The sequence below is a fragment of the Pseudomonas sp. NPDC087358 genome (genome assembly GCF_044900785.1).
In the GTDB taxonomy this organism is placed as follows: Bacteria; Pseudomonadota; Gammaproteobacteria; order Pseudomonadales; family Pseudomonadaceae; genus Aquipseudomonas.
This window is the reverse complement of record NZ_JBJDOA010000008.1, coordinates 65,665-123,335: the sequence shown is the minus strand read 5'-3', so window position 1 is coordinate 123,335 and position 57,671 is coordinate 65,665. Positions and strand designations below refer to the sequence as shown.

Here is a 57,671-nt window from a genome sequence, read left to right as displayed (position 1 = left end):
TGCTGGAGGTCATCCTCGATCTGGCGCGCAGCGGCATGACCCTGTTGATCGTCACCCACGAAATGGCCTTCGCCCGTGCGGTGGCGGACCGGATCCTGTTCATGGACGGCGGCCGGATCGTCGAACAGGGCGACCCCCAAACCTTCTTCAGCGCCCCGCAGACCGCACGCGCGCAGCAGTTCCTGGAGAAATTCTCCTACGTGGAAAACATGCCTAAAAGGAAAGCTTCATGACATTCAAAACTGCCCTCGTACTGCCACTGCTGGCGATCGGATTATTGGCCGGTGTCGCCGCCAGCGCTCAGGCTGAAAGCTCGTTGAGCGCCATCAAGGCCCGAGACAAACTGGTGGTCGGCGTGTTCAGCGACAAGCCGCCCTTTGGTTTCGTCAACGAAAAAGGCGACTATGTCGGCTTCGACACGGACCTGGGCCGACGTTTTGCCAAGGACCTGCTGGGTGACGAGAAGAAGATCGAATTTGTGGTGGTCGAGCCCGCCAGCCGTATCCCGTTTCTGCAAAGCGACAAGGTCGACCTGATCCTCGCCAACATGACGGTCACCCCGGAACGCGCGCAAGTGGTGGACTTCACTCACCCCAACCTGCGTGTCGCGGTACAGGCGCTGGTGCCTGAGAACAGCGCGGTGAAAAGCCTCGATGACCTGGCCAGCAAGACCACCATCGTCACCACCGGCACCACGGCCGACATCTGGCTGACGAAAAATCACCCTGACTGGAAGCTGCTCAAGTTCGAGAAAAACTCCGAGTCGCTGCAAGCCTTGGCCAACGGTCGCGGCGATGCCTATGCCCAAGACAACCTGGTGCTGTTCAGCTGGGCCAAACAGAACCCGGGCTACCGCGTGCTGGCACAAAAACTGGGTGACGAAGCGCCGATTGCCCCGGCGGTGAAAAAAGGCAACCTCGAATTGCGCGACTGGGTGAACAGCGAACTGGCCAGCCTGGGTCAGGACAAATACCTGCTCAAACTCTACGACCAGTACGTGCGCAGCCAACTGGCTGAAGGCACCGACCCTGCGGCAGTGATTGTCGAAGGGGGTGCGTGGAAGCCGTGAGACCCGGTCGCCGGCTGCCTTGATGCGTGAGGCAGCCAGCGTGGCCAACGTCCTGGCTGCGCGGGGTTGCGGAATCGACCGATTGCTGTCGCAACGGTGCTGGCCCGACTCATGCTAGGATTTGCGGCGATCAACGACGAGTGAGCGCCATGGACAGCAGCCCCACCTTTCATACCCCACGTCTTCTCCTTACACCCCTGCAAGCTGCGGATATTCCCGCCATCCAGCAACTCTTCCCGCACTGGGATGTGGTGCGCTACCTCGACAGTCGCGTGCCCTGGCCTTATCCGCCTGACGGCGCTGAACGCTATGTGCAGGACCACGTTTTGCCAGCCATGGGTCAAGGCAAGGAATGGCACTGGATGATCAGACTGGCCACCGACCCCGAGCAGTGCATCGGCAGCATCAGCCTGTACGACCAGCCGGGCAATCATCGCGGTTTCTGGTTGTCGCCGCCCTGGCAAGGTCAGGGTTATATGCAGGAGGCCTGCAAGGCCATCAATCAGCACTGGTTCGAAACCCTGGCCCGGCCCGTCATGCAGGTGCCCAAAGCGGTGGGCAACGACGCTTCGCGAAGAGTGTCCGAACGCGAGGGGATGCGCCTGATCAATGTCGGCGAGGGGGATTTCGTCAGTGGCCGGTTGGGCAAGCAGACCTGGGAATTGCGCAGGGAAGACTGGCTCGAACAAAACGCCCGGTGACCGGCGTGGCCGGCTCCTGCAGTTTCACGTCAAGCCCATTCGGCTTCGGCCCGCAGGGCGTGGGAGCCTGGCTTGCCGGCGATCTGCCGGGCACCGGCAGCCAATCAGAATCCTCGCCACGGATAGGGCGGGGCACCGCTGCGGCCTCAGCGACTGGCGGCGACGATCAGCATCATCGGCCGGTGTACTTCGTCGGCAAGGGCGGGGCGGCGCTTGAGGTCTTCATCGTCAGGCCCCCACTCGTTGACATGCTTGAGGGTAAAGCCACTGGCGATCAGCAGGTTGATCAGCGTCCCCAGGGTTCGATGCTGCTTGATCACGCCATCGCTCAGCCAGTTCGTGCTGCGCGGGCCCTCGATCTGGTAATGGTCCACCGGCCAGGATCTTCCGCCCTGTGCATCGACAACCCAGTCGGGATGCAGCGAAGCCATGTAGATCGGGTGCTCGATCGAGAACAGCCATTGGCCCCCCGGCAGCAGCGCGTCATGAATGCTACGAAACAGCGCGCCCAGGTCACGGATGTAATGCAGAACCAGCGAGCTGTAGGCCAGGGTGAAGCTTGCCTGGGGAAGTTGCAGGCCCTCCAGGTCACTGCATTGATAGGTGATGCGGGGGTCGTTGTTGATCGCGACTGCGCGTTCCAGCATCTTTTGCGACACGTCGATGGCCAGCACGCTTCGCGCGCCGTGCTCGACAGCCCAGCGGCTGAACCAGCCATAGCCGCAGCCAAGGTCGACGATGTCCTGGCCCGCCAGCGGTGGCAGCAGCGCGCTCAGTGCCGGCCATTCAGGTGCGCCATCGAGCCCCTCAAGCGAGCGTGGCAACTGGCTGTAGCCTTCGAAAAACGCGGGGCTGTCGTAGATATTCTGGGTCATGTGTGGTCCTTCAATGGGTCAGCCTGCGGTGAGGCCAGACAGGGCCGCAGGGGCCCTGTCATGTTTCACCTTGCCAGGCTTCAGTAACGAAACTCTACCCCGACGTAGGCGCCAATGCCGTCACCGGGATACAGCGAGGCCGTGTCCTGGCCCGCTGCGTTGTAAATCGGCTGGACAGCGGTGACGTACTTCTTGTCGGTCAGGTTTTTCACGTCCAGCGAGACTTTCCAGTCTTTGTTCGGCGTCTCGTAACCCACGTTCGCGCCGAAGATGGTGTAGGACGGCGCATAAAAGGTGTTGGCGTAATCCACCGCTGTGCGTGAGGCAGATTGTACGTTCACGCCGGTGTAGAAGCCTGCTGGATGCTGGTACTGCACCTCGCCCTGATAGATGTGTTTGGGAATGCCCGGCAACTGGTTATTGCCGAAGGTCGGGTCATGCCGGTAGTAAAAATCATTGTAAGTGTAGACCTGCCGCCAGCTGACTTTTTCGCCGGAGTCGCTTTCCCACAACCGGGTGTTCAGACCTGCTTCGATGCCTTGGTGGATGGTCGGTGTGGCGTTGAACGCGCCGGTCACCGCAGCGGCGTTTGCCGTGGGTGCGACGATCTGCACATTCAGCAGCTCATCACGAATCCACGAGCGGTAGAGCGCCAGGCTGCCATCGAAAATGCCCGAGGCACCCTTGACCCCGATTTCCAGGGTATTGGCTTTCTGCTCAACCAGCGGGCGTACGTACGGTGAGGTAGGACCTGAGCCCGAGTATTCCCAGGACGCCGGTGGGTCGATGGAGCGGCTGAAGTTGGCAAACGCCTGGAACTGCGGGGTGAACTCGTAACGCACACCCATGCGCGGCGCCAGGCTCCAGTTGTCGTAGGTGACGTCGGTGGGATAGCGGGTGGTGTTGGCCTGCAGTGACTCTTTCACATCGGCGTGACGGCGCACGTCGATGGCCGACACACCGCTGGTCAGCCACAGCCCGTCGAGCAGTTCCAGATCATTGCCGAACGAGAACACATGGTCGAACGAGGAGCCATAGTCGACGAACTTGCGCGTCTGCTTGTTGGCGAAGGTGGAATTGACCTCACCCTTGAGGTGTTCGGTCGAGGTGAACGCCACGCTGCTGCGGCTTTCATGGCCAAACAGCTTGTCTGTGCGCTCATAGCCCAGTACGAAGCTCAGGTCGTGCCAGTCCCAGTAGCTGGGGTTGCTCGGGCTGTTCGGGCTGTTGTTGTGAGCGTACTCGTAGTAGGAAAAGCCGACCGAGAGCCTTGAGTCGTCGTCGAAGCTGTAGGTGGTCTTGCTGCCGGCCCAGACACTGCCGGGACGGCGGCTGCCCGCACCGCTGCTGGCGGCCGTGTCACTGGCATCGCGGGTGTGATGCTTGACCGCATCCAGCGTGGTGGGACTGGGGTCGTTATGGTACTCGTCGCGATAGCGCAGCATCAGTTGGGTTTCAAGCTTGGGGCTGAACTTGTAGCCGAAGTTGGCCACCACACCCTGGCTCTTGGACAGGCTGTAGTCGCGGTAACCGTCGCTGCGGTAGTTATCGGCATTGAGGTAGTAATCGAAATCCCCTTCGACGCCACCGGTGCTGATGCTTTGCTTGTTGTAGCCGTAGCTGCCGGTTTCGGCCCGTACCCGCAGTCCGGGGGCGGTGTAGCCGGTCTGGTTGACGAAATTGATCGCGCCACCCAGGCTCAAGGCGCCGTACTGGAACGCATTGGCGCCGCGCAGGATTTCCGTGTAATTGACCCCCGAACCGTTGAGAAACTCGTAAGGCGTGCCGCCGGGACCGGTGATGGGCAGGCCATTGAACAGGAACTTGATGCCCTCACGAAAGTAACCCGGCGAGGTGTTGGCGCCCGAGCCGCGAATGGAAATCTTTGCCGCGTCGTTGCCGCCGGTCGACTGCACGAACACCCCCGGCTGATACGCCAGAGTGTCTTGCAGGGTAGCGGTGCGGCCCTTGGCGACCTGCTCGCTGTCGACCACGCTGGTGCCGCCGGGCACTTCATCAAGCTGACTCTTTGCCGCCTCGGCCGGCGTGATCTTCTGCGCTTTGACCGTGACGGTACTGAGCCGCGCGGTGGCCTGCGTGTCGCTCGCTGGCGTCTGAGTCAGCTCATCGGCCCGAACCGCGCCTGCCATCAACAACACTGAACCCACCCCCAGCGTCAACCAGCTTGCCCGGCGTACAGCCAATGGCAACGCTTGTAACTCTCCCCGAAAAACTGAATGCATCAAAGGTATTTCCTTATGAATAGATAAATGAATGCCAGCTTTCTATTCGTATAGTCATGCCTGATCCGCTCTCAGCAGTTTCCATGCCAAGCAAGTTTCACCGATTTTAACGGGCATGAGTGCGTTGTAAGTTAATGGAGTTGCTGATCGGCGTACTTTGTTTTGAATGCATGTCTGCTTTGCAACACTTTGGTCCAGTTGTGATTATTTGCACGGAGTTTGCGTTCCTGTTGTAAACGCAACAGTTAACGAACACTCTGTCGGCAGATCGACCAGAAGAACCCGCATCCTGGCTATAAGCATATAAGCGCGGAGCATTATTGGCCGTGGTCATGACTGCTGATCAATGCCGGGCGGGGGAAGGGCGATCAGCTACAACGCCAGCAGGTAGGGGGTTTCACGAATAAACATCAAGCGCCATCTGATCATGGTCAAGCGCTGGAAAGAGACTTTCGATGGAGTGGCATGTTCACTGCATAGGCACTCTTATCATCATTGCGATCACCTGAGTCCATCAAGGAAGTTTCTTTGGCCGCTCTCTGCAAGTTCACAACGCTTGTTTCCCTTTATATCGCTATCAGTGCCTGTTCACCTGCAACGGCACCTGACTCGGGTGTAGCGCATGCCGACGGCTCGGTCACTGATGGCGTCATTACCTATCCGGCGTCTGACTTTCATGAACAGGCGCGCGGAGTTGATGGTGGAACACTAAGGGTGTCCGCCGCTTCGGACGCTGGCAGCTTTGATATTCACGCCTTGTCCAACGGCAACATACAGTGGATGGGGCGCATTCTTTTCGACTGCCTGGTGTATCAGGACGAGCAGGGCAACATCAGTCCGTGGCTGGCAAAGTCCTGGGAGATTTCCCAGGACGGCAAAACCTACACCTTTCATCTGCGCGATGACGTGACCTTCAGCGATGGCGAGAAATTCAACGCCGCGGCGCTGCAGAGCAATCTTGAACACATGCGTGATCCGGCAACCAAATCACCGCTGGCGGCCGCTTACATCGCGCCCTATCAGGACGGCAAGGTGCTTGATGAATACACCTTCCAGGCGCAGCTGCGTGAGCCTTATACGCCGTTCCTCGATGTGCTGGCGCAGTCCTGGCTGGGCATGGTCTCGCCGCGGCAGATCCGTGAAGCGCCCAAGAGCATTGCCGAGCACCCGGTGGGCAGCGGGCCGTTCGTATTGCAGCGCTATACGCGTGATCAAGGCGCGGTCTTCGTCAAGCGGCGCGGCTACCACTGGGCGCCGCCAGTGACCCGTCACCAGGGCGAGGCGTACCTGGACCGTATAGAGCTCAGCTATGTGCCCGAGGCGATGATCCGCTTTACCGCGCTGGAGTCGGGACAGTCGGACTTCGCTCTGGATGCGCCGGCGCAGAACGCTGCTGCCATTCGCGCCAATCCCGCCCTGGTCATGCGCAGCCGGATTCGCAAGGGCAATCCCAGCCGCAGCATGACCTTCAATGTCGAGCAACCACCCTTCGATGACGTGCGGGTGCGCCGCGCAGTGGCCAAGGCCATCGACCGTGAGGGTCTGGCGTGGATTTCCGGGTTTGGCGAGTTCATCAGCAAGGCGGATTTCCTCGCCGCCAACACGCGCTTCTATCAACCGAACAACGACGCACTGGCCTATGACGTGAGCGCCGCCAACACGCTGCTCGATCAGGCCGGCTGGACCGGGCGTGACGCCCAGGGGTATCGGACACGGGACGGGCAACGACTCAAGGCGACCCTGCTGACCTACGACAACCCGGCGTTTCCGGCCAGCGTTTCGGTGGCCATTCAGGCTGACCTGAAGAAGGTCGGTTTCGACATGCCCATCGAGATGCTGCCGCTGACCCGCGTCACCGAGCGCCGCTATGCCGGCAAGTTCCAGGCATTGGCCGCCGGTTACTGGCACACCAATACGCCGGACGGCTTATTCGTGCTGTACCACAGCCAGTCCATCAGCACCGCGAAGCTGATCGGCCAGAACGCCGGGCGCTTTCGTGACGCCGAACTGGATCGGCTGCTCAGCGCCGCACGCCTGTCACGCGACCCGGTGCAATTGCAGGCGTTGTACGCACAGGCACAGAAACGCCTGAGTGAAACCGTGCCGGCGGTGCCTTCGGTGGAGAGCCAGGTGCTCACCGCGTATGGCCGACAGGTCAAGGGGGTGATCTTCGACACCTCACACAACGTGCCGTTTTTCACCAGCATCTGGCTGGACCGGGGGCAACCATGAGCACACTCAGGCCGATCCTGTTGCGGCTGCTGGCAGGCGTTGGCGTGCTCTGGGGCGCCGCGACGCTGACCTTCCTGGCGGTCAATTTCAGCGGTGGCGACACCGCCCTGGCCATTCTCGGCGGCCCTGAGGCGCTGCCCACCCCGGAGTTGCTGGCCCGGGTGCGCGCCGAGTATGGGCTGGACCAGCCGCTGATGACGCAGTACGGCAACTACCTGGCGCGGCTGGCCCATGGCGACCTGGGTGAATCGTATCGCTTGCGCATCCCGGTGGTGCAGGCCATTTCCGAGCAGATCGGCGCCACCTTCCAGTTGTCGATCAGCGCGGCATTACTGGCCGTCCTCCTGGCGCTGGTCTGCGCGATCCTCACGGCCAACCGCTCGCGCTGGGTGCGCTCCTTGGCTTCGGGCAGCGAGCTGGTGCTGTCGTCGGCACCGTCCTTTGTCATCGGCATTTTGCTGCTGCTGGTGTTTTCCTTTCACTGGCACTGGTTGCCGCCGTCCGGCTCGACGGGCTGGCGCTCCTTGATCCTGCCGTCGGTGGCACTGGCATTACCGGTGGCTGCGGTGCTGACCCAGCTGCTGCGCCAGTCACTGGAAGAGACCCTGGAACAACCCTTTATCGCCATGGCGCGTGCCCGGGGGCTATCGGAAACCGCCGTACGCCTACGCCATGCCTTGCGTCATGCCCTGGTGCCGCTGGTGACGCTGGCCGGTTTTGTCTTTGCCAGCCTGCTCGGGGGCGCGGTCGTGGTTGAGCTGTTGTTCGCCCGTCAGGGCATCGGCCGCCTGATGCTCGACGCCACCAGCAACAAGGATGTGCCGCTGGTGTTGGGCGTGACCTTGCTGGCAGCCACCGTTTACGTGGTGGTCAACCTGGCTGTCGACCTGATCAACCGCTGGATCGATCCGCGAGCGGCCCGGGCGTGAGGGCCGATCAAGTGCAACCGAACATGAACAAGGAATCCATCATGAACTCCCCGATACCCCCCGATGTGAACACCCAGGACCTGCACCTGCGTTTTGCCGATGTGTTTGCGCGTATCGCCCAGACCGCTGTGGCGCGCGAGCACAAGCGCGAGCTTGCGTTCGAGGCCGTGCAATGGCTGCGTGACGCAGGTTTCGGCGCCTTGCGCGTGCCCGTGGCCCAGGGTGGCCTGGGCGCCAGCCTGCCGCAGTTGTTCGAGCTGTTGATCAAGCTTGGACAGGCCGACTCCAACCTGCCGCAAATCGTGCGTGCGCATTTCGGTTTTGTCGAAGGGCGGCTGTCCAGTCGTGATGCCCAGTCCCAGGATTACTGGCTGGCAAAAGTCGCCGAGGGGCAGCTGTGGGGCGCGGCGATGGCCGAGCGCACGGACACCACGCGCAACTCGGTGACGCTCAGCGCGGTCGAGCCCGGCAATCCCGGCGCCGGCTGGCAGCTGGACGGCGAGAAATATTACTGCACCGGCACCCTGTACGCCGACTGGATTGCCGCCGTGGCCCTGGATGGCGAAGACTTTGTCAGCGTTGCGGTGCCCACCGACGCCGACGGCGTGACGGTCGAGGATGACTGGGACGGCTTCGGTCAGCGGCTGACGGGCAGCGGGACCACCCGATTCAACGCTGTGAAGGTGCCAGAGCAACACATCGTTCGCCGCTTCAAGAAAGACGAACTGCGCGCCGAGTCCTATCTGACGGCGTTCTACCAGCTGTTTCACCTGGCCACCCTGACCGGGATCGCCGACGCGGTGCTGCACGATGCCAGCGATTTCGTGAAGGGCCGGACCCGTGCATTCGGTGTCCCGGGGCAGTCGAGTCCCAAGGACGATCCGCTGGTGCAGCGTGTGGTCGGGCGCCTCTCGAGCCTGGCCTACGCTGCTCGGACCCAGGTCCTGGCGGTCGCCCAGGTGCTACAGGATGTGCACCAGGCAGAGCAGGGCGGCTACGCCATCGAGCAGCATTACACCGAGGCCGAAATCCGCGCCTATCAGGCGCAGCAGATCATCATCGAGCAAGTGCTGGAGGCCACCACGCTGTTGTTCGAAGTCGGCGGCGCCTCGGCCACCAGCCAGAGCCGGCGTTTCGACCGTCACTGGCGCAACGCGCGCACCCTGGCCTCGCACAATCCGGCGATCTACCGCGAGCGAGCGCTGGGCAACTTTTACCTCAACGACATCACCCCCAATGCCGCGTGGCGCACCCTGCAGACGGCCGACGCCGAACAGCAGGCCGGCAGTGCCCGCGATGAAGCGAGCGCCGTATGAGCACCACGACCCGCAATATCCGTGAAGGGCAGATGAGCCTTGGCATGAACATTCTCGGCTTTGGCGCGCACTCCGGTGCCTGGCGCAGTGCCGAGGTCGCCGCCGACGCCTATCTGGACGTTGAGTACTACCGCAACATCGCGCGTATCTCCGAACGCGGCTGTCTGGACGCGATTTTCCTGGCTGACGGGCCGGCGCTGGCCGGTGACGTGTCGACCCAGCCCGGCGGGCGTCTGGAGCCCACGGTGCTGTTGACCGCCGTCGCCCTGGCCACCCAGCGCATCGGGGTGATTGCCACCGCATCGAGCACCTATAACGATCCGTTCAACATCGCTCGGCGTTTTGCCTCGCTGGACCACATCAGCGGCGGTCGCGCGGCCTGGAACGTGGTCACCAACGCAGGCGATGCCGCTGCGCAAAACTTCGGCCTGGCGGGCGCGCCGTTGCACGTCGACCGCTATGCCCGGGCCGATGAGTTCATCGACGTGACGGTCAAGCTGTGGGACAGCTGGGAAGACGACGCGATCATCGGTGATGCGCGCGGCGGGCGCTTTGCCGATCCGACAAAGGTCCATGCCATCGACTTTGTCGGCAAGCATTTTTCGGTCAAGGGACCGTTGAACGTGCCGCGCTCGCCACAGGGGCGTCCGGTGCTGGTGCAGGCCGGGTCATCCGAGGGCGGCAAGGCGCTCGGTTCGCGTTATGCCGACGCCATTTTCACCACCCAGACCACCCTCGAAGACGGCCAGGCGTTCTACGGCGAGATGAAGGAGCGCGCTGCGGGCTGGGGCCGCAACCCTCAACACCTGAAGATCATGCCGGGGCTGTCGACCGTGATCGGCAGTACCGAGGCCGAAGCCCATGCGCGTTTTGACGCACTCAACGCCTGGCATGGCGAGCACGGCCTGCTGGAGCAAGTCGCGGGCAGGATCGGTATTCCGGCGGGTGAGCTGGACCCGGATGCTCCGCTGCCCTGGGCGCGGATTGGCTCGGTGGCGGATTTCGAACGCGGCTCCCAGGGGTTTCTGGAAGCGCAGTTGAATCTGGCGCGCCGGGAAAACCTCAGCATTCGCCAGCTGTCGCGACGCATCCTGGTCGGCCATCGGCTGTTGGTCGGCACCCCCGAGCAGGTGGCCGAGACCTTGACCCACTGGTTTCTGGCCCACGCCGCCGACGGCTTCAACATCATGCCGGACATGTTTCCTTCCGGTGTCGAGATCTTCGTCGACGAGGTCGTGCCACTGTTGCAAAAGCGCGGTGTGTTCCGTCACGAGTACACCGGCAGCACCTTGCGCGAGCATCTGGGGCTGCCGTTTCCCACCAGTCAATACGCGCAGCGGGCCTGACCCGTTGCGTCTACATGCTTCATTCAAAAGGATCGATCATGCGTTACCGCACACTGGGCAACAGCGACATCCAGGTCAGCGTTCTGGGGCTTGGCACCATGACCTGGGGGCATCAGAACACTGAGCACGACGCTCATCAGCAGCTTGATCTGGCGCTGGCCGAAGGCATCAACCTGATCGACACCGCCGAGATGTACCCAACCCCTACCAAGGCCGAAACCTGGCGCACCACCGAGCGTTATATCGGCTCCTGGCTGGCCAATCGCGGCCGTCGTGCCGAGGTGGTGCTGGCCAGCAAGATCGCCGGCCCGGCGCGCGATCCCGCCGGTCAGGCACATATTCGCGACGGACTCAGTCGCCATGACCGGCGCAATATCGTCCAGGCGCTGGACGACAGCCTCAAGCGTCTGCAGACCGATTACCTGGACCTCTATCAACTGCACTGGCCGGATCGCAAGACCAACATGTTCGGCCAACGCGAATACCCCTACATCGACGACACCGACAGTGTCGCCATCGAAGAGACGCTGTCGGTACTGGCCGATCAGGTCAAGGCCGGCAAGGTCCGCCACATCGGGGTTTCCAATGAAACCCCGTGGGGAGTGGCCGAGTTTCTCAAGCAGAGCGAGCGCCTGGGTCTGCCGCGTATCGTCAGCGTGCAAAACCCCTACAGCCTGCTCAACCGGCTGTACGAAGGCGGTTTGTCGGAGTTCAGCCATCGCGAAGGGCTGGGGCTGTTGGCCTACTCGCCACTGGCGTTCGGCGCGCTGACCGGCAAATACCTCAATGGCGCACGGCCCGAGGGTTCGCGGCTGTCGGCGGTGTACCGGACCTTCAACCGCTACGACAGCCCGTCGGCGCAAGAGGCCATCGCCGCTTATGTGCAGATCGCCCGGCAGCACGCTCTGGCCCCGGCGCAACTGGCGCTGGCGTATGTCATCGACAAACCCTTCGTCAGCAGCGCGCTCAGCGGCCAGACCAGCCTTGCGCAACTGCGCGAAAACCTCGGGGCGCTGGATCTGACCCTGAGCGATGAGATCAAGGCGCAAGTGCAGGCGGTGCATCAACGCATCCCCAACCCTGCGCCCTGAGCGGACCGCTGCGCAAGGTGGAAACCGGCTGATCGGCCCATGATCGAACAGAGGAGGTGGTGAATGTCCCAGGCAATTGAAACGCTCATCGTCGGGCCCGTGACAGGCGTGGGTGGCAGTCGCCCGTTGCGTCCGGCAAGGCTCACCCGGCTACGTCCGGGATTATGGTTGGCGGGGCTGTGCGTGACGCTGTTGCTGCTCGCGGCGTTGTTTCCAGCCCTGCTGGCGCCGTTCGATCCACTGGATGCCACGGCGCGCCTGGCTTTCCAGGCACCTGGAACCCCTCACTGGCTAGGTACGGATGAAAACGGTCGCGATGTGCTCAGTCGGCTGATCTACGGGGTGGGACCCTCGCTGTTCATGGGCCTGGCCGCCACCGCGCTGGGTCTGGCCTGGGGCACGCTGCTGGGCCTGCTGTCCGGGCTCGGACCGCGCTGGCTGGATGCCGGGCTGATGCGCGCTGTCGATGTGTTGCTGGCCTTTCCGGACCTGCTGCTGGCATTGGTGATCATCACCTTTTTCGGTCAGGGCACGGCCAATCTGATTCTTGCCGTTGGCATTGCCGCAGTACCGCGCTATGCGCGACTGGTCAGGGCGCAGACCCTGAATGTGCGCAACGCAGGCTACGTGGAGGCGGCGCTGACCCTGGGGCAATCGCATCTGGCGGTGATCGCGCGGCACATCCTGCCCAACGCCTTCAAACCCGTGCTGATCCTGGCCATCATCGGCATCGGCGGCACCATCACCGCCGGTGCCGCCTTGAGCTTTCTCGGCTTTGGCGCGCCACCGCCGGCGCCGGAGTGGGGCGCGATGATGGCCATCGGTCGCAGTTTCCTCGCCAATGCTCCCTGGCTGGTGGCCTGGCCTGCGTTGAGCATCACCCTCACCGTTGTTTCGATCAGTGCCATCGGCCGTGAACTTTTACGCCGCAGCGAAGGAAAACCGCTATGAATGCAGACATCCAGACCCTCGGTCCATTGGTTGATATCCGGGACCTCAACGTAGGTTTCGGCACGGCTGCGCCGGTTGTTCACGGCGTCAGCCTGCGCATCGAGCGTGGCGAATGCCTTGCCCTGGTCGGGGAGTCGGGCTCGGGCAAGAGCGTCACCGCCCGGACGCTGGCCGGGCTCACCGGTAACGGCGCCCGGGTCGAGGCGGCCAAGCTGGCATTTGAGGGCATTGATCTGCGCCGCCTGGACGAGCGCACCTGGCAGCGCCTGCGGGGTGCGCGCATTGGCTTCGTGATGCAGGATGCCCTCGGCGCACTGGACCCGTTGCGCCGGGTCGGTGCTGAAATCGAAGAGCCGCTGCACCTGCATACTCCACTGCGCGCTGAGGCCCGGCGGCTGCGCGTGCTTGAGCTGTTGCGCAATGTCGGCGTACCGGAGCCGGAGTTGCGCGCCAGCCAGTACCCCTGGCAATTGTCTGGCGGGCTGCGCCAGCGCGCATTGATTGCCTCGGCCATTGCCTGCAATCCGCGCCTGATCATTGCCGATGAACCCACCACGGCCCTGGACGCCACGGTGCAAGCGCAGATCATCGCACTGCTGGAAAGCCTGCGCGGTGAAGACAACGCGCTGTTGATGGTCAGCCATGACCTGTCGGTGGTATCGCGCCTGGCAGACCGCGTCGCCGTCATGCGCCATGGTGTGATCGTCGAGCAGGGCAGCACCGAGCAGGTCTTGCAGGATCCGCAACATCCCTACACCCAGTCACTGTTGCGCGCCGCCAGGGCCGTGCACTTCCAGCCCGAGCGCCAACGGCTCGCCGCCGTGACCCCGGACCCGCCAATCGAAGGGGAGGTGCTGCTGGAGGCACGGCAGCTGAGCAAATCATTTATCGGCCCTGATGGGCGCAGCCGTTGCGTACTCAAACAGGCGTCCTTGCAACTGCGGCGTGGCGAGACCCTGGGCGTGGTGGGCGAGTCGGGGTCCGGCAAGACCACCTTGACGCGGTTGATTCTGGGGCTGGAAAGCGCCGACGCCGGGGAGGTCTGGATCGCCGGTCAGCAATGGTCGACGCTGGACACTCGGCAAAGGCGTACGGCGCGTCGTGCAGTGCAGGTGGTGTTTCAGGACCCGCTGAGCTCCTTCGACCCGCGTTACACCGTGCAACGGGTGTTGTTCGAGGCGCTCTCGGTCGCAGGCTTGCCCCGCCGCGAGTGGCGTAGCCGGGCCTTGCAGCTGCTGGAGTGGGTGCGCCTCGATGGGGCAGCGTTGACTCGCCGTCCCATCGAACTGTCGGGCGGCCAGCGGCAGCGCATCGCCATCGCCCGGGCACTGGCTTCGCAGCCACAGATATTGATCTGCGATGAGCCGGTTTCGGCGCTGGACGTCTCGGTGCAGGCGCAGATTCTGCAACTGCTTGATGACCTCAAGCAGCGTCTGGGTCTGGCTTGCCTGTTCATCTCCCACGACCTGGGGGTGATCAATCACGTCTGCGAACGCGTGCTGGTGATGAAGGATGGCGAGGTCGTGGAGTCAGGGCCGGTGCGGACGGTGTTCGACCGCCCGCTGCATGCCTACACCCGCGCGTTGATCGACGCGATCCCGACCCTCGAACCCCAACGCATCCGCGCAGAGTTTTATCTGCAAGTGGCGATTTGACGGCGATTGCTCTTCAGCGCAGGAGCGAGCATGCCCCGCGAGCTGCCGGGCACCGGCAGTAGAACCAGGCGCCTTGGCTGTGTCAGGTAAATCCCCTGCGCAGGGTTTATTGGCGCTTCGCGCCAGATCGCCAGCAAGCCGGCTCCTACGCCCTGCGGGCAGAATCAAAGGACTTCCTTGGGCCGGAATCACAAACGGGCGGCGCCCCCCATTCTGCTTCGGCCCGGAGGGCGCCTTTGATCGTTCCCACGCTCTGCGTGGGAATGCCGTGTGTGACGCTCCGCGTCAATTACCCATCACCCACCCGCCACCCCACAATCCATACCTTGGATCCAATGCACTGAATTTATCGGTAGCAGACAAACGGTAGCCTGAGTCTATTGCAAGCCATGATGGCTCAATGACATATTGGCCTCACCATCCACCGCCCATTCGGGTGCAAAAATGCGTCCCATAAAGTCACTTGTTGCGGCCTCAGTGCTGCTCAGCGGGTGCAATGGAGTGCCAACCGCTTTTACCCAGGACCCCGTATTTGATCAGGCCTTCGTCGTCCATTCGGGCGCGCCGCTGCCGTATGTGCTCATGGGCACAGCGATACAGTGGAATGAAGATTACGCCGTCACGGTCAAGCACATCCCCTATCTGTCCGGCGCTGTCTATCAAGGTCAGGGCGATGTTCAGTTCTTCCGCCACAAGGCCAGCGGCGTGCCGGCGTGGCGGGCCTACCACCCTGGCGAGGCGCTGACGGCAGTGGGGTACAACTCGCTGTACATGTCGGTCAAGGGCAGTGGCCATGCGTTGTCGGCGATGGTCCGACTGGACCCCAAAGAGGGCAGCGTGATGTACGCCACCCACGACGGTCCGACCGCCAAGGGCATGTCAGGAGGACCGGTATTCTCGGCAGACGGCAAGGTGGTCGGCATCACTGTGGCGTTTCTCACGCAAAGCGATCTGAACGCCATCAAGCGTCCGGATCTTGCCGGCGAGCCCCGGGTCAGCATCTTTCTCCCCTATGTGGAGATCAATCGCGAATGGAACCGCTACCTGGCCCAGGCTCACCCGCTGACGCCGCCACCGACCCGGCTCGCCAGCCGCTGATCAGCGTTCGCGCAGGGCCTCACGGGCCCTGTTGAGCGGTTTGATCAGGTAGTCGAGTACCGTCTTTTCACCGGTGCGGATGTCCACCGTGGCGATCATGCCCGGGACGATGGCGAAGGTCTTGCCGGCCTTGTTGCGCAAGACATCGGAATCAGTGCGGATGAACACGCGGTAGTAAAAGACCTCGGGTTTGACCTCGTCCTGAAGGGTGTCCGGGGAGATCGCCACCACCTTGCCGTCAAGGCTGCCGTAGATCGAATAGTCGTAGGCGGTGATTTTCACCTTGGCCTGCTGGTCGGGGTGAATGAAGGCGATGTCGCGTGGCGAAATTCGCGTTTCGATCAGCAGCTGATCGTCCAGCGGCACGATCTGCATCAGCTGGCCGTTGGGTGGAATCACCCCGCCAATGGTGGTGACTTCGATGTCCTTGACGATACCCCGCACCGGCGAGCGCAGGGTCAGACGCGACAACGAATCGTTGCGACCACGGATCACCGCCACCAGCATTTGCGCCTCGGCATTGGCCTTGGCCAGGTCTTCCCGGGCGCGGACCATGTAATCGGAACGTGCCTCGGTGGCCTTGAGCTCCAGCTCCGAGCGCTGACGGTTCAGGCGCAGCACTTCGACCCGACTGGAGGCGCCGATTTTGGCGAGGTTTTCGGTGATCTCGAGTTCGCTGCGCACCAGCTTCAATGAACTCTGGATCCCCGTGAGGGTGTCTTCCAGACCTCTGCGACGGGTTTTGTACAGCTCGCTCTCGGCGCGGATCAGGTCGGGGGAATCATCCAGCGCGTGATCGAACTTGAGCGGTTGTTCGCTGACCTCGGCCTGCAAGCGGTTCACACTGGCCAGGGCTGCACGGTACTTGGCCTCGCTTTCGCCGACGTTGGATTCGTTCTTCACCGCGTCCAGTTGCGCCAGCACCTGACCGCGCTCCACCAGCGCGCCTTCGGTGACGAACATCTGCTTGACGATGCCGCCCTCCATCGACTGGATCAGTTGCTCGCGTGAGCTGGGCACCACTTTGCCGGTACCGGTGGACACCTCGACCACCTCGAACCAGGCGGCCCAGGCGAGAAAACAGGCGAGCATCAGCGCACAGCCCCAGATCACCCGCACGCCGCCGGCAATGCTGCGTTCATCGGTGCCGTCCAGGTAGGAAATCTGCTCGGGCAGGCGTGGGGTCGGGGTCGACGTCAGGGCGTTCATGCCTGGGCTCCTTGCGGTTGGCGCAGCCGCGCCAGGGCGGCGTCGCGCGAGTCGTCGATGACGATCCGTCCGTTGTCCAGAACGATGATGCGCTCGACCATCTGCAACACACTGACCCTGTGCGTGGCGACAATCAGCGTCCGGCCCTGGCACCAGCTGCCGAGTTTTTCCAGCAGCAGGCGCTCGGTGATGTCGTCCAGCGAGGCGGTGGGTTCGTCCAGCAGCAACACCTGCGGCTGACGGATCAACAGGCGCGACAGCAGCAGACTCTGGCGTTGTCCGCCCGACAGCCCCAGCCCCCCTTCGAGGATCAGGTGATCCATGCCCTTGGGCATTAGCCGGACGAACTCCAGGGCGCCGGTGACCGACAGCGCGGCGATGATTTCCTGATCGCTGGCTTGTCCGGCGCCGAGCGTGATGTTGTCGCGCAGCGTGCCGTGGAACAGGCGCGCCTGCTGGGACATCAAGCCGACATCGCGGCGCAGGTCGGCCGGGTCAAGGTGGCCCAGGGCAATGCCGTCCAGGGTGGTCTGGCCCGTGGCCAGATCCATGGCGCCGGCAAGCGCCTGCAAGAGAGTCGATTTGCCCGCACCGTTGCGCCCGAGAATGGCAATCCGCTCGCCGGGGCGGATGTTCAGGTCGATGGCACTGAGTGCCGGCGCGGCGTCTTCGCTGTAGCGAAACCCGGCCTGGCGCAGCTGGTAGTCACCCCGAATGGCGGGCAGGTGCACACGCTGGCTGCCTTCGGGATGATCCACCGGCATCTGCATGATCCGGTTCAGACCCTGCAGCGCGACCTTGGCCTGTTGCCAGCGGGTCAGTACATGGGTCACCTGCGCCATGGGCGCCATCATCCGCGACGACAGGATCGATGCGGCCACCAGGCTGCCGGTGGTGAGGTCTCCAGCGATCACCATCGGCGCGCCGCAGACGATCACCACCGCGAACACACCGCCCTGGACGCTCTGGGTCCAGGCCACCAGGCTGTTGGTCAGGGTGCGCAGGCGCAGGCTGCTGTCGGCGGAGGCGGCGTTGTAGTGATTCCACTGTTGCTGAAAACGCTGCTCGGCTTGCAACGCCTTGATGTCGTCCATGCCTTGCACGCTTTCCACCAGCATGGCGTTGCGCAGGGCAGCCTCGCGCATCGACGCGTTGGCCAGCCTGGCCAGGCGCCGCTGCGCCAGAACGCCTGGCAGGATCATCGCCACCAGCGCCAGCAGGGGGATCAGCACCAGTTGCCCGCCGATCAGGTAAAACACCAACACAAACAGCACAAAGAACGGCAGGTCGGCCAGTGCCGTGGCGGTGCTTGAGGTGATCAGGTCGCGAATCTGCTCCAGCTCACGTAACTGCGAAATGAACGAGCCGGTGGATTTGGGTCGTGCCGAATTACGCAAGCGCAGGGCGTGGCCGAAGACCAGGTCCGAGACTCTCAGGTCGGCACGTTTGCCCAGCACGTCGGTGATGCGCAGACGCATGATGCGCATCACGAAATCGAACAGCAGCGCCAGCATCACCCCGCCGAACAGAACGTACAGCGTCGGCAGCGACTCGGCCGGAATCACCCGGTCGTAGACCTGCATCGAAAACAGCACCCCGGCCATGCCCAGCAGGTTGGCCACCAGCGACGCCAACATGACCTGCGAATAGGGGCGCAGGTCGCTGAGCACGATGCGCCGGAACCAGTGCTCGTCGTAGGGTTTGATGTAGTCGTTGGTGCGCACGTCGCTCAGCGGCTGGGTCGGGCGCAGGATCACCGTGCGCAGTGCCTGCTCGGCAAGCGTGGCCGGCTCCATGCGGCTTTGCAGACCCTGGTCGCCACTGAAGGCAATGCCCAGTTCGCCTTGCTCGCCGACGCTTTCGATCACCCCCACCTGGCCGTCGCGCAGCTGCACCACCAACGGCGTGCGCCAGCGGCTCAGGCTTTTGCGATCGTAGTCGGCGAACTTGACGCTCAGTCCAGCCTGCCGGGCCATGTGCCTGACCACTTCCTCGACCCTACCTTCGCCTTGCACCGAGGCCAGGCGAATGCTTTGCGGCGAGACGTCGAGGCGGTAATGCCGTGCGACCTTGAGCACCGCGTCGAGCCAGGGGCCGAAGTCGTGTCGAGCGTTGTCGGCCAGCGCGGCCTCTTGGGGGATGACGATGGTATCGGTCATGGCAGGATCTCCACGTGCTGAATCGTGCTGTGGTCGATGCCGAAGGCTCGGCGCATGCCGCCGCTGTTGTAGAGGCAATCGATTTGCAGACGGCGCAGGTCGGCCTGGGTGTTGGCCAGATCGAAGCGCGACTGGTGGATTTCCTGTTCGGCGTTGAGCAAATCCAGCAACGGCCGGGTGCCCAGCTCCAGGTACTGCCTGCCGTACAGTTCTCGGGCCTCGGTGATGCTGTTCTGACGCAGCTGCAACGAGTTGAGCCGGCGGGTCAGGCCGGAGGTCTGCGCCTGGGATTCGGTCAGGCCCTGACGCGCCTGCAACTTGGCGGCGTCTTCGGCGGAGTCGGCCGCGCTGAGGGCGTAACCTGCCGCGCGACTGCGGGCGCTGATGGCGCCGCCTTGATAGATCGGCACTTCCAGGTTGAGAAAGATCGCCACCTGGGTGCGGTCGATGGCCGGATTCTGCTCATCGTAGTTGTTGTCCAGGTACTGGTTGAACGACGGCTGCAAGGACAGGGTGGGGTAGGCTTCAGCCTTGGCCTGGGCCAGTTCGGCCTGCGCCTGGGTGCGCTGCGCCACCGCCTGCAACACCGCTGGCAGCGCGTCGGTGATGACCGGCGCATTGCAGGACTGGCCGAGCGATGGCGCAAAGTCGTTGCTGACCTGGGGCGTGGTCTGGCGCCCGAGCAGGTTGGACAAGGTTGCCTGCCAACGGGCGTACTGGGCCTTGTACTCCTGCAGCGTGGCGATCGCGCCGTCGACCCGCGACTGCGCCTGGACCACATCGGAGCGGGTGCTGGCGCCCATGTCGCTGCGCTGTCTGGCCAGCTCGACGATGTCCCCGACGCCATGAATCTGCTGGCGCGCGATGTCGAGCAATTGCTGGTAGCGCTGCACCTCGACAAAGGCGAACGCCGTGTCGCGCCCCACCTGATCGATGGCCAGCAGAATGCTTGCCTGACTGCGCGCGGCCTTGGCCCGCGCCGCTTCCACGGCGTTGGAGACCTTGCCGAAGTCGTAGAGCATCTGCTTGAGTGAGATGCTTACCGACTGACTGCTGGCATCGCCGCCGTAGCCGCTGTTGTAGCCACCCTTGATGCCCCCGGCGACCTGCGGGTAGTAGCCCGATTCGGCGACGTTGATGCCCTCGGCCTGTTGGTACAGCGTGCCGATCGCCTCGCTGATGCTCGGGTGCCAGTCAACGGCCAGGCGTACCGCCTGCTGCAGCCCCAGGGTCTCGGTGTGTTCGTCACGGGCAAGCGCTGCGACGGGCTGTGCCCCGGCACGGGGTTTTGCTGTCTTGTCGCGGGCCTTTTCCGGCTGGCTCTGCAGCCGGGAAGGGCTGATGCTGCGAAGACCGGGGTCAATATATTCCTCGGCCGATACGCAGCTGTTGATCCCTTGGTGCAGGCCGAGGGTCAGCACGACCATCGACCATTTTTTGCGGCGAGCAGACTTCACATGGTTCCCTTACTGTCGGTTTGCTGGCTTCCCTTGTCGCGTCAAACGACTTGCACGCCGTTCTGCACCCACAGATGGTGACTCGGATCCTCCTGCGGGGTGTATTGGGTGTAGTCGATTCCGCCGGCCTGGTGGCTGCCGTCGGCGGTCCAGACGTCGGTCATGTGCACGCTGTCCTTGCTGTCGCCCTTGATCAGCAATGTGCTGTTTTCAGGAGAGGTAATGGACAGCACATCGGCCAGGTTCAGCGTCAGCGAAACCGCGCTGGTGTGGTTCAGGTCGAGGATCTCGATGTTGTGAATACGGCTTTGCAGGTCACCCAGATTGATCGCGGCATCGCCGCCTGCCCACAGCAAGGTATCGGTGCCGCTGCCGCCATCGACGGAGGCGAAGTTCTGGTCGGCGATGATCAGCGTGTCATTGCCCGCGCCACCGTTGAGGGTGACGGCGCCACCGTGGGTACCCAGCAGCGTGTCGTTGCCATCGGTGCCCTGGACCAGTTCGGTGCTCGTCACCTGGGCCACGGCCAGTGCGGCGCTGTGGTCGTCCACCGTGGACAGCGCCGCAAAGCTTGCGCTGGCCTTGGCCGCGGCCTGGTCCAGGTCGATGGTCAGGCTGGCAGTATCGGTGGTGCCGTTGGGGTGGGTCAGCTGATAGTTGAACACGTCGGCGTGACCGATGACTGCGTTGCTCAGGCCGGCATTGAGCGTGTAGGTGTAGCTGCCGTCGGCGTGCACCAGCAGCGAGCCGTAGGTGCCCGCGATGGTGGTGCCGTTGTACCCCGGCGTCACGTAGCTGCCGGCGAGCAATACGCTGAGCAGGGTATAGGGCGAACCCAGGACATCGACGCCGCCGCCTGCGACATCGGTGAGCAGATTGCCGGACACCGGCGTATAGCTGCCGACCACGAACTGGTTGTTGTAGGTGGTGGCGCTGATCAGGCTGGTATTGACGGTGGTCAGCAGGCCCACGCCGCCGACTGCGACCCGCACCTGATAGGTGCCGGCGGTCTGGTCATCGAAATTGACCCCGTAACTCCCCCCACCCAGACTCAGCAGTGAGGCACCGCCATAGCTTTTGACCAGCACGTACTGGTTACTGGCGTTGAGTTTGTACAGCCCGACCGTCAGCGAGCCGAGCAGGGTCAACAGATTGCTGGCGTTGACCACCACGGTCAGGTCACTGACAGTGTTGCTCGCAACGCTGGTGGTGTAGGTGCCGCTGCCGCCCCCGAGTAACACGCCGAAGCTGCCCAGTGCCGTCAGCGGCGAGGTGACTTCCTTGTTCACCAGGGTGATCGCCGAATGGGCAATGTCATCGGTGGCGTCAACCAGCAGTGCCGGGCTGCTCAGGCTGCTGTCGTTCCAGACCTCTGTAGCTTGCGGGCTGTCGATACGCACGTAGAGGCTGGCGCTATCGCTCAGGCCGTTGGGGTGCACCAGCTGGTAGCTGAACACATCGACCTTGCCGACACTGCTCACCGCGCCATTGGCGGTGTAGGTGTATTTGCCCGTCGAGTCGATGTTCAACGTCCCGTACAACCCTTGCACCGTGGTGCCGGCGCCGGCGCCGGCACTGACATAACTGCCGTTTTTCAGCACCTGCAATACGGCGCCGTTGTCCGGCCCGGTCTGGTCGACCTGGCCATCGGTGCCGACGTCGCTGATGACGTTGCCGGTGGTTGCAGTGCCTGCGCTGCCGGTGAACTGGGTGAGGCTGATGGTATCGAGTGACAACACTGAAGTGACGGTCGTTACGATGCCTATGCCGGTGCTGGAGACGATCAGCCGGTAGTCACCGCTTTGCAGGTCACCCATGGTGACCTGAACGCCTTGACCGGCAAGCCCGAGGATGTCCAGCAGGCCGCCGTTGCCGTTGACGTCCAGGGTCACCCAGTTGCCGCTAGCGTCCTTGACCTGCAGGGCGTAAACGACCCCATCGATCAAGCTCAAGAGGCTGGCGGTGTTCAGGGTCAGCGTGGGGTCGACATGGGTACCGCTGGCCACGCTGAAGCTGTAGGTCTTGCTGAAGCCTGAGAGCAGGGTGGTAAAGGAATCAGCGATATTCTGCACCGCATGTGCGGGGGCAATGTTGACGGTGGCGATGGCCAGGTTGTCGCTGGCCGACACCGGGGCATTGGCATCGATGTCGGGGGCAGTGACGCTGGTGTCCAACGAGACGTTGCCATGGGTATCGGTCAGGCTGACAGACAGCTTCTCGCCGTTGATCTGCGGAGCATTGAGGGTGACGCTGAACACGCCGGTGCCACCCACTACGGCTCTGCCCAGTTCCGCGCCGCTGGCGGCCTTGACGATCACGGTCGATCCCGCTTCACCGGTGCCGCTCAGGCTCAGGCCGTCGGCACTGACCAGCAGCGTGCTGGCGGCCACCGGTGCCGTCAGGTCCGGCGCGGTCGCACTGGTGGCCAGCGACACGTTGCCCGCAGCGTCCGCCTGGGTGACGCTGAGTACCTCATTGTTGATCAGCGCGGTCGGCAGGGTGATCGAGAACGTGCCGTTGGCCGCGACGGTGCCTGTGGCAAGCACCACGCCGGCGGCGCTGCGCACGCTGACGGCCGAACCGGCGACCCCGGTACCGGTGACCAGCGTGCCAGTGGCGTTGACCAGCGCGGTGGCGGGCGCGACCGGCGCAGTGCTATCCGGCGCCGTGAAGCTGGCGGCCGCCGACACATTGCCGGTGGCGTCGACCAGGCGCACGGTCAGGGCCTGGCCATCGAGCTGCGGCGGGCTCAGGGTCAGGTTGAAGGTTGCGCCCAGACCCACCTGTGTGGTGCCCAGCAGGGTATTGCTCGCGTCGTAGACATTGACCGTGGCGCCGACTTCGCCGGCGCCGGTCAGGGTCTGACCGTTGGCCGCCAGCGCCAGTGTGGTCGGCACGCTCGGTGCCTGGATATCAGTGGCGGTCAGGTGGGCGATGGGCGACAGGTTACCGGCAGGATCGGCCTGTTGAATGTTGAGGGTCTGGCCGTTGAGTTGCGCAGCGTTCAGTGTTGCGGCGAAGGTCCCGGCGGCGTTGACCACCACGCTGCCCAGCACAGTGCCGGCAGCGTTGGTGATTTTCACCGTTGCTCCGGCTTCGCCACTGCCGCTGACCAGCAGTCCGCCGCCGGTCAGTGCCAGGTTGCTCAAGGCCGCCGGTGGCGTGGTGTCCGCTGCATTGAGGTTGACGTTGGCCGAGAGGTTGCCGGCAACGTCGGTCTGCGCGACGCTCAAGGCCTGGCCGTTGAGTTGCGCGGCATTGAGGGTCGCCGCGAAGGTCCCATCGGCTGCCACCGTGGTGCTCCCCAGAACGCCCGCGGCGCTGCGCACGGTGACGGTCGCACCGGCTTCGCCCAGCCCGCTGAGAATCAGCCCCGCTGGGTTCAGCCCAAGCGCCGACGGCGCGGCAGGCGCGGTGATGTCCGGGGCTTTAACGTCCAGGGCAGGGGAAGGGTTGCCCGCCGGGTCATTCTGATGCGCGCTCAGTAGCTGGCCGTTGAGTTGAGGCGTGCCAAGCAGCGCACTGAAGGTACCGTTGGCCCCGACAATCGCCGTCCCCAACACAGCGCCGCCCGGTGCATTGATGGTGACGGTCGCGCCGACCTCGCCGCGACCGGTGACCAGCGTGCCCGTGGCATTGACCGCCAGGTCGCTGAGCACCGCCGGCGCTGTGGTGTCGGCCGCGACTATGGCGCCGGGCAGCGAAATTTCGCCGGTGGCTGCGGTGGCGGTGACTTGCAGGCTCTGGCCGTTGAGTTGCGGCCCGCTCAACGACACGCTGAAAGTGCCGTCGCCGCCAGTCAAGGCCGTCCCGAGCAGAGTGCCGCCGCTGCCATAGACATTGATTGTCGTGCCGATGGCGGCGGTGCCGCCGAGGGTCTGGCCATTGGCCGACAGCGTCAGATGCGCAGGCGCATCCGGCGGTTGCACGGACGGCACCGTGAGGTTGACTCCGGTCGAGGCGTTGGTGCCGGCATCGGTCTGGACCACCGTGAGCACCTGGCTGGACGGGACGGTGGCGTTGAGGTTGATGGTGAAGGTGCCGTCGGCCGCGACAGTGCCGCTGCCCAGCGTGGCACCCAGCGCATTGCTGACCACGACGCTGGCCCCGACTTCGCCGCGACCGACCACTTGATTGTGTGCAGCGTTGATCGTCAGCCCCGTGACCGCGTCAGGCGCCGTGGTATCGGGTGCCAGGAACACCCGCACCGGGGACGGGTTTTTCGCCGGATCCGTGGCCACCACCGACAGCAGCTGCCCGTTGGTCTGTGGCGTGTTGAGGTTGAAGCTGAACGCACCATTGATATCGGCCTGAGCGCTGCCCAGTAGCGTGCCGCTGGCGGAGGTAACGGTGACGGTACTGCCGGCTTCGGCGGTGCCGGTGATCAGCGTGCCCCCCGTCAGCGAGGTAACGGTCGGCAACAGCGGCGCGGTGGAATCCGGGGCGTTCACCGAGACCGGCGTGGAGTCGTTTTTCGCCGCGTCCAGTTGCACCACTGACAACGTCTGGCCGTTGAGTTGAGCGCTCGACAGGCCGACGCTGAAGCTGCCATTGGCGGCGACGGTTGCGGTCCCCAGTACCGTGCCCAGGTTGTTGCTGACGCTGACGGTGGCACCTGCTTCGCCGTTGCCGGTCAAGGTCAGGCCGTTCGGGCTGACCGCCAATTGCGTGACGGCTGCCGGATCGGTGACATCGGCGACCTGGTAAGAGAGCAGGGCGGAGCGGTTGGTGGCAGCATCGGTCTGGCTCACGATCAATGTCTGACCGTTGAGCTGCGCGGCCGACAGGGTGACGGTGAAATGACCGCTGGCATCCACGGTCGCGGTGCCGAGCGAAGCCCCCGTAGCGCTGCTGACACGGACCAGCGCGCCGACTTCACCGGTGCCGGTCAAGGCCAGACCATCGGCGCTCAGCGCGCTGACCACCGGCAGGCCAGGCGCGGTAAGGTCCGCCGCCGTGACGGTGGCCGCGACGGACGGATTGCCCACCACATCGCTTTGCACCACGCTGAGGACTTCACCGTTGAGTTGAGGCGCGTTCAGCGTGACGCTGAAAGTGCCATTGGCCGCCACGGTGCCGGTGCCCAGGGTGGCGCCCGCGGCGTTGCTGATCACTAGATGCGCGCCAGCCTCGCCGGTGCCGCTGAGAATGCGCCCGGCAAGGTCCAGCCCCAGCCCCGTCACCGCCAGTGGCGCCGTGGTGTCCGGGGCAATCAGGGTGGCGGCCGCAGAGGCATTGCCGGCCGCGTCGGCAAGCACCACGTACAATTGCTCGCCGTTGTGTTGTGGCTGATCGAGGGAGATCAGAAAGGTGCCGTTTGCGCCCACGGCACCGCTGCCGACCACTTGACCGTTGGCCAGGGTCACGCTGATGGTCGCGCCGGCTTCACCGCTGCCGCTGAGGGTGTCGCCAGCGGCATTGAGTTTGAGATTGCCAGCGACCTGCGGTGGGGTCAGGTCGAACGCGGTGACGGTGACCCCGGCACTGATGTTTCCGGGCGGGTCGGCCTGCTGCACGGTAAGGGTTTGATGGTTGATCTGCGGCGTGTTCAGGGTGACGCTGAACGAACCGTTCGCCTGGACGATGGCGCTGCCCAGCAGGACGCCGCTGGCATCCTTGACCGTCACCGTGGCGCCGGGCTCGCCGGTACCTGTGACCAACACACCTGCACGGTTGATCGCGACATTGTCCAGCGGGTCGGGCGCAGAGGTGTCCGGCGCGGTCAGGCTGGACAGCGGCGAGACATTGCCCGCCGCATCGGCCTGCACCAGGGTCAGCACCTGAGCATTGGTCAAGGCGTTGGGTAGCACCAGGGTGAAGGTGCCGGTAGTGCCGACGGTGACGGTGCCCAGGACGACGCCCAGGCTGTCGCTCACTGTCACGTTGGCGCCCGCTTCGCCGTGCCCGCTGACGGTCTTGCCGTCGCTGGAGATAGCCAGCTGGGTCAGCGCCGTGGGGGCGGTGGTGTCGATCGAGGTGAACGGGCTTGCCGTGGAGGTGTTGCCTGCCGCGTCGGTCAGCGTGATCGCCAACACCTGACCGTTGGCTTGCGCGGTAGACAGGGTGACGTCAAAGCTGCCATCGATGCGCACCCTGCCGGTGCCCACCAGCGCGCCGGCGGCATTGTAGACCTTCACCGTGGCGCCCGCTTCACCGGTGCCGGAGAGCACGTTGCCGTTGCCGCTGACGCCGAGGATGCCCGGCGCGTCAGGGGCAATGAGGTCGCGGGCCAGCAGGTTGACGCTGGCCGATTCGTTCTGGCTGGCATCGGTCTGGGTGAGGGTCAGGGTCTGACCCGCCACCTGCGCGCTGTTGAGTGCCAGGCTGAAGGTGCCATTGGCGGCCACCACCGTGCTGCCCAGGGCGACGCCGCCGCTGCCGACCACGTTGACCGTCGCGCCCGCTTCGCCGCGCCCGGTCAGCGACACGCCATCGCTGGCCAGTACCAGGTTGCTCAGTGGGGCGGGAGCGGTGACGTCGGCGGCGATATAACCCGTGGCTACCGAGTTGATACCGTCGCTGGAAGTCGCCGTGGCTGCCAGTTGTTCGCCATTGAGCTGCGCGGCATTGAGGGTGGCGCTGAAGGTGCCGCCGCTGCCCACCAGTGCGCTGCCCAGCAGCACGCCCGAAGCGCTGCGTATGGTCACCGTGCTACCGACCGTGGCCGTACCTGTGAGTGTCAGGCCGTCGGCACTGAGCAACAGGTTGACTGGTGCGGCTTCCGCCAGGGGGCCGGGGGCGATGACCGATGCGCCCGGCGAGGCGTTGCCGCCGGTGTCGGTCTGAATCACGCTGAGGCTGGTACCCGCCGTCACGGCAGGCACAAGGGTCAGGTTGAAACTGCCATTGGCAGCCACCACGGTATTGCCCAGCGCATTACCGCCGGCATCGCGGACCACCACGGTTGCCCCGGCCTCACCGCTGCCGGCGAGGGTCGAGCCGTCGGTGGTGATGGCCAGGTTGCTGACCGCCGCCGGTGGCGTGCTGTCGCCGGCGTGGTACGCGGTGACGGCGGACTGATTGCCCGCCGCATCCGCAGCGCTCACATTGATGTTCTGTCCATTGAGCTGCGCGCTGTTGAGGGTCACGGTAAACGTGCCGTTGGCCGCCGTGGTGCCGGTACCCAGTACGTTGCCCGCTGCGTCGCGCACGGTGATGCTGCTGCCCGCTTCAGCGCTGCCGGACAATTGCAGGCCGGCAACGTTGAGCGACACCACGACCGGGGCATCCGGTGGCGTCAGGTCTACCGACACCACGTTGACCGCAGTCGACACATTGCCCGGCGGGTCCTCCTGGGTCACGGTCAACAGCTGGGCGTTGATCTGCGGGGTGCTCATGCTCAGGCTGAATGCGCCATTGCCCTGGACCAGACCGGTGCCCAGCAACGTGCCGTCGACACTGCGCACACTGACCGTCGCGCCGGGCTCGCCATGGCCGACCACGGTGATGCCGTCGGCATTGACCGACACCTGGGTCAGGGCTGCCGGTGGGCTGGTGTCGGGGGCGCCAAGGCTGGCCGATGGCGAGACGTTGCCGCTCGGATCGGTCTGGCTGATGTCCAGGGTCTGGCCGTTGACAGGGGCTGGCACCAGAGTGACGTTGAACGCGCCGTCGCTGCCGACCACTGCGCTGCCCAGGACGGTGCCGCCGGCGTTGGTCACCTTGACCGTGGCGCCTGCTTCGCCGGTACCGCTCAGGACCGTGCCGTCCGCGCTGATCCGGGTGTTCTGCACCGCTGCAGGCGGGGTGCTGTCTTTGGTGGCCAGGCTGGCGTCCGGCGAGACATTGCCCGATCTGTCGGTGAGGCTGATGTGCAGCGCCGCACCGTTGGTTTGTGCGCTGGGCAGGGTGATCTGGAAGTGACCGCTCTGGTCCACAGTGCCGGTGGCCAGCACGGTGCCGGCGGCATCGCGGACTGTCACGGCAGCGCCAACTTCTCCCTGGCCACTGACCACGGTGCCGACGTTGTTGATACTCAGGCCAGTGGCGGCGCCCGGCGCTTGCAGATCCGGCGCGGAAACATTCCCCGCCTGCGAGACATTGCCCGCCGCGTCGCGCTGGGTCGCGATCAACACCTGGGCATCATGCTGCTGGGCGTTGAGTGTCACGCTGAAGCTGCCGCTGCTGCCCACCACCGCGGTACCGAGCAGGGTGCCACTGCTGTTGCTGATGGTCACCGTTGCCCCAGCTTCACCCTTGCCCGATACCACGCTGCCATTGGCGTTGACAGTCAGGGCGGTCGGGGCATCCGGGGCGGTGCTGTCGCTGGCGATCACGGTGCCTGGCACCGAGCTGTGGCCGCTGGCATCGCTGGCGGTGACGTGCAGGGTCTGTGCATTCAGCTGCGCGAAGTTCATGCGGATGCTGAATCGGCCTAGGCTGTTGACCAGTCCTGAGCCCAGGCTTGCACCGGCGTTATCGGTGACGGTGACGGTGCTGCCCGGGGTGCCGGCGCCCGTCAGGGTAAAGCCGTCGCCGCTGAGCAGCAGGTTGCTCGGGCTGGCCAGCTGCGTGCCGTCAGGGCCGGGCAGGGCGACGGCGGTCGAGGCATTCCCGCCGGCGTCGATGCTCACCACTTCCAGGGTATTGCCCGTGACGGCTGGCGGATTGAGGGCAATGACGAAGACCCCGTCGTTGCCCACGGTGCCCGAGCCCAGTGGGGTGCCGGTCGAGGTACTGACCGTGACCGTGGAGCCAGGTTCGCCGGTGCCCGACAGGCTGGTACCGGCGGGGTTGATCGCCAGGTTCTGCACCGGATCAGGGGCGGTGTCGTCCGGTGCCGTGGTCTGCACCGGCAGCGAACTGTTGACGCCATTGGTTGCCACCACTTGCAAGGTCTGGCCGTTGGTCAGCGCGGTGTCCAGAGTGACCGTGAAGGTGCCGTCCAGGTTGACCACCGTGGTGCCCAGCAGCTGGCCGTTGGCGTCGAGCACGTTCACCGTGTCCCCGGCGTGGGCCGACCCTGAGACGACCAGGCCGGCATCGTCGACGCTGATGCCGGTCGGCGCCAATGGCGCGGCAAGGTCCGGGGCCGTCACGCTGCTGACGGGAGAGGGCAGATGACTGGCATCGGCTTGTGTGACGCTGAGCAGCTGGCCGTCAAGCTGCGCAGGATTCAACGTGACGCTGAAATGGCCATTGCCGTCGACCACGGCGCTGCCCAGGGTTTTGCCGTTGGCATCCTGGACGGTCACGGTGTCGCCGACCTGGCCATTGCCGCTGACCGTCGCGCCATTGCCGCTGATCCCGACATTGCTCAGGGCTGGCGGCGCGGTGGTGTCCGGCGCAGTGACTGGGGAGCTGGACGAGAGATGACCGACCGAGTCTGACTGGCTGACCTGCAAAGTCTGACCGTCGGTCTGTGGGGTCGTCAGGTTGATCTGGAAATTTCCGGACGGGTCAACGGTGGTATCGCCCAGCGAATCGCCATTGGCGGCGTAAGCGGTAACCGTCGCTCCCGGCTCCCCGGTACCGGTCAACATCGCGCCCGTGGCATCGAGCTTCAAGTCCGCAGGCGCAGCCGGCGCCTGAATGTCCGGTGCGTGTGCAGGCACCGCAGCCGAGGCGCCAGTCGAACCGTCTGCCTGGGTCACGCTCAGCAGCTGGCCATTGGTTTGCGCGCTGGTGAGGTTCACCTCAAAGCGGCCGTTGCTGCCGACCACTGCCGTGCCCAGGGCTTGACCCTGAGCGTCAGTGACGGTCACCGTCGCACCGACCTGGCCATTACCGCTGACCACCAGCCCGTTCGCCGAGACGTTGACCGCGGTGACGCTATCGGGCACCGACAGATCGGGCGCGCTGACCGTGGCCGGCGCGGAAACGTTGCCCGCGCCATCGGTCTGGGTGACGTGCAGGACCTGCGCGTCGGTTTGCGCGGTGTTCAGGGTGAGCGAAAAACTGCCATCGCTGCCGACCGTGCCTGAGCCCAGCGAGTTGCCGGTGGGGCCCAGTACGGCAATGCTCGCGCCGGCCTCACCCTTACCGCTGAGCACCAGGCCTGAAGGGTCGAGGGCAAGCGCGGTGAGCGGCGTCGGCGCCTGGCTGTCGTCGGCAGCAAAGGTCACCACCGGCGCGGCATTGCCGGCGCTGTCGACCGAATGGATCAGCAGCGTCTGGCCGTTATTCTGCGCGCTGCTCAGGGCTACGCTGAAATGCCCGTCGGCACCGACGATCGCGCTGCCCAGGAGCTTGCCATTGGCGTCGGTGACGGTGATCCGCGAGCCTACCTTGCCGACCCCGTTGAGAACGTTGCCATTGCTGCCCACGCTGAGGGTGTCCGGCTGCAGCGTGCCACCTGGATCCGGAGCCTGCACCGGTGCACTGGCGGAGTGATTGCCGGCGGCATCGGTGAGCACCACGCTCAGCGCCTGGCCGCTGGTCTGCGCCGCGGACAGGCTCACGGCAAAGCTGCCGGTGCTCGACACCACTGCGGTGCCGAGTACATGGCCCTGGCCGTCAGTGACACTGACCTTGGCGCCTGCTTCGCCTCGACCGCTCAGGGTCAGGCCGTTGTTGCTGACGTTCAGTTCACTGGCCGCGACCGGCGCCGTAGCGTCGGTGGTAGGCAGCGGGACCGTGACCGAGCTTTCGCCGCTACCGTCCACGGCCACCACATCGAGCACCTGACCGCTGACCTGAGCCGGGTTCAGCGTGACATCGAAGCTGCCATCCTGCGCGACGGTGGCACTGCCAATGACGGCGCCACTGGCGTCGCGCACCTCGACCGTGGTTCCCGGCGTGGCGCTGCCAGTCAGGTGCGTACCGTCGGCACTGAGCGCCAGTTTGCCAGGGGTCGCGGGGCCGTCGGCATCGGGCGCAGTCACCTCGGCCACGGGCGAGGGATTGCCCTGAGCGTCGCTCTGGGTAATCTCCAGCTTGTCGCCCGGGGTGACCGCCGAGGACAGGGAAACCTGAAAGGTGCCGTTGGCCGCGACCAGCGTTTGCCCAAGCGCCGCGCCGCCGGCACTGGCAATCGTGACGGTGGCGCCGGGTTCGCCCTTGCCGGAAATCTGCGTGCCATCGGCGCTGATCACCACATCGCTGACCAAGGCTGGCGGTGTGCTGTCTTTAACGGTCAGCACCACCGGGGTCGAGCTGTTGCCGGCGGCATCGGTGGCATTGACATCCAGGCTCTGGCCGTCCTTCTGTGCCTCGTTGAGGGTGATGCTGAAACTGCCGTCAATGCCCGCCCGATCAAAGCCCAGCGTTCTGCCGGAGGCACTGCGCACCAGGATCCTGGCCCCTGCCTCGGCCTTGCCGGTCAGGGTCAGGCCGTCTGCCGACAGCAACAGATTGCTCGGTGCAACCGGCGCGGTGGTGTCCTTGGCGGTCACCGCGAAGTTGGAAGAGGCATTGCCCGCCGCGTCGGTCAGGGTGACTTGCAATACCTGGCCGTTGGTTTGCGGCGGATTCAAGGTGACGCTGAATGTACCGTTGGCAGCCACCGTGGTGGTGCCGAGCAAGGCGCCGCCGGCATCGATGACCGTGACTTTCGAGCCCGCCTCGCCCTGGCCGCTGACCAGGGTTCCGCTGGTGCTGATGGCGACATTGGTGGGCAACGCCGGCGGTGTTGCGTCCGAGCCGCCATTGCCATTGCCGTTGCCATCGCCATCGCCATCGCCATTTCCATTGCCATCGCCCGGCGCGGTGATGTCCGGAGCCTGGGTCTGCGCGTTTGCCGAGTGGTTGCCCGCCGCATCAATCGCGTTGACCGACAGCGTCTGTCCATCGTTCTGGGCAGGATTGAGCGCCAGGTTGAAGGTGCCGTTGGCGGCCACCACGCCGCTGCCGAGCAAGGTGCCATCGGCCCCGTGCACCTGAATGGTCGCGCCCGCTTCGCCGCGACCGGACAACGCCGTGCCGTTGGCGTTGACCTGCAGGTTGGCAGGGGCATCGGGGGCGGTAGTGTCGGCGGCGGTCAACGAACCGGGCGACGAGACATTGCCCGCCGCATCGGTGAGCGTCACGCCCAGGCTCTGGCCGTTGGTCTGGGCACTGCCGAGGGCTACCTGGAACCCGCCATCGGCGCCAACGATTGCGCTGCCCAGCAGGTTGCCAGCGCTGTCACGTACGGTCACAGTGCTGCCGGCCTCGCCGGTGCCGCTGAGCGTCTGGCCGTCGGTTGACAGCGTCAGGTTGCCAGGTGTCCCGGGGGCGACGGTATCGCCTGCGGTCGTGGTGCCGGGCGCAGAGGTATTGCCGGCGGCATCGGTGAGCGTGACGCCAACCGTCTGGCCGTTGGTTTGCGCGCTATTGAGCGGGATCGCGAAGTGCCCGTCGCTGCCCACCGTGCCGGTGCCCAGCACGTTACCGGCGGCATCGCGAATGGTGACCTGGGCCCCGGCTTCACCCAGACCGCTCAGCGTCTGGCCGTTGGCAGACAGGCCAAGGCCCGTCGGTGCGTCAGGCGCTGTGGTGTCGGCCGCCGAATTGCCGCCACTGCCTCCACCACCACCGCCTGATCCGGACGCTGCGGCAACACCGCCGCCGCCCAACAGGCCAAGGCCGGCAATGGCCCAGGCAGAGGTCGCGCCACTGACCAGGCCAGTGCCGGCGATCAGCTCATCGATCGACGAAATTTCGTCGAAGGTAAACCCGTTGAACGATTGGGCACTGTACTGAGCCTGCCAAAGGGTGCCGTCTTCACTCTGGAACACCATGTCGCTGACAGCCCCGTCAGGGCTGGTATTGAAGAAGTTGGCAACCTTGACGTGTTCGCCATTCTTGAGGTTGACCACCAGATCCTGGCCGTTGCGGCTGACCGATGCCACCTGGCTCGGGGCAACGGGCATCTGTACGACAGCAGGTTGTTTGAGTTGTAGATCACCCCAGGCGTGGGCATCTATCTGAGAAGTTGTTTTGTCAGCGACGACGATATTTTCCATTTTTCCAGATCCCTTACTTCGCTTCTCCACGTAACAACTACGCGAATTCCTTGGGCATTAGTGCTTGCAGCCGCCACGAGCGGCTATCGCCAAACATTTCTTGTGCGCGGGCAGCCATGCGCCCGTCCGTCTATGGAGTTGGCTGTGGGAACTTTAGATTGGATCCATGCGAGTGCAATGTTGGTATTTTGACGGTATCAGGTCGGTTAAAGACCAGGCTCTCTAACTGGCTGAAAGATCGAACATGAACGGCACGGCTGGGAAGTTTCCAGTCGTCGAATTACTTGAAAACCTTTTCGAAAACCCTCGAACGAAGGCGTTGGCAACGACACTCTTTCAAGAAGACCGGTAACTTATTCCGCCCGGAAATTCCAGACGATCTCGACCACTCGCTCTGAAATGAGCAAATAAACCAGCACGATCAATATCTGAAAAAACAGGTGGTAGCGTAATTTGCCGAGCCTGCGAATACCGTCGCTGACGTTGAGCATCATCAGCAGGGCCGATACGGCAATCAGCCCCCATCCGGCAAAGTTGGTGGCGGTCAGGCTCAGGAAATATCGGTGGCCGGTGTGCAGAGCGTTGGTTCCGGCAGCAAACAACAACGCACACAACACCATGTTCTTGAAGTTATCGAAGATCCGCGTGTTGAGGTCCTGGTCCAGCAACGCCAGATAACGTAGCCATATTTTTCGCATGGTTGCGGCCTGAAAGTGACTGCGCAGGGGCAGAAGGGAAGGTAGCGTCTTGGCGCTTTACCCTGGGGAGTATTGGGGGGAAACGACAATCCGCAAGGCAGCGGGTGCGGCTGGAGGCGGGCGGTGCCCGGAAACAGAAAGCCAGGTGATCGAATAATTCCGTGTTTCTGCTCAGCTGTAGGTGATTGCTCCACTCGTCTGTGTGCTTTTTAAAATGTTTGAACGACTTTGCTGCTGTTCCGGACAGACGTTGTGTGCGGACGAAATTCCCTGCTTCGTCTCTAAACCGGAGAACATCATGAAAGCAATCGTTTACAACGGCCCACGTGACGTGAGCGTGCAGAATGTGCCGGACGCGAAGATCGAAAAACCCACCGATGCGCTGGTACGCGTCACCACCACCAACATCTGCGGGTCAGACCTGCATATGTATGAAGGCCGCACCTCAATGGAGACCGGCCGAGTGTTTGGTCACGAGAACCTGGGCGAGGTGATCGAGGTCGGCTCAGGCGTGGATCGGGTCAAAGTGGGTGACCGGGTCTGCCTGCCGTTCAACATTGGCTGCGGCTTCTGCGAAAACTGCGAGAAGGGGCTGACCGGGTTCTGCCTGACCGCCAACCCTGGCAGCGCCGGCGCCGCCTATGGTTTCGCCGACATGGGCCCGTATCAGGGCGGCCAGGCCGAGATGCTCCGTGTGCCCTATGCCGACTTCAACTGCCTGGTGCTTCCCGAGGACGCTCAAGAGCGCGAAGACGACTACGTGATGCTGTCGGATATCTTCCCCACCGGCTGGCACGCGACTGAACTGGCTGGCCTGATGCCGGGCGAAAGCATTGCCATCTATGGCGCTGGCCCGGTGGGTCTGATGGCCGCGCACTCGGCGATGATCAAGGGCGCCTCGCAGGTTTTCGTGGTCGACAACCATCCCGATCGCCTGAAGCTGGCGGCACAGATGGGCGCCACCCCGATCAATTCGCTGGAGGCAGAGGCGGTTGACCAGATCCTCAACCTGACCCACGGCAAAGGCACCGACCGCGGCTGCGAATGTGTCGGCTATCAATGCTGCGACAAGCATGGCCATGAGGCCAATCATCTGACCATGAACAACCTGGTTGCATCGACCAAGGCCACTGGCGGGATCGGCGTCGTGGGGGTATTCGTGCCGCAGGATCCGGGTGCCAGCAACGAGCTGGCCAAGCAGGGCAAGATGGCCTTCGACTTCGGCGCGTTCTGGTTCAAGGGGCAGCAGATTCGTACCGGGCAGGCCAACGTCAAGGTCTACAACCGGCGTCTGGCAGAGCTCATTCACCACGGCCGGGCATCGCCGTCGCAGATCATTTCCCATCGCCTGAAGCTGGACGAAGGCCCGGATGCCTACAAGCACTTCGATGCCCGGGATGAAGGCTGGACCAAGGTCATTCTCAAACCTGCGGCCTGACCCTGACAGTCGATGAGTGCGCCGCGCCTGGCTGCGGCGCGCTTGACCGAGCTGTTCGCTCTGTTCGCTCTGATTACCTGTTGCGTCCCACAGGACTGGCTCTTGCGGCGACGGTGCACCCGAGGAATATAAAAATGCTAACAATCCATCGCAACTGGCTGTGCCTGTTATCGGCCGTGGGCGTCATGGCGATTCTCAACGGATGTGCGCGTGATCCTGAAAAACACTCCGTCTCGGAACTGGCGGTCAGCGGCACCAAGAGCATGCTGCGCACCGATTCAGACATGCAGAAAGTCTTGAACAAATTCGCGAGCTTCGATGCCAAGGCGGTGGAAAAAACCACCCCGGCCGAGGCGCGGCAACAGCCGACCATGGCCGATGCGGTGAAGGGCGTACTGGCTGACCAGAAGCGTGACAGCACGCCCACCGCGCTGGTACCGGGGGTGACCACCCGCGACATCAGCGTGCCGGGTGCCGGCGGGAATATGCCGGCCACCGTCTATACCCCATCGGGTGACGGCCCGTTCCCGGTAGTGCTGTATTTCCATGGCGGCGGCTGGGTGTTCGCTGACCGCAAGGTCTACGATGGCGGCGCCAGAGGCATCGCCAAACAGGCCAATGCGGTGGTGGTTTCCGTCGACTACCGCCTGGCACCGGAGAACAAGTTCCCGGCGGCCCATGATGATGCCCTGGCGGCCTACCGCTGGTTGACCACTCATGCCAGCACGGTCAATGGCGACCCGCAGCGCCTGGCACTGGCCGGGGAAAGCGCGGGCGGTAACCTTGCGGTGGCGACTGCGGTTGCGGCCCACAAGGCAGGATTGACCGCGCCCCGGCATGTGCTGTCGGTGTATCCGGTGGCTCAGTCCAGTACCGACACCGAGTCGTACCTGAAGTACGCCGATGCCATGCCCCTCAATCGGCCGATGATGCTGTGGTTCATCGCCCAGGTGACCAGCAGCGCGGCCGACGCCAAGGACCCCCGAATCGACCTGGTGCACGCCAACCTGCAAGGTCTGCCCCCAGTGACCATCGTCAATGCCGAGATCGACCCGCTGCGCGACGATGGCGCCCAGTTGGAACAGGCATTGCGCAGTGCCGGTGTGAGTGTCGAGCGGCGCTTGTACCCAGGTGTTACCCACGAGTTCTTTGGCGCGGCAGCGGTGGTGCAAAAAGCCCGGGACGCCCAGGACTATGCAGGCGAACGGCTGAAGGCGGCATTCGCAACCCAATGACCCGCGTCTCACATAGGACTCCGGGTGGGTCATCCGCTCGGTAGCCTACTGTCGGCGTCGTCCTGCAACCGCTCGCACGCGGCCGGTGGTACGTCGGTTATCGCCGCTGGCGCGACGGGCTTACCCGCCGACATTGACGAACGGTAGGCGACAGTTGGAACGAATGTGCCACTACACCTTCAAAGGCTTACTAGTGGCAGTTTGCCGCGCAAGCCCGAATAAGGACGGTTCAGGCACCCACCGACCAGCGCCTGAGGGGCTCTATGCAAGACAACACCGTCACCACCACGCTGTTGCACGCGATCCTGAAGAACCAGCACGCGATCACCGATGCGTTGCTGACGTTGGCCGATTTTGTGGAGAAGCTCGAGCAGCAGGGAAGCGGCGCTGTGGCCCAAGCAGTTCGGCGATCGGTACAGACTGTCGACGACAGCAAACTGGTGGTGGGCCTGTGCATCAGCGAACTGATGCGCGATTCCCGACTGCAGTGAGCATGCCGTTCGGGAATCTGTCGTCAGTCTCTGCGCAGGCGCTGGCCTTCACTCGGCAAGCAGGCTCAGTACCGCTTCGGCGAACGCGGCTGGCGCTTCTTGCGGGATGTTGTGCCCGGTGCCGGCGAGCACCTTTCTGCTGACCGGGCCGCTGAACCCGTGCACCGCCGCAGCACCTTCGCGCTTGGACGACACGCCGTCATCGGCGCCTCCCAGAACCACGGTCGGCACCGAGATCGGCAACCGCTGGGCGAGCATCTGCTGGATCTGGGCATAGCGCGGATCCCCCTCCACCAAGCCGAAACGATGGCGGTAGGAATGGGTGACGACATCCACGAAATCAGGATTGGAGAACGACGCTGCGGTGGCCTCGAACGCCTCGTCGGCAAAGCCCCAGCTGGGCGACCAGAGCTCCCACAGTAACCGGCAAAATGCCTGGCGATGGGCGGCAAGGCCGGCATAGCCGCGCTCGCCATGCAGGTAGTACTGATACCACAGGCGGCGTTCGGCTTCAGGCAACGCGGGGCTACCGGCCGCTGCGATGTCCTGAATGTTGTACCCCGGATCACAACTGACCAGCCCGATTACCCGCTGTGGCCAGAGCGCTGCGACGACACAGGCCGCGCGACCGCCCCAGTCGTATCCAGCCAGAACCGCACGCTGGATGTTCAGCGCGTCAAGCAACGCCAGAAGGTCGGCGCCCAGCGCTGCCTGCTCCCCTGAACGGGGCGTGTCGGCATCGATGAAGCGCGTCGGCCCGTAGCCTCTCAGGTAAGGCACGATGCACCTGCAACCTGCGTCGGCGAGAATGCGCGATACCTCGTCGAAGGCATGCACGTCGTAGGGAAAGCCATGCAGCAGCACCACCGCCGGGCCATCGGCGGGGCCGACGTCCAGGTATGCGGTTTGCAGTACGCCAGCCAGAATCTGTTTCATGTCTCGCTCCGATGTCTTCGTTGAGTCGTGCATACGGCCAGGTGATCGCCAGCCGCAACGGCCAGGGATCAAGTTTTAAGACCGTCAATGCCCGGCAGAAGTCGACTCAATCGCCTGTCTGTGGCGCGCAGCGTGCCTGAACCAGGCTACAGGCAAGTGACGTTGGCGATGACAGCGGATGCGCATCGCCCTCACACATCGTCGAGTGTGCTGCGCTCACATCTGCATCCTTGATGGGGTAACCTGCGCCCAACTGCGGCTGTGCGGACCCGATGGCGCCTTTTATGAGCATCAACCTTCAGATACGTGATCTGTCTTACTTCATGAAAATCGCTGAGTTGGGGCATTTGGGCCGGGCTTCGGAGGTCCTGCATATTTCCCAGTCAGCCTTGTCCAAATGCATCGACCGGTTGGAGGAGGCCTACGGCGCCGAGCTGTTCGAACGGGCAGGGCGCAGCATCAGACTGACCGGCGCCGGGCAGCTGTTACGCGAGCGTTCGCAACTGGTTGAACGGGTGCTGGATGTGGAGCAACTGGCGTTGCACGCGCCGCCGATTCTCGCGGTCTCCAGCCTGATTTTTGCGGCAGGGGTGTTCACCGGTGTGCTGTCCGGTACGGGCATGGCGAACGCCGTGGCCACCGGCCTGCTGCAGGTGATCCCTGACAGTCTTGGCCCCTACATGGCGGTCATCACGGCTTTGTTGAGCATCCCGGTGACCTGGCTGGTGTCGAACGATGTGTTTTATTTCGGTATCCTGCCCATCCTCGCCGAGACCGCTCAGCATCACGGGATCAGCGCGGTGGAAATGGCTCGTGCCTCGTTGGTCGGGCAGCCGGTGCATATTCTCAGCCCGCTGGTCGCATCCACGTACCTGGTGGTGAGCATGCTCAAGCTCGACTATGCCGAGAACCAGCGCTTCACCATGAAGTGGTCGGTGATCAACTGTTTCATCCTGCTCGCCGTGTCGCTATTGACCGGCATCTTCCCGCTGTTCGTCCGTTAAAGGTTTTTACATGAGCTGGCTTTACGACCCCTTCATCTGGACTGCGCTGGCGCAGATCGTCGCCATTGACCTGCTGCTGGGCGGCGACAACGCGGTGGTGATTGCCATGGCCTGCCGACGCCTGCCTCGCGAGCTGCAGACCAAGGCAGTCTATGGCGGCATGCTCGGCGCCATCGTGTTGCGGGTGGTGATGCTGTTCTTTGCCGTGCACCTTCTGGCCTTGCCCTTGCTCAAGCTTATCGGCGCGGTGCTGTTGCTGTGGATCGGCATCAAACTGGCGGCCAATCAGGACGACGGCGACGAGCAGATCGATGGCGGTACCCGGCTGTGGACGGCCATCAAGACTGTCATCGTCGCCGACGTGGTCATGTCGCTGGACAACGTGCTGGCGGTCGCCGCAGCGGGCGACGGTCACCTTTATCTGGTGGCATTTGGGGTGCTGATCAGCATTCCGATCATCGTCCTGGGCAGCCGCTTCGTGCTGGCGGTCATGGAGCGGTTCAGCTGGCTGGTCGTCGTCGGTGGCGGGCTGATCGGCTGGATCGCCGGCGGCATGGCGGCCAGCGACCCGGCCCTGCAACCGTATCTGCCAGGCGTCGAGTGGCTGCACTGGGCCGTCAGTGCTGCCGCGGCGGTGATCGTGGTGCTGGTCGGGCGCTGGCTGGGGCATCGGAGTCAGCGTCGGGAGCTGGCGCAAGAGGCAGGCCCCGAGGTTTGAAAACCTCTGCGCTCGGTGAGGCTGCATGAAAAAGGCCGTTGTCAGTGATGACAACGGCCTTTTCAGTTCAGGTTACGCGCTTACCAGCGGCCGTCTCCACGGCCGTGGTCGTAACCGCGATCATAGCCCCTCTGATAGCCACGGTCGTAGTAGCCGCGCGGTGGTGGCGGGGCGAACCGGCGATATTCCACTTGCGGGCGCACCGGCACGTACGCCACGGGCTGGTATTGCGGCTGATAGCGCGGTTGTGGCTGATAGCCCTGGTAGCGGGGGTGATGGTCATGGCCCGAACCGCTGATCACGGTAGCCAGGACCGCGCCAACGGCTGCTCCGGCGATGACAGGCACTATCACATCGCGCTCGTTGGCGGACGCCGCTGTGGCGGCAACCAGTAAACCGGACAGGATCAAGGCTTTAGTCATCTTCGAAAACATGGTGTCTCCTCTGGCGGCATGTGTGGGTTCGCCATGGACGTATGAAACACCCGTTTCGTGTAAAGGCACGTCTGGATTGGGTAAAGGTTGGGTAAAGCGCGGGGTAGGGTGGCGCTGCGGCTTCTGCTCGCCGGGGGCATCGGCGTGCTGGCGAACAGGGTGAGGCAGGCGGCCGTGCGGCGGCTGGACTGACGCATTCGCCAGCAAGCCGGCTCCTACAGGTTCGGCGTCGTGGATCACGCATGCTTTTGATTCTGGCCGCAGGCCGTGGCATTCGGGCCAGCGATCCCGGTCACCCGGCGCCCGCCGTTCACTCGCCGCCGAACTGCTGGCGGTATTGCACCGGGGACATGCCGATGCGCTCGCTGAACAGCTTGCGCATGTGCCTGGCGCTGCCAAAACCGCAGCGCGAAGCGACGACTTTCAATGGCAGGGCGCAGCTTTCGAGCAATTTACGGGCATGATCGATGCGGGCGTTGTGCACGTATTGCATTGGCGTGACGCCGACGTCGCGCTGGAACGCCCGGGCGAAGTTGCGCGGGCTCATGGCCGCGACTTCGGCCATGCGCTCGACGGTGTAGGGCTGGTCAATATGATCGACGACATAGGCTTGCACCCTGGCAATAGCACTTCCGTCACGCGGGACGGCGGCCAGCAAAGGGCCGTAGGGTGTCTGGCCGCCTTGGCGTTTCATCACCACCAGCATGACCTTGGCCACCTCCAGCGCCAGTTCCTTGCCATGGTCCTCGGCAACCACGGCCAGGGCCATGTCGATGCCGGCGGTGATCCCGCCGGAGGTGATCAGGTTGCGATCCATGACGTAGATCTGCTCGGTTTCCACCCGTGATTCGGGATGACGCCGGGCCAGGCGCTCGACGTAATTCCAGTGCGTGGTGCAGCGGTAGCCGTCGATCAGACCGGCATCGCCCAGCAGGAACACGCCGGTGCAAATGGCACCGAACCGCCGGGCGCTGCGTGCGGCGTCTGGCAGCCATTGGTTGAGCTCGGGATGGCTGACACCGTATGCACCGGGGCCGCCCGGCACCAGCAGCAGATCAACGTTGCGCGGGCAGTCCTCAAGGCGCAGGTCGGCTTGTACCTTCAGCCCGCAGGAGCTGCGCACCAGCCCGTGCCGATCGGCGATGGTCAGCAATTGATAGTGTTTTTCCCTGGGCAGCAGACGATTGGAGATCGAAAAGACATCCATCGGGCCGGTCACGTCGAGCATCAGCACGTCGTCGAATAGCACCATCACCACTGTTTTGTGAGTACCAACGTCCTGCATGCCTCAATCGCCTTATTCTGACCCCGACCGGCAGCGGCCAATGGGGCGCTAGCCGTCCAGGGCGGCAGTGTAGGCAGATTTCGCAAGATTGCGGTACAGATGACTGTCGAGTCAGCGGATCAGATGGGGGCTTAGTGATTGGTGCAGCCGGCGGGCAACTGAAAGCGAATCCTGGCCCCACCCATGGGCGACGACTCGGCACACAGGCTGCCTTTGTGCGCCTCGACCACCGATCTGCAGATGGTCAGGCCCATGCCCAGCCCGCTGTGCTTGGTCGTGTAGAACGCGCCGAAGATCTGCTCGCGTTCCTCGATCGGGATACCCGGGCCATTGTCCTCGACCGACACCTGCACCCCGTCATCCAGCAGGCAGGAGGACACCCGCACGATGCCAGCGGACGCTGCAGGTCCGCTGACCGCCTCCAGCGCGTTGGTAATCAGGTTCAAGACCAGTTGCTGAATTTGCACCGGATCGGCAATCACGTATTGATCGGCCAGCAGCTGCGTCTGCAGCGTCACATTTTGCCTGGCCAGCGCAGGCGCGCTCAGGCGCAAGACTTCGCGGATGACCTCATCGACGTTGAGCCGTTCGGATTTTGGCGGTGACTGCCTGGCCAGTGCCCGCAACGCGGCAACGATGTCCGCCGCCCTCTGGCATTCGGCGCGAATGTCCTTAAGGCCGCAGATGGCTTCATCCAGATCCGGTGTTTCACGTTGCAACAGACGCACGCACGCGGCGGCGTTGGAGGCGATGGCCAGCAGCGGCTGGCAGATTTCATGAGCGATCGAGACGCTCAGTTCACCCATGACTTTCAGGTGAGCGTTGCGCGCCGAGTCGGCCGCAGCGCACGCCGGTTGGTCAAGGCCCTGGCCACGATCGGCTGACGTCGAGGCTGGCGCAGGTTCAGAGACGAGCGTCTGGCTCGGGGTGTTGGTCTGCGGCGACCACAGCTGGAGCATGGCCAGGCGCTGCCCGGATGCCGATGTCGGCAGGGGACTGATGGCGATACCGCTGTTGGGGTCCGGAAACAGGCAATACGCTAGCGCCGGTGCCGGGCGCAACGGCGACATGTCGTAGTGCTCGGGCCAGGGTTGATCGGCCACGCCACTGGTGTCTGCTGAGCGTTGAGAAAGACGTAGGTCTGGCATCGAGCCCCCGGATTTGAAGCGCCTCGTGTCGTTGCGCGAGTATACCCGGGGATATCGCCGAGAACGCTCTGGGGCCGTGCTTTGGCAGAATCAGGCACCCTCATGGCTGTTACATTCCCCTGAGGGCGCTCACGGGGCAGCGCTGAATCCATTCACCGCGCCGACAGGACGCGACACGCTGCGCCTCGGACATCACCCCGGCTGCAATCAGACGACCACCGGCTGCTCGCGCAACAACGTGGCCGGGTGCGCGGGGTAGGGCAGGCCCAGACGCTCGCGCAGGGTGTTGCCGGACGGTCCGTCCACCGGCACCAGGCCGCGACGTTTGAGTTCCGGCAGGATCAGCGAGATGAAGTCGTCCAGGCCTTCCGGGTAGGTGGGCGGGAGGATGTTGAAGCCGTCCGCGCCGTAGCCTTCGAACCAGGCCTGCAATTGGTCGACCACCTCCTGCGGCGACCCCACCAGAGTCCAGTGACCGCGCGCGCCGGCCAGGCGCAGGTACAGCTCACGGATGCTCAGCCCTTCGGCGGCCAGTTGCAGGATCAGCTGCTGACGGCTTTTCGACGCGTTGGTGGCGGGCAGGTCCTGCGGCAGCGGCCCATCCAGCGGCAGCTGGGAAAGGTCGACGCCACCGAGCAACCCCGACAGCAGACTCAGGCCAACCTGTGGATGCACCAGATCCTGCAGGCGCTGGTGCTTGGCGTGGGCCTGGGCTGACGTCGGTGCGGTGAAGATGGTGACACCGGGCAGGATCTTGATGTGTTCGGGCTTGCGTCCCAGCACGGCGGCGCGGGATTTGATATCGCTGTAGAAGGCCTGCGCATCGGCCAGGCTCTGGTGCGCGGCGAAAATCGCCTCGGCCGTTGCGGCGGCCAGCGCGCGTCCATCCTCGGAGGCCCCTGCCTGGACCAGCACGGGCTTGCCTTGCGGTGAGCGCAGCACGTTCAGCGGCCCGCGCACGTTGAAATGCTCACCCTGATGATCGGTGATGTGCAGTTTGTTGCGATCCAGGAACACGCCTTTTTCCTTGTCCAGCAGCAGCGCGTCGTCTTCCCAGCTGTCCCACAGCTTGTCGACCACCTGATGAAACTCCCGCGCCCGGCCGTAGCGATCGGCATGGGCTGCCTGCTGACCCTGTGAGGCGCCGCCGAAGTTCTTCGCCGCGTCAGGGTCGCTGCTGGTCACCAGGTTCCAGCCGACCCGCCCGCCACTGAGCTGATCGAGCGAGGCGAACTGCCGCGCCAGGTTGAAAGGCTCGCTGTAGCTGGTGCTGGCGGTGGCCACCAGGCCGATGCGCGAGGTCACCGCCGCCAATGCTGAAAGCAGCGTCAAGGGCTCGAAACTCAGGCTCGGTGCAATGACCCGGTCGAAAGTGGGCGCATCGATGCCGCGCACCGAGACGCTATCGGCCAGGAACAAGGTGTCGAAGCCGGCTGCCTCGGCCTTGCGCGCCAGGTCGATGAAATGATCGAGCCTGATCCCGGCATCGGCCTGCGAGCCACTGTCGCGCCAGGCGGCGATGTGGTGTCCGGTTGCGCGCAGGAACAGGCCGAGCTTGAGGGTGTCAGTGCGTTTGCTCATGGAATGACTCCGTGTGTCCATCAGGATTTGGCAGGCGACAGCGCGCGCCAATGCAACAGGCCGCCGTTCGGGGGATGCAGCGTTTGATGGTTCAGCGGAGTGCAAGGGGTGTGCCGCTGATGACAACCGGCTGCGCACCCTTGATTCGAGAGGGGGTAGAGCGGTGCACTGCTGGCTGGATGCGGGTGATGTGTGGCTGATCGTCACCGCATTGCGCGATGACTGTTGCCAGAGCAACAGCAAAAGCTGAAGTCGCGTTACCCGCGCGACTGGCCAGTGGCGGCGATCTGGACCGCCCCACCGGCCATCCCGGCAGGTCAGGCTGGACCTGCACAACGAGGTTCTATCGTGCGGCGGCCTGACCCTTGCTGACGCTGCGGCCTGTCACTGCGAAGCTGAACCCCGGGTCGGCAGCTTCCAGCCCGGTCTGATGAAATGGCAGGTGTAGCCGTTGGGGATACGTTCGAGGTAATCCTGATGCTCGGGTTCGGCCTCCCAGAAGGCACCTGCAGGGGCCAGTTCGGTAACCACCTTGCCCGGCCACAGGCCCGATGCGTCGACGTCTTCGACGGTGTCTTGGGCAATGCGTTTTTGCTCGTCGTCGAGGTAGAAGATCGCCGAGCGATAACTCACGCCCCGGTCATTGCCCTGGCGATTGGCCGTGGACGGGTCGTGTATCTGAAAGAAGAATTCGAGAATCTGCCGGTAGCTGATCAGTTCGGGGTCGAACACGATTTCAATCGCTTCGGCGTGAGTGCCATGGTTGCGGTAGGTAGCGTTCTCGACGTCACCGCCCGAGTAGCCGACCCGCGTCGACAACACGCCGGGATAGCGGCGCAGCAGGTCCTGCATGCCCCAGAAACAACCGCCAGCGAGCAGCGCGGTTTCGGTTTGCGTGGTCATTGTCCAATCCTTCCTCTGCGTAAGCCTGAATGTGCTGCCCAGTCTGCTCGCCGGCCGTTGGCTCATGCAAGCGGGTCGGTCGGGTGTCGGGCGCAGAAGCTGCGATGCCTCTCGCCGAGCCTGAATCTGCCCGATGGAAAAAACAGCGAACTCCCCGGCCTCTGGCAAAGTCCATCTTTGACACGCTCAGTCTTGAAGGAACGGCCCCACGGGCCAGATGGCGCACACATGACCCTTGCTCGAATCGGCTTTGCCTGCCAGTACCGGCATCATCAGCGGGACTTGTCGCTCAAGGAGCTCAAGGCGCTGGAGGGTGCGCTCAACCCGCGCACCACGACCTTGCGCTGGATGGACAGCGTGACGGCCCAGGTTGCCGGCGAAAAGCTTCGGCAGGTCGTCGAGCACAATCTGCAGGCGCAAAAGCGTCTGTTGGACTATGTGGCGCAACTGCCGCTGGCAAGGCGCATGTTGCGCCTGAGCAGCGATCTGCTGCCCTTCTACAGTCACCCGAGAGTCGCCGCGTTTTATCGGGACCCGGACGTTGCCTCGCTGCTCGAGCGGGGCTTTGCTGTCATGGGTGAAGTCGCCCGGCAGGCCGACATTCGCCTGTCATTTCATCCCGGCCAGTACTGCGTACTGGGGTCGGACAGACCCGAGGTGGTCGACAACAGCCTGGCCGAATTCGAATACCACGCCGACATGATCCGCATGATGGGCTATGGCGCATGCTTCCAGGACTTCAAATGCAACGTGCATATCGCCGGGCGTCTGGGGGTGGATGGCATCCGCAGCGTATGGCCGCGGCTGTCGCAGGTGGCACGCAACTGCATCACCTTCGAAAACGAGGAGAAGATCTACGGGGTTGACGATTGCCTGCAACTGACCGATCTGGCGCCGGTCGTGCTGGACATTCATCACTGCTGGATCAACGAAAACGATTACATCGCCCCTGATGACCCGCGCGTGGCACGCATTATCGACAGCTGGAGGGGCGTGCGGCCGGTCATGCATTACTCCCAGCCGTCCGAGAGCCTGGAGCAGCTGGGTTTCGCAGCGTGGCAAAAGCTGGAAATGGACGCGCTGCTGAGGGTGGTCAGCAAGCGCGACCTTTACGGTCACAGCGCACGGATGTGGAATGCCTGGACCAATGCCTACGCGCTCAGGTTCCTCGATCGCTTCGACATCATGTTTGAAGCCAAGGACAAGAATCTCGCCGCTGAGGCGTTCTATCAGCAGTACGTCGTGGGCGACTTGCAACACGTGGCCGACGGCCCGTCGTCTGTGCACAGAGGTGAACTATGACCAAGCAGATCAGCGCCCACGACTTGAACATCAGGCTCGATGACGCCGACGAAGAGGGGCTGTTCAGATGGTTGCTGGCCAGCTTTCTGATGGGCAAGCGTATTCAGGCGGCCATCGCCGCGGACGCCTACCGGGTCATCGTCGACAAGCACCAGCGCGATACGCCGCGCAAGTTGGCCAACTGCACCCACCGCGAGTTGGTGGCCATGCTGGGGGAGGCCAATTACGTGCGCTATGACGAGTCCACCGCCGATCGCCTGCATGCCCTGGCGCGCAAACTCAACGACGAATACGCCGGCAAGATCGGCGATATGAAGGCCGCCAGTGCCGACCGCAAAGCATTCGAACAGCGCCTGATGGCGTTTGACGGGATCGGCCCCAAGACCGTCGAGATATTCATGCGTGAAGCGGGCAGGGTCTTGTATTGAGCCCGCCTTCAACATTCATTGGCTGTGCAGGCTGGAGCCTCAGCCGCGAACAGGCGCCGGCGTTTGCCAGCGACGGCTCGCATTTGCAGCGCTATGCCTCGCGCCTGAACGCAGTGGAAATCAACAGCTCGTTTTATCGCCCGCATCGCCCGCAGACCTATGCAAAATGGGCGGCGTCGGTGCCGCCTGGATTTGTCTTCTCGGTCAAGCTGCCCAAGCTGATCACCCATGTGCAGCGTCTGCAGGACTGCGAGGCGGCGCTGGATGACTTCCTCTCGCAATGCACCTTGCTGGCGGATCGACTCGGCTGCCTGCTGGTGCAGTTGCCACCGTCGTTGCAGTTCGACGCGCCGATCGCCGAGGCGTTCTTCACTGCGCTGCGAGAGCGCTTCAGCGGCCAGGTGGTGCTCGAACCGCGGCATGCGTCCTGGACCGGGAGCCAGGCGTTGCTGGTACAGCATCGCATTGCCCAGGCCGGGGTCGATCCTTCGCGCATCAGCACCGACCCCGCGCCCAGCGGCTGGCTGGGGCTTAAATACTGGCGCCTGCATGGCTCGCCGCGCATCTATCACAGCGCCTACGAGCCGGCTCGCCTTGAGCAACTGGCACGCGAGCTTCATGAGGCGCAGGTCGCGGGTACGCAGGCATGGTGCATTTTCGACAACACGGCAAGCGGTGCCGCATTGGCCAACGCATTGATGTTGACCAGCCTGACGGCCAGGTAGCCGATCGAGCGTTGAAGAGGGGTTTTGACTGTCTAGACGGCGGGTTTCAGGCCAATTTCAGCTGTTTGTGTGCTGCAAGGCCCAAATATCCGCCGTTTGATGACGAGCGAGTTGTGTGGGGTCATGGCAGGGTGCCACAATCGCCCCATGTCACCCTGGCATGGGCAGGCGCCAAGCGATGTACCTCCTTGAAGTCCAAGAACGCGATGTTCTGATCCGCAGCCAAGTGCGGACCGATCGCTTGCACCTGCTGTTTCGTCAGTCCTTTTTCTCTGTGCTGGGCAGTGTTCTGGCGGCCCTGATGTTGAGCTGGTTGTGCTGGGAGCGGGTGGGCCACGAGCTGGTGGGCTGCTGGCTGGGGCTGCTCAGCGCGTCGACCCTGCTGCGGGTGGCCTTGTTGACCCTTTATTTTCGAAGTCCGGTGGACACCCGCACGCCGCAGCGCTGGGAGCGCAGCTACTGGCTGACGCTGGTGCTGTCGGCAACGATCTGGGGTGGCGGTGCCCTGGCGTTGATGCGCCCGGGCGATCTGCTGACGCAGGCGCTGGTGCTGTTGTTCACGGTCGGCATGTCGGTCAGCGCGGTGTCCTGCTATTCGGCGTACCGAAGCATGACCATCGTTTCCATTGCCCTGGTCCTGCTGCCTTGTTCGCTCTGGCTGCTGTTTCAGCCTGGCTCGACCCAGATCGGCATGGCCGCCGCTTCGTTGGTGTTTGCTTCGTTCGTGATCAGCGCAACCCGCAAGCTGTCCGATGCGATGGAAAGAGCATTCCGCCTGACGCGGGAAATGGCCTGCGCCCACAGTATCGCCATCCATGCCGCCCAGACCGATGAGCTGACGGGCTTGAAAAACCGCCGGGCTTTTTTTCACCAGGCCGGGCACACCTACGAGCGTTGCAAGCGCGAGCGAATCCCGCTGTGCGCATTGATGATCGACATCGACCACTTCAAGCACATCAACGATTCCTATGGCCACCAGGCAGGCGATCAGGTGCTTCGACTGATCGGCGGGGTGATTCGCCACTCCATCGGCGAGGAAGACATCTGCGGCAGGCTGGGCGGAGAGGAATTCGCGCTGCTGCTGACCGACACCACCCTCGATCTCGCCCGCACCACCGCCGAACGCCTGCGCCAGGCCATCGCCCAGCTGCCCTGCGAGCACGTCGAGGGCATCACCGCCAGCCTGGGCGTGGCCTGCATGGGCGCTGGCGACCAGGACGTGCACATGCTGCTCAACGACGCAGACAAAGCGCTGTTTCGGGCCAAGGCCCAAGGGCGCAATCGCACAGCCGTGGCGTAATAGCCGGGTTGCTGATGATTGGGGTGGGACAGTCAAGGTTGCAGTGTCAGGACTGACGCGTTCGCCAGCAAGCCGGCCCCTACAGATTTCGTATTGCTGCCAGTTGCAGTCCGGCTTGCCGGCGCGGCGAGCGTTGTCTGTCACCCGGTTGTGACATTTGTCGCAAGTCTTTTCATTCGCCTCCGGCTGTGGCGTAGTGTCTGCCGAGCACCATGACCGACTGGAAGAGGTAAATACCGATGACCCTGCAAAACCGCCTGGATAACCTGTACCCGAGCGCCGATGAGATTCCCGAGCAGTTCCGTGCAGGCCCTGCCATCGAGCAGCGCGATTATCTGGTCAACGGCGAGCTGCATCAGTGGCAAGGCCCTCTGGCGCCGGTGCTCAGCCCTGTGTCGTTGAAAACCGCTGCCGGGCTTGAGTCGGTGGTGTTGGGCAGTACGCCGCTGATGGATGCCGACACCGCAATGACCGCCCTGGACGCTGCAGTCAAAGCCTATGACCGCGGACAGGGTGCCTGGCCGACCATGCGCGTGGTCGAGCGAATTCACCACGTCGAGACCTTCCTCAAACTGATGCGCGAGCAGCGCGATGCAGTAGTGACGCTGCTGATGTGGGAGATCGGCAAGAATCTCAAGGATTCGCAGAAAGAGTTCGACCGCACCTGCGACTACATCGTCGACACCATCAACGCGCTCAAGGAACTGGATCGACGCTCCAGCCGTTTCGAGCTCGAGCAGGACACCCTCGGTCAGATCCGTCGCGTGCCACTGGGCGTGACCCTGTGCATGGGCCCCTACAACTACCCGCTCAACGAAACCTTCACCACGCTGATTCCGGCGCTGATCATGGGCAACACGGTGGTGTTCAAGCCGGCAAAATTCGGCGTGCTGCTGATTCGTCCGCTGCTCGAAGCCTTCCGCGACAGCTTCCCGGCCGGGGTGATCAACGTGATCTACGGCAGCGGTCGCGAGACCGTCAGTGCGCTGATGGCCAGCGGCAAGATCGACGTGTTCGCCTTCATCGGTACCAACAAGGCCGCCAGTGCCTTGAAAAAACTCCACCCCAAGCCCCACCGGCTGCGCGCAGCCCTGGGACTGGACGCCAAGAACCCGGGGATCGTGCTGCCGGACGTCAACCTGGACAACGCCGTCAGCGAGGCCATCACCGGCTCCCTGTCGTTCAATGGCCAGCGCTGCACCGCGCTGAAGATCCTGTTCGTGCACGAAAACGTGGTTGGCAGTTTCCTCGAGAAGTTCGAAGAGAAACTCGCCCAGCTCAAACCCGGCATGCCGTGGGAGCCGGGCGTATCACTGACGCCGCTGCCGGAGCCTGGCAAGACCGAATACCTGCAGGGGTTGGTTGACGATGCCGTGAGCAAGGGCGCCAAGGTCGTCAACGAGGGCGGCGGCAGCACCCACCAGCAGTTCTTTTACCCAGCCGTGCTGTACCCGGTGACGGCGGACATGCGCGTCTATCACGAAGAGCAGTTCGGCCCCGTGGTGCCGGTGGTGGCGTATCGCGACCTGGATACAGTCATCGAATACGTGCTCGATTCGGACTTCGGTCAGCAACTGAGTATCTTCGGCAACGACTCCAAGCAGGTCGGGCGTCTGGTGGATGCGTTCGCCAATCAGGTCGGCCGGATCAACATCAATGCCCAGTGCCAGCGTGGCCCGGACAGCTTCCCGTTCAACGGGCGCAAGAATTCGGCCGAGGGCACGCTGTCGGTGCATGACGCATTGCGCGTGTTCTCGATTCGCACGCTGGTGGCGACCAAGTTCCAGGAGAGCAATAAAGAGCTGATCAGCGACATCATCCACAATCGCGAGTCAAGCTTCCTGACCACCGATTACATCTTCTGAGCCATTGATTTACACCCGGGCGCCGCGTGCATTAGTGTGCGCGGTAGCCATTTGCCTTGAACCTGCGAATGCCGCCGTACTCCAAGCTCCTTCCACACTGACTGGACGCCCATCGCCCTTGGTCCACGCTAGCCCTCAATTGCCCACCGGCAACGTCACGACCTCGCCATCGCCTGTGCTGCACATGCTCCGCGCAGCCACCGCCACGCGGCACAAGTCGCTGGAAGCCAGACTTCCGCTGACCCATCCCGATCTCGATCAACACACCTATGCGCGCATCATCGCAGCCTATTATGGCTTTCATGTACCGCTGCAGCGCCGGATCGACGCCTTTCTCGGTCCGCACGGCTTGGACCCCGAGCGACATAAAATCCCGGCATTGCTCAAGGATCTGCAGGCGCTGGGCTTGAACCACGCGCAGATCGACGCCCTGCCGCTGTGCGAAGAGCTCCCCGGCCTCGATGCCCAGGCCCACTTGCTGGGCATCATGTATGTCATGGAAGGCGCCACGCTGGGAGGGCAGGTGCTGCGCAGAATCATTGCCCAACGGCTGTCGATCGACGCAGACACTGGCGGTGAATTTCTCGACGTCTATGGCCGCGACACCGGGCGGCTGTGGAAAGCCTTCCTGAAACAGTTGGCTGACTTCGATCACCCCGAACACAACGCGCAGGTCATCGATGCGGCCTGCATGACCTTCGCCTGCTTCGAAGCCTGGCTGGATCGCGCAGGCGTGCTCAAGCCAGGGCAGATGGCGGCGTCGCTGTAGCCGCGAGGGTTTTGCAGCGCTGGCGTTTGAGCGCGCTACCTTCGGCAAACCGCGCGCCTGGAGTGATAGCATCTGCTGCTTGCTGCATCTCGTTTCCACGCCGCACAAGGGCGTTTCTGCCGTGAATATCGACACCCGCATCAAATTCCGTCATCTGTTGTGCTTTCTCGAAGTCGCGCGCCAGGGCAGTCTGGCCAAGGCAGCGGACAAGCTCGCCATCAGCCAGCCAGCGCTGTCCAAGACTCTCAAGGAACTGGAGGGCTTGCTCAATGCCAGCCTGTTCGTGCGCAGCAAGAGCGGCGCGGCGTTGACCGAGGCAGGCGTGGCCTTCATGCGTTACGCCGGGCCCAGCGTGCAGTCCCTGCGCGAGGGGGTGAACAGCCTGCGCAGTGGCGAACATGAGCCGGTGACGGTGCGTCTGGGTGTGTTGTCCACCGTCGAGAGTCTGTTGGTGCCGGAGGTGATCTGCCGCCTGCATGGCCGTCATCCGGCATTGGTGGTCAGTGTCGCCACCGGGCCCAGCGCCTATCTGCTGTCGCAATTGCGCCTTGGCGAACTGGATCTGGTGGTGGGGCGCATGACGGACAGCCCGCAGATCCTGGGCCTTAGTTTCGAGCACCTGTACAGCGAATCGATGACCCTGGTGGTGCGCGCCGGTCACCCGTTGCTCAGCGCCGGCGACCACCGTGCAACGCTGGGAGACTTTCCCCTGGTGTTGCCCTTGGCTGGCACTACCATCCGCAAGTTTGCCGACAGCCTGTTCGTTCAACACGGCATCGATCCGCCACGCCAACGCCTGGAAACGCTGTCGCTGACGTTGAGCCGACGCTACGCGCAATGCAGCGATGCGGTGTGGATCGCGCCGCTGGACGCGGTGCACCTGGACCTGAGTCGCGGTGATCTGGTCGAGCTCAACCTTGGCATGCGCGAGCCGGGCGGCTCGGTGGGGCTGTGCAGCAATCCGGCATTGCCGCTGTCCATCGCGGCCCAGTGGTGCGTAGACGCCTTGCGTGAGGTGGGTCAAGCCTACCGCGAGGGGAGCTATCCATAACCATTTGGTTATGGATGCCGCTGTTCTTTTCAGTTTTAGCGAGGTCCAGAGCGCGGGACACTGCCGCATCGCCTGCAGCCGGTCCCCGTGCATGCAGGCGCAGACCTCCAATAACTAAAACAGGAGACCGGCATGTCTGACGCCCACGACAGCCGCTTTGCCATTCGCGACCGCAACTGGCACCCCAAGGCCCTGACCCCTGATTACAAGACTTCGATCCTGCGCTCGCCGCGCCAGGCGCTGGTCAGCATCCCGCAGTCGGTATCGGAAACCAGCGGCCCGGACTTTCGCCATCTGCAATTCGCTCGTCACGACGCCGATCTGTTGCTCAACTTCAATAACGGTGGATTGCCCATTGGCGAGCGGATCATTGTCGCCGGTCGGGTCATCGACCAGCATGGCAGACCGATCCCGCATACCTTGGTGGAGATGTGGCAGGCCAACGCCGGCGGTCGCTACCGACACAAGAAGGACGCCTATCTGGCGCCGCTGGACCCCAATTTCGGCGGGGTCGGCCGCTGCCTCACCGACCGCGACGGCAACTACAGCTTTCGCACGGTCAAGCCGGGCCCGTACCCGTGGCGCAACGGTCCCAACGACTGGCGTCCGGCGCACATCCACTTTTCCATCAGCGGCCCTTCGATTGCGACGCGCCTGATCACCCAGTTGTATTTCGAGGGCGACCCTTTGATCGCGATGTGCCCGATCGTCAAGTCCATCGCCGACCCTGACGCGGTGCAGAGCCTGATCGCCAGACTCGACATGAGCATGGCCAATCCCATGGATTGCCTGGCTTACCGCTTTGATATCGTCCTGCGCGGCCAGCGCAAGACCCACTTCGAAAACGTCTGAGGAGGAGCACATGCCCGTCAAGATTCTTTCAGAAACCCCTTCCCAGACCGCTGGCCCCTACGTGCACATTGGCCTGGCGCTGGAAGCGGCAGGCAACCCGGCTCGCGAGCAGGAAATCTGGAATGAGATGGCCCGCCCCGAGGCACCCGGCGAGCACATTGTGCTGCTCGGACACGTCTACGACGGCAACGGGCACCTGATTCGCGACTCATTCCTGGAGTTGTGGCAGGCCAACGCTGACGGTGAGTACGACGCCGAGTATGACGTGAGCAAAGCGTTCAACGGCTTCGGCCGCACCGCGACCACCGACGAAGGCGAATGGTTGGCCAGGACCATCAAGCCGGGAATGGTGCGTAACGCCGCCGGGGTGCCCATGGCGCCGCACATCAACGTGTCGCTGTTCGCCCGCGGGATCAACATCCACCTGCAGACCCGCCTGTATTTCGATGACGAAGCGCAGAGCAACGCCGCAGACCCTGTGTTGAATCTGATCGAGCAACCGCAGAGGCGCCAGACATTGATCGCCAAACGCTGCACGGTCGACGGCAAGTTGGCCTATCGTTTCGACATCCGTGTGCAAGGTGAAGACGAGACCGTGTTCTTTGACTTCTGATCAGCCCACAGGATGCCCGCTATGGACGAGCCGTCAGGAGCAGTACGTTGAATAGATCCGGCAATCAGTTGTTCGACCGTTATTTCACTCAGGCGCCGATGCGCGATATTTTTTCCGACCATGGCCGCGTGCAGGGCATGCTTGATTTCGAAGCTGCGCTGGCCCGGGCCGAAGCGGCTGTCGGTGCCGTGCCCACCGAGGTGGTCGACGACATCGTGGCCGCCTGCGACGCCTCCTTGTACGACTTCGACGCACTGGCGGTGGCCATCGGCAATGCCGGCAACTCGGCCATTCCCTTGGTCAAGGCGCTGGGCAAGCAGATCGCCACGCGCAATCAAGCCGCCGAACGCTATGTGCATCTGGGCGCCACCAGCCAGGATGTGATGGACAGCGGGCTGGTCTTGCAATTGCGCAGTGCGGTCAGCCTGCTGGAGCAGGGTCTGGTCAACCTGGGCGATGCGCTGGCGCAACAGGCCCAGCGCCATGCAGGCGTTCCGATGCCGGGACGCACCTGGTTGCAGCAGGCCACGCCGATTACCCTTGGCGCGAAAATCGCCGGATGGCTGGGAGCGGTCACCCGCCATCGCCAGCGACTTCGGGAGCTCAAGCCACGGCTGTTGAGCCTGCAGTTCGGCGGCGCGTCGGGTAGCCTGGCGGCACTGGGCGAAATGGCCTTCCCGATTGCCGAAGCGCTGGCCCGTGAGCTCAAGCTCAATCTGCCTGATCAGCCTTGGCACACCCAGCGCGATCGTCTGGTGGAGTTCGCCTGTCTGTTGGGCATGATCGCCGGCAGCCTGGGCAAGATCGGCCGCGACATAAGCCTGCTGATGCAGACCGAAGCGGGCGAGGTGTTCGAGCCGGCCGCGGCGGGCAAGGGCGGTTCGTCCACCATGCCGCACAAGCGCAACCCGGTGGGGGCGGCGGTGATGATCGGTGCAGCCACGCGCGCGCCAGGGTTGGTCGCGACCCTGCTCGGCGCCATGCCGCAGGAGCATGAGCGCAGCCTGGGCCTATGGCACGCGGAATGGGAGACCCTGCCGGAATTGTGCTGCGTCGTCTCGGGCTCGTTGCAACAGGCGCTGGCGGTGATCCCCGGCCTTGAGGTCGATGCACAACGCATGCGCCAGAATCTCGACCTGACCCGGGGCCTGGTGCTGGCCGAAGCCGTCAGCATCGCCCTGGCACAGCGGGTCGGTCGCGATACGGCTCATCATCTGGTCGAGCAATGCTGCAGGCGCGCGGTCGAGCAAGGCACCCATTTGCGCCAGGTGCTGGGCGCCGAGCCTGCAATCACGGCGCAGTTGTCGGGCCAGGCGCTGGACAATCTGCTCAACCCTGCCCATTACCTGGGGCAGTCAAAGCGCTGGATCAAACGCGCGGTGGCTGACCATCAGGCTTTCAATCTTCGCTGATTTCACGGGAGTGAAAATGGACGAGCAACAACGTTATGAAGCGGGCATGCACGTGCGCCGCGAGGTGCTGGGCGATGCCCACGTGGACCGCAGCCTGGAAAAACTCACACCGTTCAATGGTGAGTTTCAGGAAATGATCACGCGCCACGCCTGGGGCGACATCTGGACCCGGCCGGGGCTGACGCGGCACACCCGCAGCCTGATCACCATCGCCATGCTGATCGGCATGAACCGCGAGGGGGAACTGCGCCTGCATCTGCGCGCTGCGAAAAACAACGGCGTCAGTCGCGATGAGATCAAGGAAGTGCTGATGCAGAGCGCGATCTACTGCGGCATCCCGGCGGCCAATGCGAGCTTTCACCTGGCCGAAGAGGTCTGGAGCGAGTTGGGAGTGGAGTCGCTGGATACGTGAGTTCTGGAATACGCTCCTTAAAGGAGCAATCGGAGGTTACGACGGGCCCGAAGAGGCCGGTACAGGCGATACATCATTGTCGCTTGTACTTGAGTCTTCGCGAGCAAGCTCACTCCTACAGTGGGTTTGAGGTTGGCAAGCCGATAGGGTCAACATTCAAATTCCTGTGTGTACACGGTTGCGGAAATTCTGGAATGGTTGCCAGAACCTTCTGGAATACCTAAATAATGTTTCACGTTTGTTTGGTTATCTGACCACGGCTTCTATATTCTTTCCCTGTCTACCCGAATGCACAGAGCAGCATGGGACCGACCACGCACTCACGCAGGGCCAAAGGAAAGCTGATGAGTACCACGAGCACGCCGCTCTCCGGCGTCAACCAGCCGCTCAAGGGCATCGCGCTGATCGTCCTTGCGACTTTTCTGTTCTCCAGTCACGACACCCTGTCCAAATACCTGTCCGGCATTTACCCGATCATGATGGTGGTCTGGGTGCGTTATGTGGTGCACACCGGTTTGATGGCTTGCATCTTCATGCCCTCGGCGGGCTTGCGTGTGTTGCGCACCAAGAAACCGGGTCTACAGGCGCTTCGGGCCACCTGCTTGCTGGGCACCAGTCTGCTGTTCACCAGCGGCCTTATGTTCATCCCGATTGCCGAGGCGACGGCGGTCAACTTCCTTGCGCCGCTGCTGGTGACGGCATTGTCGGTGCCGCTGCTCAAGGAGCAGGTGTCACGCGGCCAGTGGATCGCCGTGCTGGTGGGGTTCTGCGGGGTGATGGTGATTGTCCATCCCGGTGGTGAACTGTTTACCCCGGCCGTGTTACTGCCCTTGGGCTCGGCGCTGTGTTTCGCCTGTTATCAATTGCTCACCCGGCTGGTTGCCGCCCATGACAGTCCGACCACCAGCAACTTCTTTGCCGGACTGTTCAACAGCCTGCTGATGAGCGCCATCGTGCCGTTCTTCTGGCAGTCGCCGGAGTGGAAGCACATCCCGTTCATGCTGGCACTGGGCACCTGCGGCATGGTCGCGCACCTGATGCTGACCCAGGCATTCCGCTTCGCCGCCCCTGCGTTGCTGGCGCCTTTCGGTTATTGTCAGATCGTGTTCGCCGGCATGTGGGGTTTTCTGGTGTTCAACCACGCCCCATCGCTGACCGCGCAAGCGGGCATCGCCATCATCTGCCTCAGCGGTCTGGCCGCGGCCTGGCAGCAGCGCAAGAAAGGCGGCTAGGCGCGCTGAGGTACAGGCAGTCTGGAGCCGGCTTGCTGGCAAAAACGTCAGTGCTGTCACGACTGTGTTGAATGACTCAGACCCCTTCGCCAGCGAGCCGGCGCCTACGGCCTTCGGCCAGAATCAAGAGCAAGTACGCATTCGTCAGCAAGCCGGCCTGCGGCCAGAATCAAAGGCGCGTGCTGCTTCTGCCCGAAGGGCGTGGGAGTCTGCCGGGGTGGCGCTCCACCTTGCCGACGATCTGCCGGGCACCGGCAGTGAATCCAGACGCCTGGGTTGTATCAGACACACCGCAGTTGCAGGACTTGCTGGCGCTTCGCACCAGATCGCGAGCAAGCTTGCTCCCACGGCCTTCGGCCAGAATCAAGAGCAAGTACGCATTCGTCACAAGGCGGCCTGCGGTCAGAATCATGTGCAAGTACGCATTCGTCACAAGGCGGCCTTCAGCCAGAATCAAAGGCGCGTGCTGCTTCTGCCCGAAGGGCGTGGGAGTCTGCCGGGGTGGCGCTCCACCTTGCCGACGATCTGCCGGGCACCGGCAGTGAATCCAGACGCCTGGGTTGTATCAGACACACCGCAGTTGCAGGACTTGCTGGCGCTTCGCACCAGATCGCGAGCAAGCTG

41 protein-coding genes and 2 pseudogenes (1 of these 43 running past the window's edge) are annotated in these 57,671 nt (G+C 63.6%); 30 read left to right on the top strand and 13 right to left on the bottom strand.

What is annotated here, in order from left to right; all coding sequences use genetic code 11:
- The 3 genes from ACI2KS_RS19380 to ACI2KS_RS19370 form a co-directional block, all read left to right on the top strand.
- Window positions 1-233: the 3' portion of an amino acid ABC transporter ATP-binding protein gene (locus tag ACI2KS_RS19380; RefSeq protein WP_404622606.1), read on the top strand. Its footprint begins 529 nt before the window's first position; the window shows 233 of its 762 coding nt (coding positions 530-762); the start codon falls outside the window, past its left edge; the stop codon is at window positions 231-233.
- Window positions 230-1,069, top strand: a complete 840-nt coding sequence (locus tag ACI2KS_RS19375) for a transporter substrate-binding domain-containing protein (RefSeq protein ID WP_404622605.1) — start codon at window positions 230-232, stop codon at window positions 1,067-1,069. Before ACI2KS_RS19380 ends, ACI2KS_RS19375 begins: the two co-directional genes overlap by 4 nt.
- Before the next feature lie 149 nt (window positions 1,070-1,218).
- Window positions 1,219-1,770: a GNAT family N-acetyltransferase gene (locus ACI2KS_RS19370; RefSeq protein ID WP_404622604.1), complete on the top strand. Its 552-nt coding sequence runs from the start codon at window positions 1,219-1,221 to the stop codon at window positions 1,768-1,770.
- Between the two features lie 146 nt (window positions 1,771-1,916).
- Here the strand turns inward: ACI2KS_RS19370 and ACI2KS_RS19365 are convergent, their stop codons facing one another.
- Window positions 1,917-2,645 carry a class I SAM-dependent methyltransferase gene (locus ACI2KS_RS19365; protein WP_404622603.1) on the bottom strand — a complete coding sequence of 243 codons (729 nt, stop codon included), beginning with the start codon at window positions 2,643-2,645 and terminating at the stop codon, window positions 1,917-1,919.
- An 80-nt stretch (window positions 2,646-2,725) separates the two neighbouring features.
- Window positions 2,726-4,888 (bottom strand): TonB-dependent receptor family protein, encoded by a 2,163-nt coding sequence (locus ACI2KS_RS19360; RefSeq protein WP_404622602.1) that lies wholly within the window; start codon window positions 4,886-4,888, stop codon window positions 2,726-2,728.
- A gap of 714 nt (window positions 4,889-5,602) precedes the next feature.
- Between ACI2KS_RS19360 and ACI2KS_RS19355 the strand changes: the two genes are divergently transcribed.
- From ACI2KS_RS19355 to ACI2KS_RS19320, 8 genes are all read left to right on the top strand, one after another.
- Window positions 5,603-7,120 carry an ABC transporter substrate-binding protein gene (locus ACI2KS_RS19355; RefSeq protein ID WP_404622601.1) on the top strand — a complete coding sequence of 506 codons (1,518 nt, stop codon included), beginning with the start codon at window positions 5,603-5,605 and terminating at the stop codon, window positions 7,118-7,120.
- On the top strand, window positions 7,117-8,049 hold the full coding sequence (locus tag ACI2KS_RS19350; protein ID WP_404622600.1) for an ABC transporter permease: 933 nt from the start codon (window positions 7,117-7,119) through the stop codon (window positions 8,047-8,049). The genes ACI2KS_RS19355 and ACI2KS_RS19350 overlap by 4 nt, the downstream gene beginning before the upstream one ends.
- A gap of 41 nt (window positions 8,050-8,090) precedes the next feature.
- On the top strand, window positions 8,091-9,365 hold the full coding sequence (locus tag ACI2KS_RS19345) for an acyl-CoA dehydrogenase family protein (RefSeq protein WP_404622599.1): 1,275 nt from the start codon (window positions 8,091-8,093) through the stop codon (window positions 9,363-9,365).
- The gene (locus tag ACI2KS_RS19340) at window positions 9,362-10,711 is read left to right on the top strand and encodes an LLM class flavin-dependent oxidoreductase (protein WP_404622598.1); all 1,350 of its coding nucleotides are present in this window, start codon (window positions 9,362-9,364) and stop codon (window positions 10,709-10,711) included. The genes ACI2KS_RS19345 and ACI2KS_RS19340 overlap by 4 nt, the downstream gene beginning before the upstream one ends.
- A gap of 38 nt (window positions 10,712-10,749) precedes the next feature.
- Window positions 10,750-11,802: an NADP(H)-dependent aldo-keto reductase gene (locus ACI2KS_RS19335; protein ID WP_404622597.1), complete on the top strand. Its 1,053-nt coding sequence runs from the start codon at window positions 10,750-10,752 to the stop codon at window positions 11,800-11,802.
- Window positions 11,803-11,865: 63 nt separating this feature from the next.
- Entirely contained in the window at window positions 11,866-12,753 is an 888-nt protein-coding gene (locus ACI2KS_RS19330; RefSeq protein ID WP_404622596.1) for an ABC transporter permease, read from the top strand.
- Window positions 12,750-14,408 carry a dipeptide ABC transporter ATP-binding protein gene (locus ACI2KS_RS19325; RefSeq protein ID WP_404622595.1) on the top strand — a complete coding sequence of 553 codons (1,659 nt, stop codon included), beginning with the start codon at window positions 12,750-12,752 and terminating at the stop codon, window positions 14,406-14,408. The genes ACI2KS_RS19330 and ACI2KS_RS19325 overlap by 4 nt, the downstream gene beginning before the upstream one ends.
- Before the next feature lie 444 nt (window positions 14,409-14,852).
- Window positions 14,853-15,506 (top strand): trypsin-like peptidase domain-containing protein, encoded by a 654-nt coding sequence (locus ACI2KS_RS19320; protein WP_404622594.1) that lies wholly within the window; start codon window positions 14,853-14,855, stop codon window positions 15,504-15,506.
- On the opposite strand, the gene ACI2KS_RS19315 is transcribed toward ACI2KS_RS19320, so the two are convergent.
- The 5 genes from ACI2KS_RS19315 to ACI2KS_RS19295 all read right to left on the bottom strand — a co-directional run bounded on the left by ACI2KS_RS19315 (window position 15,507) and on the right by ACI2KS_RS19295 (window position 33,913).
- Complete coding sequence (locus tag ACI2KS_RS19315; RefSeq protein ID WP_404622593.1) at window positions 15,507-16,715, bottom strand: HlyD family efflux transporter periplasmic adaptor subunit; 1,209 nt, start codon at window positions 16,713-16,715, stop codon at window positions 15,507-15,509.
- Window positions 16,712-18,874 (bottom strand): type I secretion system permease/ATPase, encoded by a 2,163-nt coding sequence (locus tag ACI2KS_RS19310; protein WP_404622592.1) that lies wholly within the window; start codon window positions 18,872-18,874, stop codon window positions 16,712-16,714. Before ACI2KS_RS19310 ends, ACI2KS_RS19315 begins: the two co-directional genes overlap by 4 nt.
- Complete coding sequence (locus ACI2KS_RS19305) at window positions 18,871-20,301, bottom strand: TolC family outer membrane protein (protein WP_404622758.1); 1,431 nt, start codon at window positions 20,299-20,301, stop codon at window positions 18,871-18,873. Before ACI2KS_RS19305 ends, ACI2KS_RS19310 begins: the two co-directional genes overlap by 4 nt.
- Window positions 20,302-20,372: 71 nt before the next feature.
- Window positions 20,373-33,215: a BapA/Bap/LapF family large adhesin gene (locus tag ACI2KS_RS19300; protein ID WP_404622591.1), complete on the bottom strand. Its 12,843-nt coding sequence runs from the start codon at window positions 33,213-33,215 to the stop codon at window positions 20,373-20,375.
- A gap of 353 nt (window positions 33,216-33,568) precedes the next feature.
- Window positions 33,569-33,913 (bottom strand): hypothetical protein, encoded by a 345-nt coding sequence (locus ACI2KS_RS19295; RefSeq protein ID WP_404622590.1) that lies wholly within the window; start codon window positions 33,911-33,913, stop codon window positions 33,569-33,571.
- 298 nt (window positions 33,914-34,211) lie between these two features.
- On the opposite strand from ACI2KS_RS19295, the gene ACI2KS_RS19290 reads away from it, so the two are divergent.
- The 3 genes from ACI2KS_RS19290 to ACI2KS_RS19280 all read left to right on the top strand — a co-directional run bounded on the left by ACI2KS_RS19290 (window position 34,212) and on the right by ACI2KS_RS19280 (window position 37,077).
- On the top strand, window positions 34,212-35,351 hold the full coding sequence (locus ACI2KS_RS19290) for a glutathione-independent formaldehyde dehydrogenase (RefSeq protein ID WP_404622589.1): 1,140 nt from the start codon (window positions 34,212-34,214) through the stop codon (window positions 35,349-35,351).
- Between the two features lie 134 nt (window positions 35,352-35,485).
- On the top strand, window positions 35,486-36,586 hold the full coding sequence (locus ACI2KS_RS19285; RefSeq protein ID WP_404622588.1) for an alpha/beta hydrolase: 1,101 nt from the start codon (window positions 35,486-35,488) through the stop codon (window positions 36,584-36,586).
- A gap of 263 nt (window positions 36,587-36,849) precedes the next feature.
- Window positions 36,850-37,077 carry a hypothetical protein gene (locus ACI2KS_RS19280; protein WP_404622587.1) on the top strand — a complete coding sequence of 76 codons (228 nt, stop codon included), beginning with the start codon at window positions 36,850-36,852 and terminating at the stop codon, window positions 37,075-37,077.
- Window positions 37,078-37,125: 48 nt separating this feature from the next.
- Here the strand turns inward: ACI2KS_RS19280 and ACI2KS_RS19275 are convergent, their stop codons facing one another.
- Window positions 37,126-38,013 carry an alpha/beta fold hydrolase gene (locus ACI2KS_RS19275; protein ID WP_404622586.1) on the bottom strand — a complete coding sequence of 296 codons (888 nt, stop codon included), beginning with the start codon at window positions 38,011-38,013 and terminating at the stop codon, window positions 37,126-37,128.
- 272 nt (window positions 38,014-38,285) lie between these two features.
- Here ACI2KS_RS19275 and ACI2KS_RS19270 point away from each other — a divergent pair.
- From ACI2KS_RS19270 to ACI2KS_RS19260, 3 genes and pseudogenes are all read left to right on the top strand, one after another.
- Window positions 38,286-38,483, top strand: a pseudogene (locus ACI2KS_RS19270) (LysR family transcriptional regulator); the annotation flags it as partial.
- Window positions 38,484-38,540: 57 nt separating this feature from the next.
- Window positions 38,541-39,017, top strand: a pseudogene (locus ACI2KS_RS19265) (SLC13 family permease); the annotation flags it as partial.
- Window positions 39,018-39,027: 10 nt separating this feature from the next.
- Window positions 39,028-39,735 (top strand): TerC family protein, encoded by a 708-nt coding sequence (locus ACI2KS_RS19260; protein WP_404622585.1) that lies wholly within the window; start codon window positions 39,028-39,030, stop codon window positions 39,733-39,735.
- Window positions 39,736-39,815: 80 nt separating this feature from the next.
- Here ACI2KS_RS19260 and ACI2KS_RS19255 read toward each other — a convergent pair whose 3' ends face one another.
- The 5 genes from ACI2KS_RS19255 to msrA all read right to left on the bottom strand — a co-directional run bounded on the left by ACI2KS_RS19255 (window position 39,816) and on the right by msrA (window position 45,086).
- On the bottom strand, window positions 39,816-40,169 hold the full coding sequence (locus ACI2KS_RS19255) for a hypothetical protein (RefSeq protein WP_404622584.1): 354 nt from the start codon (window positions 40,167-40,169) through the stop codon (window positions 39,816-39,818).
- Window positions 40,170-40,479: 310 nt separating this feature from the next.
- Entirely contained in the window at window positions 40,480-41,454 is a 975-nt protein-coding gene (locus tag ACI2KS_RS19250) for a GlxA family transcriptional regulator (RefSeq protein ID WP_404622583.1), read from the bottom strand.
- Between the two features lie 131 nt (window positions 41,455-41,585).
- Window positions 41,586-42,602: a sensor histidine kinase gene (locus tag ACI2KS_RS19245; protein WP_404622582.1), complete on the bottom strand. Its 1,017-nt coding sequence runs from the start codon at window positions 42,600-42,602 to the stop codon at window positions 41,586-41,588.
- A gap of 207 nt (window positions 42,603-42,809) precedes the next feature.
- The gene (locus ACI2KS_RS19240) at window positions 42,810-44,183 is read right to left on the bottom strand and encodes an LLM class flavin-dependent oxidoreductase (protein WP_404622581.1); all 1,374 of its coding nucleotides are present in this window, start codon (window positions 44,181-44,183) and stop codon (window positions 42,810-42,812) included.
- Window positions 44,184-44,567: 384 nt separating this feature from the next.
- Complete coding sequence (gene msrA, locus ACI2KS_RS19235; RefSeq protein ID WP_404622580.1) at window positions 44,568-45,086, bottom strand: peptide-methionine (S)-S-oxide reductase MsrA; 519 nt, start codon at window positions 45,084-45,086, stop codon at window positions 44,568-44,570.
- Window positions 45,087-45,314: 228 nt separating this feature from the next.
- Here msrA and ACI2KS_RS19230 point away from each other — a divergent pair, with 228 nt between their 5' ends.
- The 13 genes from ACI2KS_RS19230 to ACI2KS_RS19170 form a co-directional block, all read left to right on the top strand.
- The gene (locus ACI2KS_RS19230) at window positions 45,315-46,388 is read left to right on the top strand and encodes a UV damage endonuclease UvsE (RefSeq protein WP_404622579.1); all 1,074 of its coding nucleotides are present in this window, start codon (window positions 45,315-45,317) and stop codon (window positions 46,386-46,388) included.
- Window positions 46,385-46,816 (top strand): DNA methylase, encoded by a 432-nt coding sequence (locus ACI2KS_RS19225; protein WP_404622578.1) that lies wholly within the window; start codon window positions 46,385-46,387, stop codon window positions 46,814-46,816. The genes ACI2KS_RS19230 and ACI2KS_RS19225 overlap by 4 nt, the downstream gene beginning before the upstream one ends.
- The gene (locus ACI2KS_RS19220; protein WP_404622577.1) at window positions 46,813-47,541 is read left to right on the top strand and encodes a DUF72 domain-containing protein; all 729 of its coding nucleotides are present in this window, start codon (window positions 46,813-46,815) and stop codon (window positions 47,539-47,541) included. Before ACI2KS_RS19225 ends, ACI2KS_RS19220 begins: the two co-directional genes overlap by 4 nt.
- A gap of 178 nt (window positions 47,542-47,719) precedes the next feature.
- Entirely contained in the window at window positions 47,720-48,841 is a 1,122-nt protein-coding gene (locus ACI2KS_RS19215) for a diguanylate cyclase (protein ID WP_404622576.1), read from the top strand.
- A gap of 239 nt (window positions 48,842-49,080) precedes the next feature.
- A complete protein-coding gene (locus ACI2KS_RS19210) occupies window positions 49,081-50,706 on the top strand; it encodes an NADP-dependent glyceraldehyde-3-phosphate dehydrogenase (RefSeq protein WP_404622575.1) in 1,626 nt (541 codons plus the stop codon).
- A 184-nt stretch (window positions 50,707-50,890) separates the two neighbouring features.
- Window positions 50,891-51,475 carry a biliverdin-producing heme oxygenase gene (locus tag ACI2KS_RS19205; RefSeq protein ID WP_404622574.1) on the top strand — a complete coding sequence of 195 codons (585 nt, stop codon included), beginning with the start codon at window positions 50,891-50,893 and terminating at the stop codon, window positions 51,473-51,475.
- Between the two features lie 121 nt (window positions 51,476-51,596).
- Window positions 51,597-52,526 carry a pca operon transcription factor PcaQ gene (gene pcaQ, locus ACI2KS_RS19200; protein WP_404622573.1) on the top strand — a complete coding sequence of 310 codons (930 nt, stop codon included), beginning with the start codon at window positions 51,597-51,599 and terminating at the stop codon, window positions 52,524-52,526.
- Between the two features lie 132 nt (window positions 52,527-52,658).
- Window positions 52,659-53,378 carry a protocatechuate 3,4-dioxygenase subunit beta gene (gene pcaH, locus ACI2KS_RS19195; RefSeq protein WP_404622572.1) on the top strand — a complete coding sequence of 240 codons (720 nt, stop codon included), beginning with the start codon at window positions 52,659-52,661 and terminating at the stop codon, window positions 53,376-53,378.
- Between the two features lie 10 nt (window positions 53,379-53,388).
- Window positions 53,389-53,991 carry a protocatechuate 3,4-dioxygenase subunit alpha gene (gene pcaG, locus ACI2KS_RS19190; RefSeq protein WP_404622571.1) on the top strand — a complete coding sequence of 201 codons (603 nt, stop codon included), beginning with the start codon at window positions 53,389-53,391 and terminating at the stop codon, window positions 53,989-53,991.
- A 47-nt stretch (window positions 53,992-54,038) separates the two neighbouring features.
- Window positions 54,039-55,403: a 3-carboxy-cis,cis-muconate cycloisomerase gene (locus ACI2KS_RS19185; RefSeq protein ID WP_404622570.1), complete on the top strand. Its 1,365-nt coding sequence runs from the start codon at window positions 54,039-54,041 to the stop codon at window positions 55,401-55,403.
- A 16-nt stretch (window positions 55,404-55,419) separates the two neighbouring features.
- Window positions 55,420-55,815 (top strand): 4-carboxymuconolactone decarboxylase, encoded by a 396-nt coding sequence (gene pcaC, locus ACI2KS_RS19180; protein ID WP_404622569.1) that lies wholly within the window; start codon window positions 55,420-55,422, stop codon window positions 55,813-55,815.
- Window positions 55,816-56,159: 344 nt separating this feature from the next.
- The gene (locus ACI2KS_RS19175; protein WP_404622568.1) at window positions 56,160-57,047 is read left to right on the top strand and encodes a DMT family transporter; all 888 of its coding nucleotides are present in this window, start codon (window positions 56,160-56,162) and stop codon (window positions 57,045-57,047) included.
- A gap of 217 nt (window positions 57,048-57,264) precedes the next feature.
- Window positions 57,265-57,671: hypothetical protein (locus tag ACI2KS_RS19170; protein ID WP_404622567.1), on the top strand; the 407-nt coding region annotated here is incomplete at its 3' end.

Coding starts and splice junctions, on each gene's coding strand:
- ACI2KS_RS19360 (WP_404622602.1), bottom strand. CDS start 4,888: ATGCATTCAGTTTTTCGGGGAGAGTTACAAGCGTTGCCATTGGCTGTA.
- ACI2KS_RS19300 (WP_404622591.1), bottom strand. CDS start 33,215: ATGGAAAATATCGTCGTCGCTGACAAAACAACTTCTCAGATAGATGCC.
- ACI2KS_RS19350 (WP_404622600.1), top strand. CDS start 7,117: ATGAGCACACTCAGGCCGATCCTGTTGCGGCTGCTGGCAGGCGTTGGC.
- ACI2KS_RS19290 (WP_404622589.1), top strand. CDS start 34,212: ATGAAAGCAATCGTTTACAACGGCCCACGTGACGTGAGCGTGCAGAAT.
- ACI2KS_RS19375 (WP_404622605.1), top strand. CDS start 230: ATGACATTCAAAACTGCCCTCGTACTGCCACTGCTGGCGATCGGATTA.
- ACI2KS_RS19310 (WP_404622592.1), bottom strand. CDS start 18,874: ATGACCGATACCATCGTCATCCCCCAAGAGGCCGCGCTGGCCGACAAC.
- ACI2KS_RS19250 (WP_404622583.1), bottom strand. CDS start 41,454: ATGCAGGACGTTGGTACTCACAAAACAGTGGTGATGGTGCTATTCGAC.
- ACI2KS_RS19320 (WP_404622594.1), top strand. CDS start 14,853: ATGCGTCCCATAAAGTCACTTGTTGCGGCCTCAGTGCTGCTCAGCGGG.
- ACI2KS_RS19325 (WP_404622595.1), top strand. CDS start 12,750: ATGAATGCAGACATCCAGACCCTCGGTCCATTGGTTGATATCCGGGAC.
- ACI2KS_RS19255 (WP_404622584.1), bottom strand. CDS start 40,169: ATGTTTTCGAAGATGACTAAAGCCTTGATCCTGTCCGGTTTACTGGTT.
- pcaG (WP_404622571.1), top strand. CDS start 53,389: ATGCCCGTCAAGATTCTTTCAGAAACCCCTTCCCAGACCGCTGGCCCC.
- ACI2KS_RS19315 (WP_404622593.1), bottom strand. CDS start 16,715: ATGAACGCCCTGACGTCGACCCCGACCCCACGCCTGCCCGAGCAGATT.
- ACI2KS_RS19335 (WP_404622597.1), top strand. CDS start 10,750: ATGCGTTACCGCACACTGGGCAACAGCGACATCCAGGTCAGCGTTCTG.
- msrA (WP_404622580.1), bottom strand. CDS start 45,086: ATGACCACGCAAACCGAAACCGCGCTGCTCGCTGGCGGTTGTTTCTGG.
- ACI2KS_RS19305 (WP_404622758.1), bottom strand. CDS start 20,301: ATGGTCGTGCTGACCCTCGGCCTGCACCAAGGGATCAACAGCTGCGTA.
- ACI2KS_RS19370 (WP_404622604.1), top strand. CDS start 1,219: ATGGACAGCAGCCCCACCTTTCATACCCCACGTCTTCTCCTTACACCC.
- ACI2KS_RS19230 (WP_404622579.1), top strand. CDS start 45,315: ATGACCCTTGCTCGAATCGGCTTTGCCTGCCAGTACCGGCATCATCAG.
- pcaH (WP_404622572.1), top strand. CDS start 52,659: ATGTCTGACGCCCACGACAGCCGCTTTGCCATTCGCGACCGCAACTGG.
- ACI2KS_RS19205 (WP_404622574.1), top strand. CDS start 50,891: ATGCTCCGCGCAGCCACCGCCACGCGGCACAAGTCGCTGGAAGCCAGA.
- ACI2KS_RS19340 (WP_404622598.1), top strand. CDS start 9,362: ATGAGCACCACGACCCGCAATATCCGTGAAGGGCAGATGAGCCTTGGC.
- ACI2KS_RS19175 (WP_404622568.1), top strand. CDS start 56,160: ATGAGTACCACGAGCACGCCGCTCTCCGGCGTCAACCAGCCGCTCAAG.
- ACI2KS_RS19295 (WP_404622590.1), bottom strand. CDS start 33,913: ATGCGAAAAATATGGCTACGTTATCTGGCGTTGCTGGACCAGGACCTC.
- ACI2KS_RS19240 (WP_404622581.1), bottom strand. CDS start 44,183: ATGAGCAAACGCACTGACACCCTCAAGCTCGGCCTGTTCCTGCGCGCA.
- pcaC (WP_404622569.1), top strand. CDS start 55,420: ATGGACGAGCAACAACGTTATGAAGCGGGCATGCACGTGCGCCGCGAG.
- ACI2KS_RS19365 (WP_404622603.1), bottom strand. CDS start 2,645: ATGACCCAGAATATCTACGACAGCCCCGCGTTTTTCGAAGGCTACAGC.
- ACI2KS_RS19280 (WP_404622587.1), top strand. CDS start 36,850: ATGCAAGACAACACCGTCACCACCACGCTGTTGCACGCGATCCTGAAG.
- ACI2KS_RS19275 (WP_404622586.1), bottom strand. CDS start 38,013: ATGAAACAGATTCTGGCTGGCGTACTGCAAACCGCATACCTGGACGTC.
- ACI2KS_RS19245 (WP_404622582.1), bottom strand. CDS start 42,602: ATGCCAGACCTACGTCTTTCTCAACGCTCAGCAGACACCAGTGGCGTG.
- ACI2KS_RS19215 (WP_404622576.1), top strand. CDS start 47,720: ATGTACCTCCTTGAAGTCCAAGAACGCGATGTTCTGATCCGCAGCCAA.
- ACI2KS_RS19285 (WP_404622588.1), top strand. CDS start 35,486: ATGCTAACAATCCATCGCAACTGGCTGTGCCTGTTATCGGCCGTGGGC.
- ACI2KS_RS19330 (WP_404622596.1), top strand. CDS start 11,866: ATGTCCCAGGCAATTGAAACGCTCATCGTCGGGCCCGTGACAGGCGTG.
- ACI2KS_RS19345 (WP_404622599.1), top strand. CDS start 8,091: ATGAACTCCCCGATACCCCCCGATGTGAACACCCAGGACCTGCACCTG.
- ACI2KS_RS19210 (WP_404622575.1), top strand. CDS start 49,081: ATGACCCTGCAAAACCGCCTGGATAACCTGTACCCGAGCGCCGATGAG.
- ACI2KS_RS19225 (WP_404622578.1), top strand. CDS start 46,385: ATGACCAAGCAGATCAGCGCCCACGACTTGAACATCAGGCTCGATGAC.
- ACI2KS_RS19260 (WP_404622585.1), top strand. CDS start 39,028: ATGAGCTGGCTTTACGACCCCTTCATCTGGACTGCGCTGGCGCAGATC.